This window comes from Pseudomonas sp. NPDC087803, assembly GCF_044742995.1.
In the GTDB taxonomy this organism is placed as follows: Bacteria; Pseudomonadota; Gammaproteobacteria; order Pseudomonadales; family Pseudomonadaceae; genus Aquipseudomonas.
The window spans coordinates 595,132-650,325 of sequence record NZ_JBIUVO010000001.1; the positions used below are offsets into that span (position 1 = coordinate 595,132).

Sequence of the window (55,194 nt, forward strand, 5' to 3'; positions counted from 1 at the left end):
TCGAACGCAAGGTGGCCGACGGTAATTGACTGCCGCCGGACGGCAAATCAACGCTATATGCTTGGCGGGTGGATTGCTTATCGCGAACGAATCCACCCGTCGTGCACTGCCTCGCGAAACTTGGTTTTTCACGAAATATCCCGTCAAATCAAGTTCTTGATCACCTAAGCCAAGCGCGTCATGTACAACGCCAACACGCTGTACATGACCGTTCGGCGCTTTGTCTGGCAGGACCGCTGAATCGGATCTAGGGTTGCGTGGCTGGCGATATGCCAGCCAACTTGCGAGCGTCTGAAAGGCGCGCGCCCGTAGTGGCACTGGAAAAGAAATCAGGGATGGTTTTTGTGCTTGCGGTTCTCCTGCGCTCTTGCCGAGCGCGCCACTGGTCCCTGCGTTTCGTTGTGTTCTATCAAGGACAGAAAGATGAACAACGTACCGGTCAATTCTCTTGGTCTGCCACTCAGACAGGCCACCCGCGACGCCCCCGAAGCCCCGCCCGGCGGCTTCGGCTGAGATCGTCGGCGCCGGCCCGGGCGTATTGACGTCTGCGCTGCGCGCATTGAAACCAGCATTCGATCAGATCCCGACGGATCAGGCTGCACGCTCGTCGAGAACAACGCTTGCCGCTGTTCTCGCAGGTCGCGGCTGCCTGGCTGTCAGGTACGGCGCCCCTTGTCCGCGAGGGGCGGTTTTGCAGCACGGATGAGGAAAACTCGCTATGTCCCGTTCAACGGCCAACATCCCTCCTTACGGGGTCGCCATTCAAAGCGCGATCAAGCAAGGCGATGTGCAACACATGAAGACTTTGTTGCAACAACGCGACACCAGCAAGTCTGAAGCGCAAGACCTGAAAGACGCGTACGAAAAACTGGCCAAGGAAGTTTCCAGGCGCGAAAAGTCCTGAAGCCATCAATCATATTGCAATGGAGGCAATCAACATGTCCGGTTCTACTGAAAATGTCGGCCTGTTCCCGGTGAGCTATCGCATCGGCACCGGCGCGCCCGGTGCGCAGTCACTGGCCCTGCACCTGCTGGTCTCGACACCCAATACGAAAGTCAATGGCACCGCCGCGATCACCCAGGCAACCAATCCGCCACTCGACGTGCATTCCGACGTCTGGGGCGAGTACACCTACCTCACCGTGATGTCGCCCGGCGTCAGCAAAATCCTCGTGACCGCTCAAGGCAATCACGGCGGCCCAGGCGCCAACTCCATCGTGAATTTCAAAGTAAAACTGGTGGTGGGTACCGACTGGCGTGAAGGCGTTGCCAATTACAGTTACTTCGATGGTCAACGCTGGCATGAGGTCAACAACGCCCCGGCGCATCTGGTGGAGTCGATACCTTCACCGTTTAATCCCGGCCCGGTGATCAACCCGCATCCACCGATCCTGCCGCTGTATGCCGCGCCGATTCAGAGTGCCATCGCCAGCGGTGATCTGGCGCAGATGAAGAACCTGGCCAGGCTCGCCGAACAGCAACTGGAGCAACTGCCGAAATTGCGCGACGCACTGGACACCGCGAAGAAAGAGGTCAGCCGGCTGCAGAGCCACTGAGTCAGGCCACTTGATCCGCCATTCACTTAGGGAGTAGCACCATGTCGATTGGACTTTTTCACACCCGTCTCAGCATCAGCAATGCACTGCCCGGCGCACCGGTTCTGAACCTGGATCTGCTGGTCGATACCGTGAACAAACGTGTCAGCGGAATTGCCAGCGTGTTTCAGGCCACCTGGCCGACGGTCAATTTCCGGACTCAGGTCTGGGGCAGTTTTTCCGAAACCAAACTGACTGCAAACGTCGAGAACCACATCATCCTCACCCTTGACGGCGGTCCGAGCGGCCCGCTCAGCCAGATCGCGCAGACCTTCCACCTCAGAGGCATTCTGGGCGGCGACTGGGCCAGCGGCTTTGTCGATTATCGCTATGAAGAACAGGGTCAGTGGCACGAAGTGAAGCACGTCGCGGTGCATCAGGCGCCCAGCGAGCAACCGCACCCCACGCCGCACCCGCAGCCACTGTACGCCGTGGCGGTGCAGCAAGCGCAGACCGGCGGCGATCTGGCGCAACTCAAAACCGTAGTGCAACAGGCCGAGCAACAGGTGGCGCACGAGGGCGCCTTGCGCAGTGCCCTTGAGCATCTGAAAGCAGAAATCGCGCGCCTGGAAACGCGCTAACCGAACGGCCCCGGGCGCGATTGCAAAGGATCGCGCCCGGGACTTTTTCAACTGCGGTCAATCCATTCGTATCGCGCACAGGATGGTGCGCAAGGATTTCCAATGTCAGACGTCCGCCCTGCCCGCTACCTCACCGACACCGATCTCAAACGCTATGTGCCGGTGCACGTGGTCTGGGAGATCACCCTGGCCTGTGACCTGAAATGCCTGCATTGCGGCTCCCGCGCAGGGCATCGACGCCCTGACGAACTCAATACCCGAGAGTGCCTCGACGTCATCGACTCGCTGGCCGCGCTCGGCACTCGCGAGATCACCCTGATCGGCGGCGAAGCCTATCTGCGCAAGGACTGGACACAACTGATCAAGTCCATTCACGACCACGGCATGTACTGCGCGATCCAGACCGGCGGACGCAACCTGACCCCGGCGAAAATGCAGGCAGCGGTCGAAGCCGGGCTCGACGGCGTGGGCATTTCCCTCGATGGCCTCGCGCCGCTGCACGACGCCGTGCGCAACGTCCCCGGCTCGTTCGACAAGGCCGTGGACACCCTGCGCCGGGCCAAGGCCTCGGGGTTGGCGGTGAGCGTCAACACCCAGATCGGCGCGGCCACCCTGCCCGACTTGCCGGCGCTGATGGACACCATCATCGAACTCGGCGCCACCCACTGGCAGATCCAGATCACCGTCGCCATGGGCAACGCGGTGGATCATCCGGAGTTGCTGCTGCAACCCTATCAACTGCTGGAAGTGATGCCGCTGCTCGCGCAGCTGTATCGCGAAGGCGTCGACCGTGGCTTGCTGATGAACGTCGGCAACAACATCGGCTATTACGGCCCGTATGAACACCTGTGGCGCGGCTTCGGCGACGAGCGTGTGCACTGGACCGGTTGCGCCGCCGGCCAGACTGTTCTGGCGCTGGAGGCCGACGGCACGGTCAAGGGCTGCCCGTCCCTGGCGACGGTCGGTTTCTCCGGCGGCAATGTGCGCAACATGAGCCTGCACGATATCTGGCACTACAGCGAAGGCATGCATTTCGGCCGCTTGCGCTCGGTGGATGACATGTGGGGTTACTGCCGGGGCTGTTACTACAACGATGTCTGTCGTGGCGGTTGCACCTGGACCTCGCACTCGCTGCTCGGCAAACCCGGCAACAACCCCTACTGCCATTACCGCACGCTCGAGTTGCACAAGCGCGGGCTGCGCGAGCGCATCGTCAAGGTCGAGGACGCGGCGCAGAAATCGTTTGCCGTCGGCCGTTTCGACTTGATCACCGAACGCATCGACACCGGCGAGAAAGTGAGCAGCGTCAGTGACAGCGGTCAGGTGGTGAAGCTGGCGTGGATCAATCAGGGCCAGCAGTCGCCCGAGCAAGGCCGGATCGCCCCGCAACTGAGCCTGTGCCGCAGTTGCTTGCAGTACATCTATCCGCACGAGGTGATCTGTCCGCATTGCGACGCCGATGTCGCCGCCGCCGAAGCCGAACACCAGACCAATCGCGCGCGGCAGCAGGCGATCATGAACACGCTGAGCGGGCTGTTGGGCGTCGCGCCCAGTCACTTGAACTGAGCGCTTGCTGCCCCTGCAGTCGATATTTTCCAACTCTGTCCCGGGTTTTCCTGCCCGGGGCAACTCTCCCCCTACCCTGCAAGCCGCGGTTTTACTGGCTTCATCCCTTCTGCTTCAGCAATTTGTATTCACATCCCAGCTTAATAATATTTTACCGATACCCCCCTCCTGCCTAGTCTGACCGCAAGCAAAACGGACAAGCCTGAAGCGATCCGAATCCACTTGCCTGGCCAGGAAGGATGTAGAAATGACCACTGAAATAATAAAAACAGACACGCTTGTCGTGGGGGCCGGACAGGCCGGTGTGGCGATGAGCGAGCACCTGAGCAAACTCGGCGTGCCGCACCTGGTGCTTGAGCGCAGCCGCATCGCCGAACGCTGGCGCACCGGGCGCTGGGACTCGTTGGTGGCCAACGGTCCGGCGTGGCACGACCGCTTTCCGGGGCTGGAATTCGATGATGTCGACCCCGACGGTTTCGCCCCCAAGGAGCGCGTGGCGGACTACTTCGAAGCCTATGCGAAGAAGTTCAACGCGCCGATCCGCACCGGCGTCGAAGTCAAAAGCGTGGTGCGCAATGTCGGGCGTCCGGGCTTCACCGTCGAGACCTCCGAAGGCGTGATCGAAGCCAGCCGCGTGGTAGCGGCAACCGGGCCGTTCCAGCGCCCGGTGATCCCGCCGATTGCGCCGCAAGATCCGCGTCTGTTGCAGATCCACTCCGCCGACTATCGCAATCCGCAGCAACTGCCCGCAGGCGCAGTGCTGGTAGTGGGTGCCGGTTCGTCCGGCGTGCAGATCGCCGATGAACTGCAGCGCTCCGGCAAGCAGGTGTACCTCTCGGTCGGCGCCCATGACCGTCCGCCGCGTGCCTATCGCAACCGTGATTTCTGCTGGTGGCTGGGGGTGCTCGGCGAGTGGGATCAGGCGGCGATGAAACCCGGCCGTGAGCACGTGACCATCGCCGTCAGCGGCGCGCACGGCGGGCGCACCATCGACTTCCGTGGTCTGGCCCATCGCGGCATGACCCTGGTCGGCGTGACCGAGTCGTTCAACGACGGCGTGGTGACCTTCAAGCAGGATCTGCGCGACAACCTCAAGCGCGGTGACGAGAACTATCTGGCGCTGCTGGATGCCGCCGATGCCTACATCGAACGCAACGGTCTCGACCTGCCGGAAGAACCTGAAGCACGCGAAACCTATCCAGATCCCGAGTGCGTGAAAAACCCGCTGCTCGATCTGGATCTGGCCGAAGCCGGGATCACTTCGATCATCTGGGCCACCGGGTTTGCCGTGGATTATTCCTGGCTGCAGGTCGCCGCGTTTGACGACAAGGGCAAACCGCAGCACCAGCGCGGGGTATCCAGCGAGCCGGGGGTGTATTTCCTCGGGCTGCCATGGCAATCGCGACGCGGTTCGTCATTCATCTGGGGCGTGTGGCACGACGCCAAACACGTGGCCGATCACATCGCCACCCAGCGCAAATACCTCGACTACAAGGATGCCGAGCAGCGTGAAGCCGCCCTGCATGCGACCTCCCACAGCAAAGCCGCCGACACCGTCGACGCTTGATTTCCCTATTTCGCGGCGGTGCCCGGTGCGCCGCTGCACACCTAGTCTGGAGCTGTACATGAGCAAGCCAACCCACACCCGCATCCGTATGTTCAACACCAAGGACACCTACCCGAATCAGACCCTGGACAACGACCTGTGCCAGGCCGTGCGCGCCGGCAACACGGTGTATGTCCGGGGTCAGGTCGGCACCGATTTCGACGGAAATCTGGTGGGCCTCGGGGATCCGCGCGCGCAGGCTGAACAGGCGATGCGCAACGTCAAGCAACTGCTGGAAGAAGCCGGCAGCGACATGAGCCACATCGTCAAAACCACCACTTACCTGATCGACCCGCGCTACCGCGAGCCGGTGTATCAGGAAGTCGGCAAGTGGCTCAAAGGCGTGTTCCCGATTTCCACCGGGCTGGTGGTGTCGGCACTGGGGCAGCCGCAGTGGCTGATGGAGATTGATGTGGTGGCGGTGATTCCCGAGTAATCAGACGCACCGAGTCGCGGCCATCGCTGGCAAGCCAGCTCCCACAGGTATTGGAGGTGCCTTCAAGTTTTGTGATCACCCCAATTACTGTGGGAGCTGGCTTGCCAGCGATGAGGCCCACAAGGACAACAAATTCCTCGAAAGGAGTTAGACCATGACCTTTTCAATCGCAGCCCGTTGCCCCGAAACCGGCCAGTTCGGTGTCGCCATCAGTTCCTCCAGCATCGCCGTCGGCGCGCGTTGCCCGTGGCTGTTGCCGGGTGTCGGCGCGGTGTCGAGCCAGAACATCACCCTGCCATCCCTCGGCCCGGAAGTCCTCGCGCTGATGGAACAAGGCCACGCGCCAGACGCAGCGCTGGATCAGGTGCTGACCCGCAATGGCTACAGCCAGTACCGGCAGATCACCGCGATCAACCACCTCGGCCAGACCGCGCACTTCAGCGGCGCGCAGACCCTCGGCGTGCACAACGCAGTCTCCGGCGAGCAATGTGTGGCGGCCGGCAACATGCTCGCCGGGCGTGCGGTGATCGAGGCGATGGTCAGCGCCTTTGAAGACGGCGAAGGCCAACTGGCCGACCGCCTGCTCAAAGCCCTGCACGCCGCACAAGCCCTCGGTGGCGAAGCCGGGCCGGTGCATTCGGCGACCGTGGTGGTGGTCGGCGAACAGACCTGGCCGATCGTCAATTTGCGGGTCGACTGGGCGGATGAAGACCCGATCGGCCAGTTGCAGAAACTCTGGGACGCCTATCAGCCGCAGCTGCAGGATTACATCGACCGTGCCCTCGACCCGGCCAAGGCGCCGGGTTATGGCGTGGCCGGAGATGACCGATGAGCAACAGCGTCGCGTTGCTGAAGACGCTGGTGGGGTTCGACACCACCAGCCGCGAATCCAACCTGCAACTGATCGAGTTCGTGCGCGACTACCTCGCTGGCTTCGACGTGCCGTGCGAACTGATCTACAACGCCGAACGCAGCAAGGCCAATCTGTTCGCGACGATTGGCCCGGCCGAGCAACCGGGCATCGTGCTCTCGGGGCACACCGATGTGGTGCCGGTCGACGGCCAACCGTGGACAGTAGCGCCGTTCGAACTCAACGAGCACGACGGCAAGCTGTTCGGGCGAGGCACTGCCGACATGAAGGGCTACATCGCCTGCGTGCTGGCCTTGGTGCCGGCGCTAGTCGCGGCAGACCTGCGCATGCCGGTGCACATCGCCCTGTCCTACGACGAAGAAGTCGGCTGCCTCGGCGTGCGCTCGTTGCTCGCCGAGTTGCAGCAGCGCCCGGTCAAACCGCTGCTGTGCATCATCGGCGAACCCACCGAGCTGAAACCGGTGCTCGGCCATAAAGGCAAACTGGCGATGCGCTGCGACGTGCACGGTCATCCGTGTCATTCGGCCTACGCACCGCTGGGGGTCAACGCCATCGAGTATGCCGCCGAGCTGATCGGCGAGCTGGGGCGCATTGGCCAGCAACTGAAGGCGCCCGAGCATCACGACAGTCGTTTCGATCCGCCCTACAGCACGGTGCAGACCGGAGTGATCAGCGGCGGAAAAGCCTTGAACATCGTGCCCGCCGATTGCCGTTTCGACTTCGAAATCCGTGCCCTGCCCTCGCAGGATCCAACCCAGGTCGCACAACAGTTGCAGGCGTACGCCGAGCAGCAAGTACTGCCGCGCATGCGTGCGATCAGCCAGCACAGCGCGATTCGTTTCAGTGAGCTGTCAGCCTATCCGGGCCTGGTCACCGATGCGCAAAGTCAGGCGGCCGAGCTGATTGCGACGTTCTGCGGTTCACGGGAATTCGGCACCGTGGCGTTCGGCACCGAGGGCGGGTTGTTCGATGCAGCGGGTATTCCCACGGTGGTCTGCGGCCCCGGCAGCATGGATCAGGGGCACAAACCGGATGAGTTTGTCAGTCGTGCGCAACTCGATGCCTGCGACGCGATGCTGCAACGGCTGTTGACCTCGATCCGCGCTTGAAACACGGCTCGACGCACGCTCAGGCGTACAGTCGGGCCAACTCCTCACGGCAGTGATCGACAAACAACTGCACCGGTTTGGTCAGTTGCACCCGCCGCAGCCAGGCTGCCGACAGTCCTGAGCCGGTCACCGTTTCCGCCAGCGGCACGCACACCACTTTCTGCCCGTCGTAGGTGTACTCGCCGAACGGCCGGGTCACCAGAATCGAAAAGCCGAAACCACGCCCGACCATGCCGCGCACCATCTCGATCGACGGTGAGCTGAAGACGATGTGCGGGGTCAGTCCGCGCTCTTCGAAGATGCTCACGAAGTAGGTGCGGCTGGGCACCACGTCGAGCAGGATCATCGGTTCCAGCACCAGATCGTGCAGCGAGACTTTCGCCTGTTGCGCAAAGCGGTGGTCGGCCGGCAGCAACGCATAGGGCTGCTGCGGCGGCATCAGCGAGGTGGTTTCGATGGTGGTGTCGAGGTCATGTTCAAACAGCATCGCCACATCAATACTGCCAGCGGTCAGCGCCTGCACCAGTTCCTGCTGTTCGCCATCGCGAATACGGATTTCCACCCCCGGCCAGCGTTGCTTGAACCCGGCGATCAGGCGCGGCAGGTACAGCGGCGCGACCGTTTCGAAACAGCCGATATCGATCTGCCCGGAGACCACATCGTTGTCCGCCAGCGCGTTCTGCTCGAACTCATGCGCCACTCGTAATAACTCCAGCGCCTTGCGGTAAAACCGCGAGCCGCTGGGTGTCAACGACACGCCCTGGGCATGATGACGGATGAACAACTGCACACCGAAGCTTTCTTCCAGATGCTTGATCGCGGTGGAGACTGACGGCTGGGCGATATAGAGCTTGCGCGAGGCTTCGGCGACGCTGCCGCAGTCGGCGGTGGTGACGAAGTATTTGAGCTGGCGCAGGTTGTAGGCGGCCATATAAAACCTCTGCAAGTGAGACAACGCGTCTGTGGCGAGGGAGCTTGCTCCCGCTTGAGTGCGCAGCACTCACAATATCAAGGACATGGCCGCCGTTTTTGGGGCCGCTGCGCAGCCCAGCGGGAGCAAGCTCCCTCGCCACAGGAAAGGGTTCGCCTCTGAAAATTTTTGTTGTTGATCACGGTTGAACATACCGGACAGCCCCCAAACCCGGGGCATATATTTTTTAAGGTCTGAAGCAACAAACTTACTAATTTATCTATCCCGGGCCTTTGCACATGATCGCTTCAACAAGAAATGCGCCGTCCGTGTCGGCGCTTACCGAAGTACGTCCACGTACTCATCCTTGCCTTGGAGTTCGTCATGTCCACCTCTGCAACAACGTCCGCCCCGCTCATTGAAAAACACACGATAGGATACGTGCCCCCCGAAGATCGCCACGGAAAGGTCAGGGATCTGTTCACGCTGTGGTTCGGCGGCAACATCGCGCCGTTGCCCATCGTTACCGGCGCGCTGGGCGTGCAGTTGTTCCACTTGAATCTTGTCTGGGGCATCGTCGCGATTCTGGTCGGGCATCTGCTCGGCGGTGTGCTGATGGCGCTGCACTCGGCGCAGGGCCCGCAGATGGGCATTCCGCAGATGATCCAGAGCCGCGCGCAGTTCGGCTCGCTCGGCGCGCTGCTGGTGGTGCTGATTGCCGGGGTCATGTACATCGGCTTCTTCGCGTCCAACATCGTGCTGGCCGGCAAGTCGCTGCACGGCGTGGTCGACAGCGTGCCGGTGCCGGTCGGCATCGTCATCGGTGCCATTGGCTCGGGGATCATCGGCATCATCGGCTACCGCTTCATTCACGTGCTCAACCGCATCGGCACCTGGGTGCTGGGGATCGGCATCGTCGTCGGTTTCGGCTACATCTTCACCCATATCCAGACCGATGACTTCCTCACCCGCGGCAGCTTCAACCTCTCCGGCTGGCTCGCCACCGTGTCGCTCGCGGCGCTGTGGCAGATCGCGTTTGCGCCTTACGTGTCGGACTATTCGCGTTACTTGCCGGCCGATGTCAAAGTCTCGTCGACATTCTGGACGACGTATCTGGGTTCGGCACTGGGCTCGAGTCTGGCGTTCATTTTCGGTGCCGTCGCCGTGCTGGCCACCCCCGTGGGCATGGACACCATGGATGCGGTCAAACTCGCCACCGGCTCGATCGGGCCGCTGATGCTGGTGCTGTTCCTGCTCAGCGTAATCAGCCACAACGCCCTAAATCTATACGGCGCGGTGCTGTCGCTGATCACGTTGGTGCAGACCTTCGCCTACCGCTGGATTCCAACCGCGAAAAGCCGCGCAGTGATCTCGGTTATCGTGCTGCTGGCCTGCTGCTTCGCTGCGGTCGGCGCGTCGAAGGACTTCATCGGTCACTTCGTCGACATGGTGCTGGTGCTGTTGGTGGTCTTGGTGCCATGGACCGCGATCAACCTGATCGACTTCTACGCCATCCACAAGGGCCAGTACGACATCCAGTCGATCTTCCAGGTCGATGGCGGCATCTACGGACGCTACAACCCGCAGGCGCTGCTGGCCTACGCGATCGGCATCGCGGTGCAGATCCCGTTCATGAACACCCCGCTGTACGTCGGTCCGGTATCGGCGCACATCAACGGCGCGGACCTGTCGTGGCTGGTGGGGTTGCTGGTGACCTCGCCGCTGTACTTCTGGCTGGCCAATCGCGACAGCGCCTATCGGCGGCGGATGATGGGCGGGAAACTGGTGGGCAGTCTGTGACTGTGTCTGGATGACAAAAGAAGGCCCGCCACTGTGCGGGCCTTCTGCGTTGCAGTGTGGTATTTCTTGATGCCCCGACAGGCACCCACGAGACAGGGAAAACTCATGCTGCGAATACTGGGCAAGGCTTCATCGATCAACGTGCGCAAAGTGCTGTGGACCTGCGCCGAACTGCAGATCCCGTTCACGCGTGAGGACTGGGGATCGGGCTTCAAACCGACTGATACGCCGCAGTTTCTCGCGCTGAATCCCTGCGCCATGGTCCCGGTGATTCAGGACGGCGATTTCACGTTGTGGGAATCGAACACGATCATTCGTTATCTGGCGGGCACCTATGGCGGCACGGTCCTCTACCCCGCCGAGCCAAGAGCCCGCGCGCGGGTCGATCAGTGGATCGACTGGCAGGCGTCGGAGCTCAACCGCTCGTGGTCGTATGCGTTCATGTCGCTGGTGCGCCAGTCACCGGATCACCAGGACCGCGCCGCTGTGGCCAAGGGCATCGAGCAGTGGTCACAGACCATGGCCATCCTCGATCAGCAGTTGCAGAAGACTGGCGCCTACGTCAGTGGCGAACGGTTTTCCCTCGCCGATATCCCCATCGGGCTGTCGGTCAACCGCTGGTTCGAAACCCCGCTGGCGCATCCGGACTATCCCGACGTCAGGGCGTACTACGAGCGTTTGAGTCAACGCGACGGCTTTCGCCTGTACGGCAGAAACGGTACGCCATAACGCAAAAACCTCTGCTTCCCGACAACGGAAGCAGAGGTTTTTTATTGGCCGCCAATGTAGATCAGGCCGGAACACCGAGAATGATGTGCGACGCTTTGATCACTGCTGTGGCGCTCACACCCTTGGCCAGACCCAGCTCGGCAACGGCATCACGGGTAACGATCGAGTAGACCTTAGAGCCGCCGGCCAGCTCGATCACCACTTCAGCATTGACCGCACCGTCGGTGACGCTCAGTACTTTGCCTTCCAGGCAGTTACGCGCCGACAGGCGAATGTCGCTGGATTCGGTCATCAGCATCACCCACGGTGCCTTGACCAGCGCCACGGCTTCTTTGCCGACGGCAATGCCAAGGGTCTTGATACTTTCCATGGTCACGACGGCAACCAGTTGCTCGCCGCCAGCCAGGGTCAGGACCACTTCGGCGTTGACCGCACCGGCCTGAACCTGGCTGACTTGGCCTTTGAATACGTTGCGTGCGCTGACTTTCATGACGGGCTTCCTTTTTTGACTTTAGAGTTAGGAAAAACGGCCTGCATCATCGGAGTAAGCGCTATGTAGAAACAACTACAGCGCTGCGCTCTGTTGTCACACTTCAGATCTGCCGAACAACGATAGATCAGATCAACAGATCTTCATAAAACGCGCCGAACGGTCGCTGCGGGTGGGCGATCTGGATTTCGAGAATCCACACCCCGGGATTCGGCGTCTGGTCGAAATCACCGAGATTGCCGCCGCGATGGATCGCATGAGGGAAATCACTGACGCGGTGGCCCTTGATGTCGAGGTTGAGTTTCCAGCCCATGGCTTCGGCCTGATCGCTCGCATAGCGATAAAGTTCGACACCGCTCACGCCTTGGCGCCACAGCGCCTCGACACGCTTGAACAACTCCTTGGACCCCGCCGCGCAGGCAATCATTTCCGGATCGGAGCCGGTGGTGAAGGTTTCGCCCGCATCGCCTTCGTGCCCCTGCCAGACCACGCCCATGTCGATGAAGAAAATATCGTTCTCACCGAGCACTGGATCGCCCTCGGAACGCTCCTTGAATGCCTTCAGCGTGTTGGCGCCGAAGCGGATCAGCAGCGGATGCCAGATGCGGTCCATGCCCAATTCGGCGAGGATCTGTTTGCCCCGCTCCTGGGCTTCGGATTCACGCATGCCGGGCTTGATCACCTTGGCGATGGCATCAACGGCGTTCCAGGTCAGGTCCTGCGCATGGCGCATCGTTTCTAGCACAAACCGCTCACCGACTGCTTCTTTACCACTCAGGGCTGCACTCATGTCCTTGTCCTCATGGCTACGCTGTATAGTTTTTTATATTGCGAAACGCCGATCAAGATATAGCCATGACACAACGTGTCAATTACTCTTCTGCGCGCACCACGCCGCGCTCCTCCAGCAAACGCACGAACATGCTCAAGCTGCGCGACACCGTGCCCCGGCGCCACACCAGCCAGGTGGTCAGATAGCGAAAGTCCGCCGCCAGCGGCCAGACGCTGACCGTCGCGCTGCCGGGCATGCTCTGCAGCATTTTGCGCGGCATCAACGCCAGCCCGGCGCCGGCGCTGACGCAGGCGAGCATGCCATGATAGGACTCCATCTCGAAGATCTTGCCCGGCACGGCGGCGTCGGTGCTGAACCATTTTTCGAAGTGATGACGATAGGAGCAGTTGGAGCGAAACGCATAGATGTTCTCGCCGTTCACATCCGCCGCGCGCTGCACCGGCGCGTGATTGAGTGGCGCGATGATGACCATCTCTTCCTCGAACGCCGGCACGCCTTCGAGCGTTGGATGCAACACTGGGCCGTCGACAAACGCAGCGGCCAGACGCCCAGAAAGCACGCCATCGATCATCGTCCCGGATGGCCCGGTGGACAGGTCCAGATCGACTTTAGGGTGAAGCTGGTTGTACGCCGCCAGCAGCTCAGGAATGCGCACCGCTGCGGTACTTTCCAGCGAGCCTAGGGGAAACGCGCCCTGCGGCTCTTCACCAGCGACCGTGGCCCGCGCCTCCTGCACCAGATCGAGAATGCGCCGGGCGTACTCGAGAAAACTCCAGCCGGCGGGCGACAGACGCAGACGACTTTTCTCGCGAATGAACAGGTCGACGCCCAAGTCCTGCTCCAGTTGCTTGATCCGCGTGGTCAGGTTCGATGGCACGCGATGAATCTGCGCCGCGGCGGCGCTAATGCTGCCGTGCTCGGCAACGGCCTTGAAGATTTCCAGCTGCACCAGATCCACAGTCATTCTCCAATCGTGAAAGAAACGATCTTTATTATTCAGTTTCCAGAAAACAAACGCCACCATACTCTAGGCTCATCCACTGAACTCGCAGGAGCCAGCCATGAGCCAGATTTCCAGCCAGACCCACGCCATCTCGATCAACCCCGCCACCGGCGAGCAGATCGGTCACTACGCCTTTGAATCCGCCGAAGCCCTCGACGCTGCGCTGACCCGCGCCGCGTTCGGTTTCTCGAAATGGAAACGCAAGCCGCTGCAGGATCGCTCCCGCGCCCTGACCGCCCTCGCCGGCGCCCTACGTGACGGCGCCGAAGCCATGGCGACCATGATCACCCTGGAAATGGGCAAGCCGATCGCCCAGGCCCGTGGCGAAATCGAAAAATGCGCCAAGCTTTGTGAGTGGTACGCCGAAAATGGCCCGGCCATGCTCGACGCCGAACCGACTCAGGTTGAAGGTGGCAAGGCGCGCATCGAGTACCGACCGCTCGGCCCGATCCTCGCGGTGATGCCGTGGAACTTCCCGATCTGGCAAGTGCTGCGCGGCGCCGTTCCGGCACTGATCGCCGGCAACACCTACGTGCTCAAGCATGCACCGAACGTGATGGGCAGCGCCTACCTGCTGCGCGACGCGTTCAAGCGCGCCGGTTTCGCCGATGGCGTATTTGAAGTGATCAACGTCACCCCGGAAGGCGTTTCCAGCGCCATCGCCGACCCGCGCATCGCCGCTGTCACCCTGACCGGCAGCGTCCGCGCCGGCATGGCCATCGGCGCTCAGGCCGGTGCCGCGCTGAAGAAGTGCGTGCTGGAACTGGGTGGTTCCGACCCGTTCATCGTGCTCAATGACGCCGATCTCGACGAAGCCGTGCAGGCTGCCGTGATTGGCCGCTACCAGAACTCCGGCCAGGTCTGCGCCGCGGCCAAGCGCCTGATCATCGAAGAAGGTGTGGTCGAGGAATTCACCCGCAAATTCGTCGAGGCGACCCGCAAGCTGAAGGTCGGCGATCCGCTGTCCGCCGACACCTACATCGGCCCGATGGCGCGTTTCGATCTGCGTGATGAACTCGATCAGCAAGTGCGCGACACCCTCGAAGAAGGCGCGACCCTGCTGCTCGGCGGCGGCAAGGCCCAGGGCCCGGGCAACTACTACGAGCCGACCGTGCTGGCGGATGTCACCGACCGCATGACCTCGTTCAAACAGGAACTGTTCGGCCCGGTCGCCTCGATCATCACCGCCCGCGATTGCGCCCACGCCGTGGCTCTGGCCAACGACAGCGACTTCGGCCTGACCGCGACGATCTACACCGCCAACGTGCAACTGGCCCAGCAACTGACCAGCGAACTGGAAACCGGCGGCGTGTTCATCAACGGCTACTCCGCCAGCGACCCGCGCGTGACCTTCGGCGGCGTGAAGAAAAGCGGTTTCGGTCGCGAACTGTCGCACTTCGGCGTGCGCGAGTTCTGCAACGCACAGACCGTGTGGCTGGACCGCAAATAACCCGAAACATCACCGCCCCCTGTAGGAGCTGCGGCACGCTGCGATCTCTTGATTTTGATTTTCCAGATCAGGATCAAAAGATCGCAGCCTCGTTTCACTCGACAGCTCCTACAGGGTGTTACGTCACTGCAACGCACAGACCGTGTGGCTGGACCGTAATAACCCGAAACATCATCGCGCCCTGTAGGAGCTGCGGCACGCTGCGATCTTTTGATTTTGATTTTGCAGATCTAAGATCAAAAGATCGCAGCCTCGTTTCACTCGACAGCTCCTACAGGTTGTTACGCCGCTGCAACGCACAGACCGTGTGGCTGGACCGCAAATAACCCGAAACAACATCGTCCCCTGTAGGAGCTGCGGCACGCTGCGATCTCTTGATTTTGATTTTGCAGATCAAGATCAAAAGATCGCAGCCTCGTTTCACTCGACAGCTCCTACAGGGTGTTACGTCACTGCAACGCACAGACCGTGTGGCTGGACCGCAAATAACCCGAAACAACATCGTCCCCTGTAGGAGCTGCGGCACGCTGCGATCTTTTGATTTTGCAGATCAAGATCAAAAGATCGCAGCCTCGTTTCACTCGACAGCTCCTACAGAGTGTTACGCCGCTGCAAAGCACAGACCGTGTGGCTGGATCGCAAATAACCCGGAACATCACCGTCCCCCTGTAGGAGCTGCGGCACGCTGCGATCTCTTGATTTTGACTTTGCCGATCAAGATCAAAAGATCGCAGCCTCGCGTTGCTTGAGCGCGAGCGCAGTGGTCACTAGGGCTTACAGATACTTCAGCCAGACGATGTCGCGGCGCCGCGATTTCAGCGCGGAAAACCAGCGTACCGCCGGGTACAGCGCCACTGCCAACAGCACCGACACCAGCCAGATTGCCGGCACCGAATCGAAACCGAAATGGCTGCCCTGATTCAGTCCGAACAGTGCCAGCGCCATCAGGTACAGCACCTTCAGTACGTACAAGTGCAGCAGATAGAAGAACATCGGTGCCGAACCGAAGACCGTCAGCCAGCGAATCCAGCGGCGCGTCTGCAGCCGTTCGAACACCAGCAGCAACAGCAATCCAATACTCACCGTCAGGGTGATGAACAGCAGCGATGGCGGGTACTTGGTGATGTTGAAAAACCCCATCAGCGTTTGCACGGTGCTGTCGCCAATGATCCAGGGCTTTTCGCCATAGGCGTTGATCAGCCGCAGTCCCACGAAACCCAGCAGACCAGCGACCCCGGCCAGCAACAGGGCCTGCTGACGGCTCCAGGCATCCGCCCCGCGGGCGAACCACGGGCCCAGCGCATAACCCAGACCGATCACGCCGATCCACGGCAACAGCGGATACGAAGTGCGCAAGCGCAGACTGTCACCGACCTCGATCCAGCCCCGGTCATGCAGAATCGCCCATGGCACGTGCAGTGCCGACTCCGCCGCGAAATGCAGCCCATCAAGCAAGTTATGCCCGGCAATGATCGCCAGACTCAATGTCAGCAACAGCCAGCGCGGCAGCCAGACCAACAGCGACAACGCGATCATGCTCAAGCCAATCGCCCAGATCACCTGCAGATAGATCACGCTCGGCGGCAACTGAAACGTCCAGGCGAAGTTCACCAAGGTGAATTCCAGCACCACCAGAAACAGTCCACGCTTGAACAGGAAAGCACTGACATCGGCCTTGCCCGCGTACTTCTCGCCGAACAGCCACGCCGACAATCCGGTCAGCAACACGAACACCGGTGCGCACAGATGCGCCAGCGTGCGACTGAAAAACAACGCCGGCTCAGTGCTGGCGATCTCCATCGGGTCGGACACCTGACGGTGCAACAGGAACGTCTCACGCACGTGATCCAGCAGCATGAACAGAATGACCAGACCTCGTAGCGCATCAATGGACAGCAAGCGGCAGGTCGGCGGCGGGTTGGAACGGGTACACGCAATCGTCATGGACATTTCGCCATCGAGTGAATGAATCGGCGGATCGCAATGGCGAGCCTCGCCAAAAATTCGCGTTACTCTATAACATAAAATGTCGATTCCCAACCCAAACGCCATTTGCCCAATCACGTCAGGCTTCTATAGTGATCAGGCGCCCCCTGCCCTTTGCGCCTGCCGTCGAGCGTTGCCCATGACCTCAACCGAACACCTGATCATCTGCGAGCATTGCGATTGCGTGTACGAAAAAGTCGTGCTCGGCAAACACCAGAAAACCCTCTGCGTGCGGTGCGGCGGCGTGCTGCAGCGCCATAACGGCTTGACCGTCGAGCAGCGGCTGGCCCTGAGTTTCACTGCGGCGATGCTGTGGCTCTTCGCCAACTTCTATCCAGTGATGAGCATCAGCATGAAGGGTCTGAAGAACAGCGCGACGCTGTGGGATTCGGTGCTGGCACTGAGTCAGGGACCGATCACGTTCATGGCGATGGTCGCGGCGATTTCGATCATCATCGCCCCGGCGTTTCAACTGGTGCTGTTGATCTGGGTGCTGAGTTTCGCCCTGTCATCGCGCCGGGCGCCGGGCTTCAAAATGTGCATGCGCTGGCTGGAAACGCTGCGCCCCTGGAGCATGCTCGAAGTGTGTCTGCTGGGGGCGATGGTCGCGGTGTTCAAACTGGCCGGGCTGCTCGATGTGTTGCCGGGGATCGGCCTGTTTGCCCTGGCCGTGTTGAGCCTGATGATGATCCGCATCGCCGGCCGCGACATTCGTGATCTGTGGGACATTCTATGAAGCGACCCGCAACCGCCAGCGAACTGAATCTGTGCCTGTGCCACAGCTGCGGGCTGGCCTGTGACATGACCGGCGAGCCGCACCAGTGCCCGCGCTGCGATGCGCCACTGCATCGGCGCAAGACCAATTCCCTGACCCGCACCTGGGCTTTTCTGTTTGCCGCGCTGGCGTTCTACGTGCCGGCCAATCTGCTGCCGGTGATGAACACCATGATGCTCGGTAACGGCGCCGACAGCACGATCATGAGCGGCGTGCTGGAGTTCTGGGAGGGCGGCGCGTGGGACATCGCGCTGATCATTTTCATCGCCAGCATCGCGGTGCCGGGGATCAAATTCGTCGCCCTGTCGCTGCTGCTGATCACCGTGCAGCGCGACAGCGACTGGGCACGCCGTGAGCGTTCGAAGCTGTACCGTTTCGTCGAGCTGATCGGCTACTGGTCGATGCTCGACGTGCTGGTGGTCGCACTGGTCGCGGCGCTGGTGAAGTTCCAGGCGCTGGGCGATATCGAACCACGCCCGGGCATCCTGTTTTTCGGCATGGTGGTGGTGTTCACCATGCTCTCGGCGATGAGTTTCGACCCACGGCTGATCTGGGACAACGCCCCGGACGACGAACTGCTCAGCGACGTACCACCTCAAGCAGCACCTGCAACGGATGGCGCAGCGCCCGATCCGACTGGCGCTTGACCTGACTGCGGCAGGAATAACCGGTGGCCAGTGCTTCGCCCTGCTCCGCTGTGGCCTCGACCTGCCGCGCCCACGATTGCTCGTAGATCACCGCTGAGGTTTCGCGGTTGCGCGCTTCATGGCCGTAGGTGCCGGACATGCCGCAGCAACCGGTGGCCTGCGTCACCAGTTTCAATCCGGCTCGCTCGAACACTTGCTCCCATTGGCGGGTGGCGGCCGGCGCGTTGGTTTTCTCGGTGCAATGTGCCAGGAGCCGGAATGCACTTGCTGATGTGTTATTCGCCTGCTCCGGCATCACCTTGAGCAGCCATTCCTGTACCAGCGCGACTTCCGGGCATTGGTTCATGCCGGGCACTTTCAGGTATTCCTGGCGATAGACCAGGGTCATCGCCGGATCCAGCCCCAGCAGCGGCACACCGACGTCGGCAAGTTCGCGCAGTTGCCGGGCATTGCGCAACGCCGCGCGGTTGAACGCTGGCAGGAAGCCCTGCACATGCAGCGGCTTGCCGTTGGCACTGAACGGTGCCAGATACACCTGATAGCCGAGCCGCGAAATCAGTTCCAGCAGATCCGCCAGCAGCGGCGCTTCGAAGTAACGGGTAAAAGCATCCTGCACCAGCACCACGCTGCGCTCGCGCTGGGCCTGAGTCAGCGCCGACAGCGCGGAAACCGTCGCCGGCTTCACGTTCCAGCGGCGCATGGCGGCGTGGAAATCAAAGCGGCTGAGCAACGGCACATCGACCATGCCACCGAGACGTTCCAACTGTTGGCGCACAAATGTTGCGCCCATCAAACCGTTGTACAGCGCCGGAATCCGCGCCATGTAGGGGATGCTGTACTCCAGCGAAGCAATCAGATAATCCCGCGCCGGGCGCAGATAACGGCTGTGATACAACTCCAGAAACCGCGAACGGAATTCCGGCACATTGACCTTGACCGGGCACTGCCCCGCGCAGGATTTGCACGCCAGGCAACCGGCCATGGCGTCATACACCTCATGGGAAAAGTCTGCTGCCTGCCCACGGCTGTTGCGCCAGCGCGTCCACAGGTTGCGGAAAAACGCCGGACGGCGGATCGCATCGGACAGCACATCCACCCCCGCCTCGCCCTGCAACCGCAGCCATTCGCGGATCAGCGACGCACGGCCCTTGGGCGATTGCGCACGCTCGCGGGTGGCCTTCCACGACGGGCACATGGCGTCGTCGGGATCAAAGTTGTAGCAGGCGCCGTTGCCGTTGCAATGCATGGCGGCGCCGTAGCTCTGCCAGACCTTTTCGTCGATCTGCCGGTCGAGTTCGCCGCGCAGGGTCACTTCGTCGATCTTCAGCAATGCCGCAGCGGTGTTGGCCGGGGTGGCGATCTTGCCCGGGTTGAACTGGTTGAACGGGTCAAACGCGGCTTTCAGTGCCTGCAACGCCGGGTACAACTCACCGAAAAAGGCCGGCGCGTATTCCGAGCGCAGACCCTTGCCGTGTTCGCCCCACAATAGGCCGCCGTAGCGCTGGGTCAACGCGGCTACACCATCGGACACCGGACGCACCAGCGCCGCCTGCTGCGGATCCTTCATGTCGAGAATCGGCCGCACGTGCAGCACACCAGCATCGACGTGGCCGAACATGCCGTACTGCAAACCGTGGCTGTCGAGCAGTTCGCGCAGTTCAGCGATGTACTCGGCGAGGTGCTGCGGCGGCACTGCGGTGTCTTCGACAAACGGCTGCGGCCGCGCTTCGCCGGCGACGTTGCCGAGCAGCCCCACCGCGCGTTTGCGCATGCCATAGACCTTGTTTACCGCTGCTTGGCCGACCGCCAGGGTATGGCCGAGGCGTTCGACCGTGGTGTCGCTGCTCAGGTGTTCAAGGAAGGCTTCGACCCGGCGTTGCAGGTCTTCAGGATCGTCGCCGCAGAACTCTACGAGGTTGATCCCCAGTGTCGGGCGCTCGGCGCTTTCCGGGAAGTATTCGGCGACGCCGTGCCAGACGATGTCCTGCATCGCCAGCAGCAACACTTTGGAATCGACGGTTTCAATCGACAGCGGCTTGAGCGCCATCAGCGCCCGGGCGTCGCGCAACGCATCCATGAACCCGGCGTAGCGGATGTTCACCAGCATCGTGTGCTTGGGAATCGGCAGCACGTTGAGCCTGGCCTCGACCACAAACCCCAGCGAACCTTCCGCGCCGCACAGCACGCTGTTGAGGTTGAAACGCTTGTCGGCCTCGCGCAGGTGCGCCAGGTCGTAGCCGGTCAGGCAGCGATTGAGGTCAGGAAAGCGCTGTTTGATCAGCTCGCCCTGCTCATCAATGATCTGCCGTGCACAGCGATAGACCTCACCGACCCGATCTTCACGGGCGCACAGCGCTGCCAGTTCGTCTTCTGCCAGTGCCTGGCCGTGCAGGCGCTCGCCGCCGCGCAGAACCATGTCGAGTTCCAGCACATGGTCACGGGTCTTGCCGTAGGTGCAACTGCCCTGGCCGCTGGCGTCGGTGTTGATCATGCCGCCGACGGTGGCGCGGTTGGAGGTCGACAGTTCCGGGGCGAAAAACAGCCCGGCGGATTTCAGCGCGGCATTCAGCTGATCCTTGACCACCCCGGCCTGCACTCGCACCCAGCGCTCTTCGACGTTGATTTGCAGAATGCGGTTCATGTGCCGCGACAGGTCGACGACGATGCCGTCGGTCAGCGACTGACCGTTGGTGCCGGTGCCGCCGCCACGCGGAGTGATCACTACCTGCTGATAAGCCGGCTCGGCGATCAGCCGTGCCACCCGCGCCACATCGTCTGCATCCATCGGAAACACCGCCGCTTGCGGCAGGCGCTGATAGATCGAGTTGTCGGTGGCGAGCACTACGCGGCTGGCGTAATCGGCACTGATCTCGCCACGAAAACCACTGGCTTTCAGGGCTTTGAGGAACTGTTGGTAATCGGCGGTCAATGCGGTAGCGGGCGACAGCTGGGCAATCATCGGTGAGGAAATCTCGGTCAAAATCGGGCCGTGTGGCGGTGAACAGTTGTGCGCAATGAATGATTGCGTCACGCTCCCGCCATCTCATGGTGCTTATGTTCATTGCTTGGCGCCGTCGGGACAAACGTAAAATCGACCCGCAATCCATGACTAAAACGAATGAATCCGCGAACCCTCACCCCTTCCATGTCGTTATTGCTGGCTTTCGAGGCTGCCGCACGCCATGAAAGCTACACCCGCGCCGCCCACGAACTGTCGCTGACGCAAAGCGCGGTCAGCCGGCAGGTGCAGATTTTGGAAAAGATGCTCGGCATGCGCCTGTTCAGTCGCGAAGGCCGGCAAGTGGTGCTCACCGATGTCGGGCGCATGTATCAGCGCGAACTGGCCGAAGCCCTCGGGCAGATCCGCAGCGCGACTTTACAGGCCATGGCATTCGGATCGGGCATTCACAGTCTGCGTCTGGCGACGCTGCCGACCTTTGGCTCGAAATGGCTGCTGCCGCGGCTCAAGGACTTCTACACCGCGCATCCGGGTATGACCGTGCACTTGCATTCGCGTATCGAAGCGATCGACTTCGACACCAGTGAGATTGATGCGGCGATCTGTGTCGGTGCGGGAGACTGGCCGGGCTTGAGCGCCCTGCCGCTGCACACTGAAGAACTGGTGGTGATTGCCAGCGCGCAGTTGTCGTCGGCCGAACGCGCCGACGCCGAGCAGCACATCGCCGGGCAGTTACTGCTCAATGTCAGCAGCAACGCCCAGGCCTGGGCGGAATGGTTCACGCATCATGGTTTGCCACACCGCAGCATGCGCATCGGCCCGAGCTTCGAAATGACTTCGCACCTGATCCAAGCGGTGCGGGCGAATATTGGCGTCGGGCTGGTGCCACGGATTCTGGTGGAGGATGAATTGCTTAACGGCGAGCTGCTGCAACTGGGGGAGCCGATCACCAGCCGGCGCAGCTATTACCTGGTGTATCCGCCGCGTAATGAGGCGTTGCCGTCACTGAAAGCGTTCAGGGACTGGTTGGTGGATACGCTCTGAGCGCAGATCCCACAAATGCACAACATAACGAAACGCCGCTCGATGAGCGGCATTCAGTCAATCCCGGTATTGGCGCTTCAGCGGTGGCGGCGCACTCGGCCCTTTGACCAGTGGCTTGGCCAACAGCTTGCCGTCCGGGCCATAAAAGAGCCGCCGGACGCTGGGCGGCATGGGAGTAGGCTCTTTTGCGCTCATGATGAAACCTCTTCGACAGAACTGAATTCGACCCACTGAACTTTCGAGGAATCTATCACTAATAGTTCGGCGCCAAAAGGCAACGCCACGCCATCCGCCCCCAGCCAGCCTGGATTCAGCATGATGAATTGTCCCTCCAGCGGACCAGAAGGCCACTCGACGGGCCAGCCAAACAATCGCCTTTCATCCGTCAAATGCAGCGTAACCAGCCGATTGTGGCGAGCAAAGGTGCTGTACCACTCGCTGGGGTAAGAGTTTTTATTGGTTACATTTTTTCTTCGTAACCATTTGTGCAATTTGTCATTCGAAGCCAGAGCACACGACAACAAACCGAGCCCCATTGAAACCATAAACGCCCACATCGCCTGGGCTTTGCCATCCCATTTCCCTACAGAAAAGCCCTTCGAGCCTATCCATAAGCCAATAGCCCCGATCCCCAACACCACCCCATGAATCACAAACGTAAAAATCAACGCCTGCACAATCTGCCCGAACGTATCCGGCCGTTTGAATGAAGTGAGCGTGTAAAAAATCCAGGTAGAAACAAATCCGGGAATCAGATACTGCAACAACGGAATAACTTCTTTGACCAGATCATCCATGATCCGTGGCTCCTTGAAAGGCTTGCCCCTCCGGTTACCGGGTGGCACTCAGAAGCCTAGCGCACACTCGAATACGCCACGTGCCGATCTGTCACAGCGCATTTCGCAAAATCGCAAAGCAAAAAAAAGCAGAAACCGGATGCGGTTTCTGCTTTTTTGCATTCCAGAGCAACTTTACAGGCAGTCACGCACCGATTTGCGCAACGACCCGGACTTGGCCCATGGCGGTCCCTGATACAGCGAGACCCGGCTGCCGTCCTTGTATTTGATGATGTCGAGAATCTCGTCGGCGGTGACCAGGCTCGGCGCCTTGATCCGGTAGCCGTTGGAAATAGACGTCTGCGTGGTCTTGGGAATGTCCTGCTGCCACAACGGTAACAAGCACGCGGCATAGTCTTTAGGCGCCTTGGTCGTGGTCTTGCTGAGATTTGGCTCGCCCGGTACCAGCGATGCTGGCAATGAGCAACCTGCCAGCAATGCCAACCCCAAACTCCCGATCCATATCCGCATGGTGTTTCCCTGTTCTGAAAAAAAGCGAATGTAACGTGTAACCGGGTGTACATCCAGCGCGGCACCGTGCCCACGAGGGAGTTTGGACAAATATTTACATGCATCCGCCCGGTGGCAGACAAGCTGTACATCAGCGTCGAGAAATGCGACTACTCTGTTCTACCGAGAATGTTCCGGAGGTGATCATGCGGCTCAATCAATACGAACACGAACTTCAGCGCGACCTGCAAGCCGTTGCATCGGACCTGAGATGGTCGGCCGTCGACCTCAAGCGCATTGCCGAGCAACTGCGCAAGAACGGCAACGAGGCAGATGCCCAGGCGGTGCTCAGGTCTTGCGAGGTGCTGCAAAGTGATGAAGAACGATTGCAGTTGTACGCCAGGGAAGTGAAGACGCGTTCCATCAGCCGAACCAAGGTTCACTAATACTGCCCCTGCCCTAAAAAAAGCCCCGGTAATCACCGGGGCTCTTTCGTTACATTTGCTCCAACTCGCGATGTGACTTCGCGCCCGCGCCAAGCGTTGTCTGTAACCCGGCAACGCAGCGGCATCAGCCAGCTTCTACTCTGCTACCAAGCCACGCACGTCGCTCACTCTGCGCGCAAACCCGCTACCTCACCGCCAGCCATGCGCCAAGGCTCTGGCACTTTTAACCCGGGCCAATGATCAAAAACCCTGAAGGAACCATTAAACCGCTGCCCGGCTCGAATATTGCAGTTTTATTTCATTTATGTGACACGCGGTAAACAGGTAACAGATGAAAGTACGCGCAACCGTTATTTGCGAGCAGGATCGACACGTTCTCCTGGTGCGCAAACCCCGCTGTCGCTGGACCTTGCCCGGCGGCAAGGTCGAGCCTGGGGAAACCAAAGCCGGGGCGGCGACGCGCGAGCTGCAGGAAGAAACGGCGCTGGATGCCGAGCAGATGTTGTATCTGATGGAACTGCACAGCGGCAGCACCCAGCATCATGTCTACGAGGCCTCAGTGCTCGACCTTGAGCAGTTGCGCCCGCAAAACGAGATTACCGAGTGCATCTGGCATCCGCTGGATGCGGTGCAGAATCTGCCCACCAGCGACGCGACGTTACGCATCGTGCGGGCGTTTCAGCGGCGTTTGTGAGGCATCAGCCGGCGAATGCCCGGCGCCCGGCGCTCATCTCCGTGCGCAATTCGCCGATGAAGTTGGATATATCGCGGATCGTCACCAGATGTTCCGGCGACACGCCATTGAGTAACAACTCGACTCGCCCGGAGTCTGGCTCGTAAACCTTGATCCGCAACAGTCCCTGCTCCACTTGTGTGCATTCGCATTCAAGCGACGGAAAGCCGGATTCGACAATCCGGCAAATGTCGGTGATGGCTAGCATGGGCGCACGCCTCGCAGGCGATGTGTCGGTCGACCTGATGAGCATAGATGAGCCGCCAGCAACCTGCCGCCCCGGCAATTGCCAACCCGATCACATTTTTCGCGCGGCCTCAGTGCGCGTCGTGATCCCAGATCCAGTTCCAGATTCCCGGCAACTGCACCGAGTCCGAACTGTGCTGAACCGTGCGCGCCAGCGCCGCCTTCAACAGCGCAGCGTGATCATCGTAGAACGGTTTGTCCGCCAGTTTCACGCCAGTGGCGGCGGCGCTGTCGAGCAGGATCTGCAGGTATTCGCGGGTATGCCGCGCGGTGTAGCGGTTGAGGTCATGAAAGGTCACCACCACCGGAATCACCCCGTCCACCGTGGGAAATTCGCCAAGGGCAATTCGCTCGCGAACTTCCGATAGCTGCCGCAGCATGTTCGCCCGGCGTCGGGGGCTGGCATTGAAGCCCCAGATCTTGCCGTCGTTGGCGCTCAAATCGGTCAACAGCACGTGCATGCCGTGTTGCTGATAGGCGGCGAAGGTGCGCTTGTCGTAGTTCCAGAATGGCGGGCGCAGCAGAACCGGCGCTGCCCCGGTGATCGCGGCGATATCGGCGCTGCCGTTGCTCAACGACTGCTCCAGTTCCTGCGGATCGAGCGAGCGATGATTGGTGTGCCAGTGGGTCGCGGTGTGGAATCCGAGGATGTGCCCTTCAGCGTATTCACGCTGCATGATGCCGCGACCAATCTCACTGTTGCCAGCGCGTGGCGCGCGGGTCTGGACGAAGAACACCGCTTTGATGTCCGGTTGCACCGGGTTAACCTTGAGGCTGTCGAGCACGGTCGCCGAAGGGTTCCAGAAACTCGACGCGCTGGGGCCGTCATCGAAGGTCAGCAGAAAGCGCACCGGCGCCTGGGCTTTGAGCCGGGTTGCGGTTTGCGCGGTCATCTCGATGGGCGCGGCAATGCAGCCGGCCAGCCCGAACGCGATGGCTGCTGCACAGAGAAGCTGGAAAGCGTGTTTCATGTTTTGCCTTGCGCCTGACCCTTACGGTCCTGTTGTCGACTGGCAAAACTCCCTCGCCCTGATCCATCCCTGCGCCCGGCTACGCGAGCCAGGTCTGGACAGGGTACACAGGCTTTGGATTCGGCGCTCGCTCAGTCAGCCAGAGCCTGTTGAAACGAGGTATCAATGACCCCGGCGGTGGCCAGCGGCGCCGGCAGTGCCTTGACCTTGAACAGGAAGTCCGCGGTGCCCTGCAAGTCGGCTGCCGCTTGCTGATCCACCGGCCCGACGGTCATGTGTGCCTGGCGCAACCAGTGCCGTGAAACCTGCTGATCGAGATTGGCTTTCTTCGCCCACAGGTCCGCGTATTCGTCGGTGTGGCTGTCGACCCAGGCCCGCGCCAGTTTCAACCGCCCGAGAAAATCGGCAATCGCCTCACGCTTGCTGTCGATCGACGGCGCCGACGCGGCAATCGCGCTGAGGCCCGGCATCAGGTTTTTCGCGGTGAGAATCGGCCGCGCACCGGAGAACACGATTTGCTGCGAGATGTACGGTTCCCACACCGGGAACGCGTCAATGCTGCCCTGCGGCAACGCGGCCGCGGCATCAATTGGCATCAGTTTGACGAAGTCGACGTAGTTTTCCGGCAGACCGCCCTGCTCCAAGGCACGCAAGGTCAGTTGCTGACTCCAGGCGCCGGGCCAGTAGGCGACTTTCTTGCCCTTCAGATCAGCAATGGTTTGCACCGGCGAATCTTTCGGCACCAGCAAGGCGATGGTGTCCGGGTTCTGCCGCGACACGCCGATCAGTTTCACTGGAGCCTGTTTGGCGGCGAGAAACAGAAACCCCGAATCGCCGAGAAAACCCAGATCCAGCGAGCCGGTCTGTAACGCCTCGGCCAATGGCGCGGCGGCCTGGAAGTGCTTCCAGTCGACGCTGTATGGCGCGTCCTTCAGCACGCCGGAAGCCTCCACCGAGGCGCGGATGTTGTAGTAATTCTGGTCACCGACATGCAGAACCAAGGGCTCGGCGGCGTGGGCAAGCGGTGCGGCGAACAGGGCAGTCATCAGTGTGCTGCGCAGCAAACGGGAGAACTTCATGGCGGGTCCTGCGAGGGGATTTTGCATAGACCATAACGCTGTTGATAAACCGATTTTAAATTCGATTAATGCATAAGCTCAGCACCCCGGATGCTCACTGTTGGCTGTGCAACAGCGGCATTGCACAGTGTTGCTCAGACAACAGTCGAACGCTGAAAATCCTCTTGGTAACCCCGTAAACATTGGCCAGGGCGCACATGGCACAGAGCCTGCAATATTCCATTCATGCAGGACGCAGCCGATAAAAATATCTTTTTGGACATAAAAAACAGTGCCTTCGCCGGAGCGCCCCCATGACATCGTTCTTACCGTTTTCCCGCCTCAAAACGCTGCTGGTCGCCAGCGCCATGGCATTGAGCCTGCAACCCCTGGCCCACGCTGCCGAAGCTGCGCCTGCGGAAGTCCATCTGGACTACGCCTACTATTCCCCGGTGAGTCTGGTGCTCAAGCATTTCGGCTTTCTCGAAAAGGCCCTGCCGCAGACCAAAGTCAGTTGGGTGCTGAGCCAGGGCAGCAACCGTTCGCTGGAATATCTGAACAGCGGTGGCGTCGATTTCGCTTCCAGCGCCAGCCTTGCTGCGGTGTTGAGCCGGGCCAACGGCTGCCCGATCAAATCGGTGTACGTCTACAGCCGCGCCGAATGGACCGCATTGGTGGTGCGCAAAGACTCGCCGTACCAGAGCGTCGCCGACCTCAAGGGCAAGAAAATCGCCGCCACCAAAGGCACCGACCCGTACCTGTTCACTTTGCGCAGCCTGCAACAGGCCGGGCTGAAGAAAGACGACGTGGAACTGGTGCACCTGCAACATCCGGACGGTCGTACCGCGCTGGAAAAAGGCGATGTCGACGCCTGGGCCGGACTCGATCCGCACATGGCCGCCAGTCAGGTTCAGGCCGGTTCGCGTCTGCTGTATCGCAACCCGGCATTCAACAGTTACGGCGTGGTCAGCGTTACCGAGCAGTACGCCAAGGAGCATCCGCAGACCATCGACACCGTGATCAAAGCCTACGAGCAGGCGCGGGACTGGGCGCTGAAGAACCCCGACGAGTTCGCCGCGCTGCTCGCCAAGGAATCCGGTCTGCCGCTGGACGTGGCCAAATTGCAGTTGTCGCGCACCGACCTGAGCAGCCCGCAACTGACCGCCAACGACGTGCAGGCGTCCAAGGCTGCGGCACCGATTCTGGTTTCCGAAGAACTGGTGCGCCGTGGGGTGAATGTCGATCAAGTGATTGATCAGTTGCTCGACAGCGGTGTGCAACAAGCCGTCGCCCGCCAGTAACCGACCAGACTCACAGCCCATCCGCGCCCGACGCGGATTCGCTGTGAGCGGAGCCCACGTATGACCACTCGCAGTAACGAACTGCCCGCGCCTGCGCAGCGCTTACCGAGGCAGCGTCCTTCAACCCTCAACCCGACATGGCGACGGCGCCTGAAAGGCCTGGCCCTGCCGTTGCTGATCGTGGTCGCCCTGGAATTCATCGTGCGCGTCGGCTGGCTGCCGGCCTATCAGATGCCCGCCCCGAGCGAGATCGCCCTGACCCTCACCGACCTTGCCGAAGGGGCATTGTGGAAACACATCGGCGCCAGCCTGATTCGCGTGTTGCTCGGGTTTGCGATTGGCGCCAGCCTCGCGCTGGGGTTCGCCGCCTGGGTCGGTCTGAGCCGCGAGGCCGAGGCGTATCTCGAGCCGACGTTTGCCGCCCTGCGTTCGATTCCAAGCCTGGCCTGGGTGCCGCTGTTGCTGCTGTGGCTGGGCATCGACGAAACCTCGAAGATCGTGCTGATCGCCATCGGCGCGTTTTTTCCGGTGTACGTCAATGTGGTCGCGGCGATACGCAACATTGATCGCAAACTGGTCGAGGTCGGGCACATTTATGGCTTCAGCCGCTGGCAACTGGTGCGGCGGATCCTGCTGCCAGCCGCCCTGCCCGGCCTGTTCACCGGACTGCGCAGCGGCATGAGTCTGGCGTGGATGTTTCTGGTGGCCGCCGAACTGATCGCCGCGACCAAGGGCCTGGGCTATCTGCTCAGCGACGGCCGCGAAACTTCGCGACCGGACATCGTGCTGGCGGCGATCATCGTGCTCGCCCTGCTCGGCAAACTCAGCGATGGCCTGCTCGCCGTGCTGGAGCGCCGCTGGCTGGCCTGGCGCGACACGTTCACCGGTCAAGAGGCAAAGGCTTGATTGGCCAGAGCCAACTAAGCTGAAAGCGTCCAACCGGAGATTCAGCGCATGTGCGGAAGACTCTCGCAGTATCGTGGCATTCACGACTTCGTCGCGGTGCTGAGCATTCCCGATGCACTGATCAATCACGTCGGCGACGCCGCGCTGGAGCGCTACAACGCGGCGCCGACGACTTCACTCGCCGTCCTCCATCAACATGATCGACGCCTGTATGCCGACAACCTGCGCTGGGGCTGGCGCCCGCATTGGGCCAAGGACCGCGCCGCACCGATCAATGCCCGCGTGGAAAAGGTCGCGCATGGCCCGTTCTTCCGGGCGATCTGGCGTCATCGGCTGATCGTGCCCATCGACAACTGGTTTGAATGGGTCGACGGCCCGGATAAAACCCGACAGCCGTGGCTGATCCGGCGTGCCGATCACGGGCCGGTTTTCTGTGCGGCCATCGGACAATTTCCGACACCCGGCAGCGATGCCCGAGACGACGATGGCTTCGTGATCATCACCGCCAATAGCCTTGGCGGGATGCTCGACATCCATGATCGCCGCCCCGTGGTGCTCAACCCCGAACTGACCCGCGAATGGCTCGACCCGGCCACACCTGCGGAGCGCGCCGAACAGATGCTGCTGTTCGAAGGAGAACCCAGCGAGGCCTTTTCCTGGCACAAAGTCGGCAAAGCCGTCGGCAACTCTCGCAATCAGGGCGCCGGGCTGATTGATGCAATCGCCTAAAAATCCCCGGCCCTCCCGCGTTAACTCTGTAGGAGCTGTCGAAGGCTGCGATCTTTTGATCTTGCTTTTAAAAATGAAGACCAAAAGATCGCAGCCTGCGGCAGCTCCTACAGGTGATTACAGGTGACGCAAGATCTTTACAGAGGTTGTTTCATCGCTGAGACAGCCCGAAAAAAACAGTCGTTTGAGCGAACTAACCGCCTGTCTGACATTTCAACCGTCATACATACATTTAGATGCGCTACGGATAGCATGCGCGCCGCATTTCCAATTGGCATACCAGTTGACCAAAGAGTCAACAAACCAGGAATCCCCTACAACTTTCACCACGCCTTGCAGAGAACTAAGTTGCGCGACGATTTTGCAATCAAACAGGCCAACGGCCTGGAGTGTATTTATCTGTCCATGACAGAACGCTTTCAACTCGACTGTTTTATCGGCCACTACATCAAGACCCGAAACCTGCGTTCAGTGCCGGACATCGAACGCATCCTGCGCACCACGCTCGAAGGCTATCCCGGTCACCCACCGGTAATGGTCAACGAACTCAATGCGTGGATCGACAAGACTCTGGGCTATCGGGCGTCACATCCGGACTTCCCGTCTCTGGAAGACCTCTGAAACACCAAAAAGCCCCGCTGTTGCGGGGCTTTTTGCGTGTCGACTTCAGAATTTCACATCGGGCCCGGTGAGTTCCTTGTCGTCATCGTGCTTCCAGGTCTGTTCCTTGCGTTTCTCGCGCTCGATTTCTTCTTCGCTGGGCTCGTCTACTTCTTCGTCTTCATCCGGACGCTGTTGCTCGGTCGTCATGTGCACCTCGCCTGATCGAAAATAATCATCCAACAAGCGTAGAACAGTTTTTTCCCGGCAACTTACAACCACCAGCGCAGCAAAAAGAAAAACGCCATGCTCAAGAGCATGCTGAGCAACGTGTTACGGGTGTACAACACCAGACCGATCGCCACCAGCGAACTCAGCAAATACGGGTTATCCCACTGCAAATTCAGCTGTTTGTCCGGCATGAACACGATCGGCCCGCAGATCGCCGTGAGCATTCCCGGTACGGCAAACCCGAGAAACTGCCGTGCGTTACTGCTCAAGCGCAGCGGCAGGCGCGGTTCGAGAAACACGTAGCGGTTGAGGAACACCAGAATCCCCATGCCGAAAATCACTGCCCAGACCATCATGTGCGCCCCCGATACAGCTTGTTGCAGACAAATCCTGCGGTCATCCCGGCCAGCCCTGACAACACCAGCGCCGAGCCCCACTGCCAATAGCTGAACAGCACCGAGCAGAACAGGGACACCGCCACGCACACCACGGTCGGCACGTTGCGCACCACCGGAGTGATCAATGCGATGAACGTCGCGGCAATCGAGAAGTCCAGCCCCAAGTGCTCAAGCCCCGGAATGCTGCTGCCCAGGACGATGCCGGCGAGGGTGAAGAGGTTCCAGGCGATATAGAACGTCAGGCCGACGCCCAATGCGTACCAGCGATTGAACTGCTGGCGATCATGCTGGCTGGTCAGGGCGAACAGTTCATCGGTGAGCAAAAAGCCCAGGCCGATGCGCCAGCGCCCGGGCAGCGGCGAAATCACCGAGCGCATGCTCATCCCGTACAACAAGTGCTGCGAGGTCAGCAGCAGCGTGGTCAACAAAATCGAGAAAATCCCGGCACCGCCCTTGAGCATGCCCATCGCCACCAGTTGCGCGGCACCGGCAAACACGATGCTCGACAGGCCCTGCCCCTGTAACGGCGTGAGGTTGGCTTCGATCGCCATGGAGCCGGCCAGCAGCCCCCACGGCGCCGTCGCCAGTGATAACGGCATGATCGCCGCAGCCCCGCGAAGAAACGCACTGCGCGGCATAAGTGAGTCAGACATAACGCTCTTCAACCGAGGAAACGATCGCAGACTCTGCCAGCAAATGCCCCTTCGCGGCTTGAACAATCTTGCGCACTTGCGCTAAATCGCCGCGCTCATGGGCCGCTGCCGGCGTACCATGAGAACCTTCACAATCGCGTCAGGGAGACGACATGCTGTACCGAATCGCAGCCGACGGGCTGGTGCTGTTCCATCTGTCATTCATTCTGTTCGTGCTGTTCGGCGGGCTGCTGGTGCTCAAGTGGCCACGCGTGATGTGGCTGCATCTGCCGGCAGCTGCGTGGGGGGTGGCGGTCGAGGTGTTGCACCTGACCTGTCCGCTGACCTACTGGGAAAACCTGATGCGCCACGCCGCCGGGCAGACCGAATACGCCGGCGGCTTCATCGAGCACTACATCTGGCCGATCATCTACCCCGCCGGCCTGACGCCACAGATTCAGTTGGCGCTGGGCAGCGTGGTGCTGGTGATCAACCTGCTGGTCTACGGGCGCCTGCTGCGGCGCTGGAAACTGCGCCGGGCCAGCCGCATCCCGTTTTAATGCGCGACGGGTTTCAAGGCTTGCAGCCAGGCCGGATCCAGGCGCTTCTGGTCGATCTCCAGACCCAGCGCCTGCATCCGCTCCTTGTGCGCTTCGACTTCCCGCTGCAACTGCGCATGATCGCTGGAGTTACCGTCGAGTTGGTGCATCTGGGTCAGCCCCAGATGATAGAAGCGCAGCACCTTCATCGCGGTCGGATCGTGCTGCTCTACCGCCGCGGTCACCTGATGCATCACGTTGGTCACGCTCATCAGGCTGCGCTTGAGCCGCCAGCTGTAGACCGCCGGCGCCATCCACGCCTGCTGCCAGAATTGCCCGCGCAGCAGCGCCGCCGTCAGCAGGAAGGCGACGAACACCCCGCCGACATTGAACCGCAGGTTATCGCCGCCCGGTTCGCCGAACAGCGCCACCGCCGCCGTCGACAGCAGCATCGCCAGCACCAGGAACAGCACGGCAATGATCAACGTGCTGCGCCGCGTCTGCTGACGAAACGTCGCTGGGTCCATCGGCTGGATCTCGAACATCAGGCATGACTTCCTTGAGCGATAAAAAGGGCAACGGAAAAAACTCGCTGCGCATTATCGCCTCTCTCGGGGATTTAGCTATGCTGGGGGCCCTTTTCATCTTTTCGCGTCCAACGGGGGACATGGCGGTACAGCGCAGATCGTGCCATCTTCATTCATGGATACACACTATTCGGATGCCATTTGCCTGCCATTGGAATGACATCGTTTTAAGGATCATTGCATGACCCAACGACACGTAATCAACGCCTCGGTCAGCCCGAAAGGCAGCCTGGAAACCCTTTCTCAACGTGAAGTTCAGCAACTGAGCGAAGCCGGATCCGGCAGCACCTACACCCTCTTCCGCCAGTGCGCCCTGGCCATCCTCAATACCGGCGCGCATGTCGACAACGCCAAGACCATCCTCGAAGCCTACAAGGACTTCGAAATCCGCATTCACCAGCAGGATCGCGGCGTGCGCCTCGAACTGCTGAACGCCCCGGCCGACGCCTTCGTCGACGGCGAAATGATCGCCAGCACCCGCGAGATGCTGTTCAGCGCCCTGCGTGACATCGTCTACACCGAAAACGAACTCGACAGCCAACGCATCGACCTCAGCACCTCGCAAGGCATCAGCGACTACGTCTTCCACCTGCTGCGCAACGCGCGCACCCTGCGCCCGGGCGTCGAGCCGAAAATCGTCGTGTGCTGGGGCGGTCACTCGATCAACACCGAAGAATACAAATACACCAAGAAAGTCGGCCACGAACTGGGCCTGCGCAGCCTCGACATCTGCACCGGTTGCGGCCCAGGCGTGATGAAAGGCCCGATGAAAGGCGCGACCATCGCCCACGCCAAGCAGCGCATCCACGGCGGGCGCTACCTCGGCCTGACCGAGCCGGGGATCATTGCCGCCGAAGCGCCGAACCCGATCGTCAATGAGCTGGTGATCCTGCCGGACATCGAAAAACGTCTGGAAGCCTTCGTGCGTGTCGGCCACGGCATCATCATCTTCCCGGGCGGCGCCGGTACAGCCGAGGAGTTCCTGTACCTGCTGGGCATCCTGATGCACCCGGACAACGCCGGCCTGCCGTTCCCGGTGATCCTGACCGGGCCGAAGCATGCCGCGCCGTATCTGGAACAACTCGACGCGTTCGTCACCGCCACCCTCGGCGACGCGGCCAAACAGCACTACCAGATCATCATCGACAACCCGGCTGAAGTCGCGCGGCAGATGACCGCCGGCCTCAAAGCGGTGAAGCAGTTCCGCCGTGAGCGCAACGATGCATTCCACTTCAACTGGCTGCTGAAGATCGACGAGAGCTTCCAGCGCCCGTTCGATCCGACCCACGAAAACATGGCCAACCTCAAGCTGCACCGCGACCAGCCGCCCCACGAACTGGCGGCCAACCTGCGCCGTGCGTTCTCCGGGATCGTCGCCGGCAACGTCAAGGACAAGGGCATCCGCCTGATCGAAGAACACGGGCCGTACCAGATCCGGGGTGACGCGGCGATCATGCAGCCGCTCGATGCACTGCTCAAAGCCTTCGTCGCCCAGCACCGGATGAAACTGCCGGGCGGTGCGGCGTATGTGCCGTGCTATCGCGTAGTGGCGTAACTTTCTAACTATCACACTGTCTTGTGGCGGACAGGAAACTGGCCCCACAAGATGACGTTCCTGCGAGGTAAAGTGTCAATCAGGCCGAAACCGAATCTCACGATAACGGGGTACTGCAAGATGCCAACCTATGTTGCCGATCCATTGCTCCCGGAATGCTTCAGCACACCGTAAGGCTTGCTCGCGAATGACCACGTCGCAGCCCAATCGATCCAGCTCATCAGGTAGCCGCGTCTGTAGATCGAAAAACATTCTGGCCCATACTTCGATCCGTAGCCGCACTTCAGCCGCCGCCTGATCAGGGCTCAAGCCTTGATGATGGCGCAGGTGAGTCAGCAGGTTGTAAACATCTTCGTCGGGATTTTCCATAATGCGATATGACAGAAGATCATTGACCGCTTTCATCAAATTCAAGGTAATTGTGCGCAGCGTTTGCCATTGCGCGCTGAAATAGACCACCGAGGGAAGATCTATTCGGGTTGCAAAATAGGTAAATTCGATACACACCTGAAAACCGCCAGCATGGCGCCAGATGCTTTCATAATCTGCAAGCACCGGTTGAGTCCCCTCAACTCGATGAACGGCAGCACACATACAGGCATGGATATAACTGGTGTATTGGTCGAGGGTCCTGCCTTTCCATCGTTCGCTCATGGAAAACCCCGCCCGCTCAATGATATTTGCCAATCCCCCGGCCACCCCCTTATGCATCAGAGCAACACGACCACTGGCAACGTCATGCACTTGGCGCAGTACCTTTTCCAGTATTTCGGGTGATCGACTAAGGTCTTCATCAGCCAGGTCATCCTGACAACTGAACCAACCCGTCAGATCAGAAAGGATGTACAGATCTTCGCGTTCAGCATTGGGCCACATGTATCCTCCGTATTTGCCTGGAAGATAAAGATCGAGCTGATGTGTCTCGTGCCCACCAGCTTCAAGCCCGACACCTTTGAGCCATTCACGGGTATGTCGCTCAGCCTCTTCGCTCAAAGGGTTCAGTGGAATCTCAAGTCCCTGCAGAATGAGAGGGAGGGAGTAATTCACAATGCACCTCGTGGACTTTTCTCATGACAACGGAAAAACGCCGGACGGTGACTTGGCTGCCCAAGAAACTTCGTGATCGAAAGCGCTATACCTTTTGCATCCAGCGCACACTGTTCGAGGGCTTCCTCTGGCGTGGCATGTTCGACAAACTCGTCTTCAAAACCGAGTTGCAAGGCAGGACGGAGTAAGCCAACGCGGTTCAAATACTCAAGGCAAGCTGACCCAGCACCACCTTTGATACAACCTTCCTCAACAGTAATCAGCACATCGTGTTCACGCGCCAGCTCATCCAGCAGGTTATGATCCAGCGGCTTGATGAACCGCATATTCGCCAGGGTTGCGTCCAGCACGCTCGCAGCCTCCAGAGAAGCGGCCACAACCGAACCGAACGCGAGTATGGCTACTCTCGGATAATCGGAGTGCGAGGATAAACGACGTACCTCACCCCGACCTATAGCCAGGCCTGCGAGTTTTTCATCAGAGGGAACACCAACAACTCGCCCTCTGGGATATCGCAGTGCAGCCGGGCCATCATGTATCAGCGCAGTCACGAGCATCTGCCGACATTCGTTTTCATCGGCCGGCGCCATCAGCATCAAGCCCGGGATACAACGCAGGTAAGCAATATCAAACGCTCCGGTATGCGTCGCACCGTCCGCCCCGACAACGCCTGCCCTGTCGATAGCCAGCACGACTGGCAAATGCTGAATTGCTATGTCGTGGATCAATTGGTCGTAGGCTCGCTGCAGAAAGGTCGAGTAAATAACCACCACCGGCTTGAGCCCCTCTGCTGCCAGACCTGCGGCAAAAGTCAAGGCATGCTGTTCGGCAATCCCGACATCGAAACAACGACTCGCGAAGCGCTGCCGGAACTCGACCAGTCCCGATCCTTCGCACATTGCCGGGGATATGACCATCACCCGCGCGTCGTACTCAGCGAGCTTGCACAACCATTGCCCAACGACATCCGCGTAAGTCAGAGGCGCAGCTTTCGCGGCCCTGAATCCGCATGCGGGATCAAACTTTCCCGGTGCGTGATAGAGCACCGGATCATGAACCGCCGGCGCATACCCGTTACCTTTGCGGGTGACAACGTGCAGCACTCGTGGTCCGCAGCGTTTGCCGAACACCCGCAAGGCTGAAACCAGTTGGTCAAGATCATGACCATCTATTGGCCCTGAATAGTCAAACCCCAGCGCCCGAAAATATTCGGGAATGGCCTGCCTGCCATTACTACCCTCCAACCGCTGGAAGTGCTCACACAGAGCGCCAACCGATTTGGAAATGGACATCTGGTTATCATTGAGTATGACCAGCAATGGCAAATGCTGGTGCACGCCCGCATTATTCAGTGCTTCGAATGCGAGCCCGCCGCTCAGCGCCCCATCGCCAATCACCGCAATACACTGCTTTGACTCACCCTTGTGTTTTGCTGCGACAGCCATGCCTAACACTGCTGAAATGGAAGTACTCGCATGAGCGGTTCCGAAGCAATCGAATTCAGACTCCTGCCGGCGAGGAAAGCCTGAAATGCCACCACGCTGCCTGATTCCGGACATGGATTCGCGGCGTCCGGTAAGAACCTTGTGCGCATAGGCTTGGTGTCCAACATCCCAGACGATCCGGTCAAACGGTGTCTGGAACACGTAGTGCAAGGCGATAGTCAGTTCAATAGCGCCCAGATTTGCCGATAGGTGTCCCCCGGTCGCCGCCACGCTATGCAAAACAAACCTACGTAGTTCCTCAGCCAATCGAGGTAATGCTGACTTATGCAGACGGCGCAAATCGTCGGGCGAATCAATCATGTCGAGCAGACCCGATCTCGGTAATGCGCAACCTGTCGAGAGGCCGCTCCATACCTTGAGGCGTGCGATACCTTGCTGTTGAACAATCATCTGAAACCATGCGGTGTACATCGAAGGATGAGATTCCACGCCCCGATCAAGCTCTTCGAGCGTCACCCACTTCCAGTCGAGTGCTTCATCGGTATTGGCCAAAGGGTCAAAAGAACTCAAGCCCACCAGAACGTGATCGTATTCATGTTCCGTCAGTTGGTTGGTGACGGTGGCTCGATAGACAAACGCATGAACTTCGGCCAGAGGTTCACACGCCAGTCCCATCTCTTCACGCAGTCGCCGTTTTGCCGCGTCAAGGGTGGTCTCGCCCCAGCGCGGATGGCCGCAACAGGTATTGGTCCAGAGCCCTTGCGAATGATATTTGCCGAGTGCTCTTCGCTGTAGCAGCAAACGGCCTTCATCATCAAAAATAAATATTGAAAAGGCGCGATGTAAAAGCCCTTGCTCGTGAACATCCATTTTCTCAGCATGACCAACGATATTGTCCCGTTCGTCGACCAGAATGAGTCTTTCCACGATAAAACCTCGCCACATGCCCAATACGGCAACTCGCACTTTTCAAACACGACTATCAACGACAATAGCTGACAGTTAAAAAAACTCAAAGAACTTATACCACCACCCCATTATCGTTACAGCTCTACAGACCTGTCATAGAACGCAATCTGGAAAAATCTATAATTAATCGTTCTTTAAATAGATTCACGTAGATAAGGCCGTTGAGCTACCATCGCAATTATGTGATCAGACCTTATAGTGCCCACCATGGATTGGCCGGCAGACGGAGACTGCTATGTACCCGGCACGCCTTCTGCAATACGAAATGGCCAAAAACAGTTGGATCATGCCCTTTGACTATCAGGAGAAACATGACGGAATGAAAGTCAGAACTTCCCTGACGCGAGCATTGGCTGCGTGTTATGGAATCGAAACTGATCTGACCCAAACAATTTGTCAATGTGTCGAACGCTTCAATACCGCGTCACTGGTACACGATGATATCGTAGACGAGGACCGCGTTCGGCGCGGAGCACCGTCTGTCTGGGTAAAGTATGGCGTCGCCACCGCTCTTATCTCAGGAATGTATGGATACATCGATGGCCTGCAGAAGATGTGTGACTTGCAAAACACCGGGTTGATGAAAGTGGCACTCGACAGCCTGGAGTCATTGCACATTGGCCAGTATCTGGACACACAGATTAGCGAAGGAACGGTATTACCCACTCTTGACGAATACCGTTTTGTCGCTCAAACCAATACCGGCTGCTTCTTTCTGTTCATTCTGGAAGCATTCCAGAACATCCAACCTTTACCCGAGCACTGCCATCGCAAACTAAAGGAAATGTTATTGGAACTGGCCGTGTACTATCGATTCATTAATGACTACTGCGACATCAATCACATTCCACACTTTAAAAAGAAAGGTTTCGCGCCAGACCTTGAAGGGGGCCCCAAGTCATTTCTGATGATTCTGGCAAATCAGCCCCTTACCAAACAAAAACTAAGCGAATCGCAAAAAAAGAAAATAATTATCGCCTGGGGCAGCTCCGGCGTTTTCATCCGAGCACTCAAGTTGATGGAGGACAGTTATCAGCGTATTGAGCAGTGCTTCTATGATGCACAACTTAATATTAACGATCGGGATTTTCGTCAACTTGAAGGTTTTTTGCAGAATGTGCATTTCGAGCAAAATATACAAGATAACTTCTATGAGTCCCTGATCCGCTGACAGTTGGTGGCCAAGCCCTGTAAGACCATCACCGATAAAGCTTGTTTCTGAAGCAAAAGGCCAGCGCATTTCCCATGACAGCCACCCCCGGCCCGTACTAAGCTTCGCGATCTATTTTTCAGGGACGATTCATGAAACGGATTGCCGCGTGTCTGTTGTCACTCCTGGCCCTGACGGCCAATGCGGCGGACCTGCAACTGCTCACCGACAATCACCCGCCCCTGCATTTCCAGCAAGGCGATCAACTGGTGGGTTACGGCGTGGACGTGGTGCGCGCACTGGCCGAACAGACCGGTGACCGGATCGAGCTGCAACAAGTGCCGTTGCTGCGTGCCTTGCGCACGGCCAGTGAAACGGCGAACACCGGGGTATTCACCGTATTGCGCACTGACGAGCGCGATGACCGTTACCAATGGGTCGGGCCGCTGATCGAAGTCGAAACCGCGCTTTACGCCCATGCCAACAACCAGCCGCCGGTGAAAACCCTGCAGCAGGCGGATCAGGCCGGGCGCATCAGCGTGCCGCGCAAATGGCTGATTTACAGCTACCTGCAACAGCAAAACCTGAAGAACCTCGAAGGCGTCGAAACCCCGGAACAGATGATGCGTCTGTTCAGCCTGGGCCGGACCGATTTCGTAGTCTCCGACACCCTGTCCACCGCCGCCCTGGCCCGTACCCAGGGCATGGAACCGGGACGCTTGCAGTATCAGATGTCGCTGATGAAACAGGACACCTACATTGCCTTTTCGCTGCAGACCGATCCGGGTCAGGTGAAACGCTGGCAACAGGCGCTGGAAACCTTGCGCGCCGACGGGCGCCTGGAGCAGATTCGCCAGCGCTGGCTGATGAATGCGCTGCCGAGATGATAATTGGCTGAACCGGCCCCATCGCTGGCAAGCCAGCTCCCACAGTGGTTTGTATTGTTCACAGATTTTTTGATCCATGCAAAAACCTATTGGGGCCGGCTTGCCAGCTCCCACAGTTTTCTGTGCTGTTCGCAGATTTATGATCCATGCAAAACCCTGTGGGAGCTGGCTTGCCAGCGATGAGGCCAGCAAGAACACCATCAACCCACCAGCCGCGCCGCCAGCGCCTTGGCCTGCAACGCCACATCCGTCACCGCCGTGCTTTCCCACCACATCCCGCGCAACGGTGGTCCCATCGCGAACAGTCGGCTGCCGGCCTGCCCTTCAGCGTCCAGCACCGCACCGTCCACCGCCGCCGCAATCCCCAAGGCCAATGGCCCCGGACGCACCAGCCCGCGCGCCAGCAACTGCTGCGGCAACGGGCGAGCAACGCGCCGCCAGTCGTACTCGATACCGCTGGAATTGATCAGCGCTGCACCCTGCACCACACAGGTTTCGGCCTCGCCCCGGCGTCGAATGCGAATACTCACACCCTCGCCCGAACCAGGCTCAAGCCCCTTGAACGACGCCGCCTGAATCCGCAACCGTCCCTCGTGGTGCAAGCGCTCAACCAACGCCGCACTCAACGGCGGCGAACGGTGATGGTGACTCTCCCACCATGGCCGCACATGGCGTACGAATTGTCGACGCTGCACGTCGGTCGCCTGACTCCACAGACGTCCGATATGCGCCCGCACGGTGTCCAGCGGCGCCTGCCAGTCGATGCCCTGAGCGATAGCGTCGCGGCAATGCCTGCGCAGTTCGCGCAACAATTGGCGCGGTGTGCGGATGCTTTGATCTTCAGCAAGAAAGTCCACCCACGCTGGCGGTTGCCGACGCACATGCGGCAACAGCCCGTGACGGGAAAACACTTCGATCGGCCCGCGATGCCCGGCCTGCTCCAGCGACACCACAGCATCGACCATGGTCAGCCCCGAGCCGATGATCAGCACGGTCGACTGCGCATCGAGCTGGCGCATGGCCGCGACATCCCACGGATCAAGCGCCGCGGCATTCAGGCCGCTGGATTTTTTCTGCGGCGTGCGGGCGGCGGGGAACATGCCCGTGGCGAGTACGGCATAGGCGCCATTCAGGTGCTGCCCATCGTTCAGGGTCAGTTGCACCGAATCAGCATCGGTTTGCACATCTACGACTTCGGCGCAGATGTGCTCGACCGTCGAACCGTGCTGCGCACCGACGATCCGCGCCCCGGCCAGACGCTGCTGCACATACACGCCAAACAGACCGCGCGGCGGAAACAGTTCACTGATCGGCACATCCTGCTCGGCAGATTCCGGCCAGCCACCGGCAGCGATGTGCGCGGTCAGCCATTGATTCAGGTCATCGGGGTTGTCAGGGTCGACACTCATGCGCGCCGCATTGCCGTTGAGCGTATGGCCCAGCTCGACGGCGCTGTAGGCTTCACCGCGCCCGAGTTCAGCGCGTGGTTCGACAATCAGGACCTTGCGTTGCCCGGGCAATCTCAATAACTGCACGGCCAGCATCGTGCCGCTAAGGCCACCGCCGATGATCAGGATATCTGCGCTTCGATTCATTCAAATCACCACATTACGCACAAATCGCACCGCGACCGGCCCGTCATTGCGATAGCCGTGGGGCTGGTTGCTGGCAAACATGAAAAACTCGCCAGTGGAAACGGTGTTGGTCACATCGCCCACCGTCAACGTCAGGCAACCTTCGAACACGTAGATCTGTTCGCTCCAGCCGTCGGCGTCGGGTTGCGACGGATAGACCTCACCCGGTTGCAGACACCATTCCCACTGCTCGACCTCGCGGCTGGCGGTGGCCTTGGACAGCAGCACCGCTTTACTCCCGGGAATCACTCCGGCCCACGCCACCTCATTGATGCGGCTGGTATCGCGCGCGTCGGGGGCCTGGATCAGGTCGCTGAAGGCCACGTCGAGCGCTTCGGCGACGCGGTCGAGAGTGGTCAGGCTGACATTCTTTTCCCCGGCCTCGATTGCCACCAGCATGCGCCGACTGACGCCGGACTTTTCGGCCAGCGCGGTCTGGCTCATGTCGGCGGCGTGGCGCAGGCGCCGAACATTTTGGCTGACGTGTTGTAGGACGGACGCCCGTTGGCTGGAATCTTTGTGCACTATATTGCTCACTTGGTGGGGTTGGGCAGTATACTGCGCAACTTTGGGCGCATTGTGCGTCCTGCCTTTTATAGTGCGCAAGGTCATGACGTCAGTGAACGAATCTTCCACCTCTCTCCGCTTCTCCCGCTTCAGCAAGGCCGAGTGCGTGCTGGTGCTGATCACCATGGTCTGGGGCGGCACGTTCCTGCTGGTGCAACACGCCATGACCGTCAGTGGCCCGATGTTTTTTGTCGGCCTGCGCTTCGCCGCCGCAGCCGCCATCGTCGCGCTGTTCTCCTGGCGGCACTTGCGCGAACTGACCTTGTTCGAACTCAAGGCAGGATCGTTCATCGGCGTGGCGATCATGCTCGGTTACGGCTTGCAGACGGTGGGCCTGCAAACGATCCCGAGCAGCCAGTCGGCATTCATCACCGCGTTGTACGTGCCCTTTGTGCCGTTGCTGCAATGGCTGGTGCTGGGCCGTCGCCCGGGGCTGATGCCGAGCATCGGCATCATGCTGGCGTTCACCGGTTTGATGCTGCTGTCCGGGCCGTCCGGGGCTGCGCTGAATTTCAGCCCCGGTGAAATCGCCACGCTGATCAGTGCCATCGCGATTGCCGCCGAAATCATACTGATCAGCACCTTCGCGGGTCAGGTCGATGTGCGTCGGGTGACCGTGGTGCAGCTGGCGGCGACCTCGGTCCTGTCGTTCCTGCTGGTGGTGCCGACCGGCGAAGCGCTGCCGGATTTTTCCTGGACGCTGCTGGTGACCGCACTGGGCCTCGGTGCGGCGAGTGCGGCGATTCAGGTGGCGATGAACTGGGCGCAGAAAAGCGTTTCGCCGACCCGGGCGACGTTGATCTATGCCGGTGAGCCGGTGTGGGCCGGGATCGTCGGGCGGATCGCCGGGGAGCGCTTGCCGGCGATTGCTCTGGTGGGTGCGGGACTGATTGTGGCGGCGGTGATTGTCAGCGAGTTGAAGACTAAGGGTAAGGTTGACGATGTGGACGCTGAGCTGGAGCGGGAAACCCAGGGCTGATCCTCGATATTTTTAGCGACTGCCCTATCGCTTTCGCGAGCAAGCCCGCTCCCACCTTGAAATGTATTTCAAATGTGGGAGCGGGCTTGCTCGCGAAAGGTCCATCCGTCACAACATCCCTCCCCTGAAACAATGCCAAACCAAATTTTTCAGACTACTTTGTAGGATTCTGAGACATCCTCGGGTTTGGTAATCAGGGAGCTGGCACGTATGATGCTTCACAAACTTCCGCAGATTAGAAGCCTATGTCCCTGATAGTTCTACTGCTTCTGCCATTCATTGGCAGCTGTCTGGCAGCGGTGCTGCCACACAACGCGCGTAATACCGAATCCCTGTTGGCAGGTCTGGTCGCTCTGATCGGCACTGTGCAGGTCGCGCTGTTGTACCCGCAAATCGCCCACGGCGGGGTGATCCGCGAAGAGTTCATGTGGCTGCCCAGCCTCGGTCTGAACTTCGTTCTGCGCATGGACGGCTTCGCCTGGCTGTTCTCGCTGCTGGTGCTGGGCATCGGCACCCTTGTCTCTTTATATGCGCGTTATTACATGTCGCCGGACGACCCGGTGCCGCGTTTCTTCGCCTTTTTCCTGGCGTTCATGGGCGCCATGCTCGGCTTGGTGATCTCCGGCAATCTGATCCAGATCGTGTTCTTCTGGGAGCTGACCAGCCTCTTCTCGTTCCTGTTGATCGGCTACTGGCACCACCGCTCTGATGCCCGACGTGGCGCCTACATGGCGCTGATGGTCACGGGGGCCGGAGGATTGTGCCTGCTGGCGGGGGTCATGATTCTCGGCCATGTCGTCGGCAGCTATGACCTGGACAAGGTCCTGGCCGCCGGCGATCTGATTCGCGCACATGCCCTCTATCCTGTTCTGCTTCCCCTCATTCTCATCGGCGCACTCAGCAAAAGCGCGCAGTTTCCTTTCCATTTCTGGCTGCCGCACGCCATGGCGGCGCCCACCCCGGTTTCGGCTTATCTGCACTCGGCGACCATGGTCAAGGCCGGGGTGTTCCTGCTCGCGCGCCTGTGGCCGTCGCTGTCCGGCAGTGAAGAATGGTTCTACATCGTCAGCGGCGCCGGTGCGTGTACGTTGTTGCTCGGCGCCTACTGCGCGATGTTCCAGAACGACCTCAAGGGTCTGCTGGCCTACTCGACCATCAGCCATCTGGGCCTGATCACCCTGCTGCTGGGCCTGAACAGCCCGCTGGCGGCAGTCGCCGCAGTGTTCCATATCCTCAACCACGCCACTTTCAAAGCCTCGCTGTTCATGGCCGCCGGGATCATCGACCACGAAAGCGGCACCCGCGACATCCGCAAGCTCAGCGGCCTGATCAAACTGATCCCGTTCACCGCCACATTGGCGATGGTTGCCAGTGCGTCGATGGCCGGCGTACCGCTGCTCAACGGCTTTCTGTCGAAAGAAATGTTCTTCGCCGAAACCGTGTTCATCAACGCCACCGCGTGGGTCGAGGCGGCACTGCCGATTGTCGCGACCATCGCCGGTACCTTCAGCGTCGCTTACTCGCTGCGCTTCACCGTCGACGTGTTCTTCGGCCCAACCGCCACCGACCTGCCGCACACCCCGCACGAACCGCCGCGCTGGATGCGTGCGCCGGTCGAGTTGCTGGTGTTCACCTGTCTGGTGGTCGGGATCTTCCCGGCACAAGTGGTCGGCCCGCTGCTCGCGGCCGCCGCACTGCCGGTGGTGGGCGGTACGCTGCCCGAGTACAGCCTGGCGATCTGGCACGGTCTGAACGCGCCGATGATCATGAGCCTGATCGCCATGTCCGGCGGCATCGTGGTCTATCTGCTGCTGCGCAACCAGCTCAAGCGTGGCCGCTTCCAGTACCCGCCGCTGGTGGGCCGCTTCAACGGCAAGCGCCTGTTCGAGCGCAGTCTGGTGCTGATGATGCGCATGGCTCGCCGGGTAGAGCGCCGACTCGGCACCCGGCGCCTGCAGATGCAACTGTTCCTGATGGTTTTGGCGGCACTGCTCGCTGGCCTGATCCCGATGTTGCACAGCAGCTTGAGCTGGGGCGACCGGCCGAAGATTCCGGGTTCCATCGTGTTCGTCACCCTGTGGCTGCTGGCGATTGCCTGCGCCCTCGGCGCCGCATGGCAGGCCAAGTATCACCGTCTCGCCGCCCTGACCATGGTCAGCGTCTGTGGGCTGATGACCTGCGTGACTTTCGTCTGGTTCTCGGCGCCGGATCTGGCCCTGACGCAACTGGCGGTGGAAGTGGTGACCACGGTGCTGATCCTGCTCGGCCTGCGCTGGCTGCCGCGACGCATAGAGGAAGTCTCGCCACTGCCATCGAGCCTGCGCAAGGCCCGGGTGCGCCGCTTGCGCGACTTGCTGCTGTCGATTGCCGTCGGCGCCGGCATGGCGCTGCTGTCCTACGCGATGCTGACGCGGCAGACGCCCAACGACATTTCCTCGTTCTACCTCAGCCGCGCCCTGCCCGAGGGCGGTGGCAGCAACGTGGTCAACGTGATGCTGGTGGACTTCCGCGGTTTCGATACCCTCGGTGAAATCACCGTGCTGGTGGCCGTGGCGCTGACCGTGTTCGCCCTGCTGCGGCGCTTCCGCCCACCGAAAGAAAGCCTGCAACTGCCGGCCCAGCAACGCCTGCTCGCGCCGGACGTGGTCACCGATCTGGTCAACCCGCGCAGCGCCAGCGACACCGCGCTCGGCTTCATGATGGTGCCGGCGGTGCTGGTGCGCCTGCTGCTGCCGATTGCGCTGGTGGTGTCGTTTTACCTGTTCATGCGCGGCCACAACCAGCCGGGTGGCGGTTTCGTCGCCGGACTGGTGATGTCGGTGGCGTTCATCCTGCAATACATGGTCGCCGGTACGCAGTGGGTCGAGGCACAAATGAGCCTGCGGCCGTTGCGCTGGATGGGCACCGGGCTGCTGTTCGCCACCGCCACCGGTCTCGGCGCGATGGCGGTCGGTTATCCGTTCCTGACCACCCACACCTGGCATTTCGCCTTGCCGCTGCTGGGCGAGATCCATATCGCCAGCGCGCTGTTCTTCGACATCGGCGTGTACGCCGTAGTGGTCGGCTCGACGTTGCTGATCCTCACCGCCCTCGCCCACCAATCAGTGCGTGGTCACAAGACCGCGTCGCTGCCCAAGTCCGTCGCCAGCAAAGGAGCCGTCTGATGGAAGAAGTCATCGCAATCGCCATCGGCGTGCTCGCCGCTTCCGGCGTGTGGCTGGTGTTGCGGCCACGGACGTTCCAGGTGGTCATGGGGCTGTGCCTGCTGTCCTACGCAGTCAACCTGTTCATCTTCAGCATGGGCAGCCTGTTCATCGGTAAAGAGCCGGTGATCAAGGACGGCGTGACCCAGGACTTGCTGCACTACACCGATCCGCTGCCGCAGGCGCTGGTGCTGACCGCCATCGTCATCAGCTTCGCCATGACTGCGTTGTTCCTGGTGGTGTTGCTGGCGTCGCGGGGCCTGACCGGCACCGACCACGTCGACGGCCGGGAGCCCAAGGAATGATGGCGATGACTCACCTGATCGCCGCACCGATCCTGCTGCCGCTGCTGACCGCCGCGATCATGTTGATGCTCGGCGAAAAGCACCGGCCGCTGAAGGCGAAAATCAACCTGTTCTCCAGCCTCGTCGGCCTGTTCATTTCGGTGATGCTGCTGCAGTGGACGCAAACCACTGATGTGCCCGGTTCCATCGGCGTGTACCTGCCGGGCAACTGGCAGGCGCCGTTCGGCATCGTGCTGGTGGTTGATCGCCTGTCGGCGCTGATGCTGGTACTGACCGGGATCATCGGCGTCAGCGCCCTGCTCTTCGCCATGGCGCGCTGGGACGGCGCCGGGTCGAGCTTCCACGCGCTGTTCCAGATTCAGCTGATGGGCCTGTATGGCGCCTTCCTCACCGCTGACCTGTTCAACCTGTTCGTGTTCTTCGAAGTGTTGCTCGCCGCCTCATATGGCCTGTTGCTGCACGGCTCGGGTCGGGCGCGGGTATCGTCGGGGCTGCATTACATCTCGATCAACCTGCTGGCCTCGTCACTGTTCCTGATTGGCGCAGCGCTGATCTATGGCGTCACCGGCACCCTGAACATGGCCGATCTGGCGCTGAAGATCCCGCTGGTGCCGGAAGCCGACCGTGGCTTGCTGCACGCCGGCGCGGGGATTCTCGCGGTGGCGTTCCTGGCCAAGGCCGGCATGTGGCCGCTGAACTTCTGGCTGGTGCCGGCCTACTCCTCGGCCAGTGCACCGGTCGCGGCGATGTTCGCGATCATGACCAAGGTCGGCGTCTACACCCTGCTGCGCCTGTGGACCCTGCTGTTCTCCGGGCAAGCCGGGGCCTCGGCCTTCTTCGGTGGCGACTGGCTGATCTACGGCGGTATGGCGACCATCGCCTGCGCGGCGCTGGCGATTCTGGCCGCGCAACGCCTGGAGCGCATGGCCAGTCTGAGCATTCTGGTGTCGGCGGGGATTCTGCTGTCGGCGGTAGGTTTCGCCCAGCCGCACCTGATCGGCGCGGCGCTGTTCTATCTGGTCAGCTCGACCTTGGCGCTTAGCGCGCTGTTCCTGCTGGCGGAATTGATCGAGCGTTCGCGTTCGGCCAACGAAGTCCCGCTGGAGGATGAAAGCGAGTTGCTGCCGCGTCCGCAGGAATCCCTGCAACCGCCCAAGGGCATCAACCTCGACGACGAACAGAAAGCCGTGGTCGGTCAGGTCATTCCGTGGACCATGGCATTTCTCGGCCTGAGCTTCATCGCCTGCGCACTGCTGATCATCGGCATGCCGCCGCTGTCCGGGTTCATCGGCAAGCTCAGCCTGATCGGTGCGCTGCTCAATCCACTGGGGCTGGGCGGCGAAGCGCCGATCTCCAATGCCGCCTGGGCGCTGTTGGCGCTGCTGATCCTGTCGGGGCTGGCCTCGCTGATGGCCTTCGCGCGGATGGGCATCCAGCGTTTCTGGACGCCCGAAGAGCGCCCTTCGCCGTTGCTGCGCAAGCTTGAGTGCGCGCCGATCTTCCTGTTGCTGGGGTTGAGCATCGCCCTGACCTTCAAGGCCGAGCCGCTGCTGCGTTACACCCAGGCCACCGCCGAGGCCCTGAACAATCCGCAGCAATACGTGATGGCGGTGCTCGGCACCCGCGCCGTGCCAAGCCCTGAAGCCAAGGCGGCGATGCTCGAGGTGCAGCCATGAAGCGCGTATTTCCGGCACCGTTGCTGTCACTGGCGTTATGGATTTTGTGGCTGACGCTGAACCTGTCTGTCAGCCCGGGCAACCTGCTGCTCGGCGCAATACTCGGCTTCGCCGCACCGTTGATGATGCGCAAGCTGCGTCCGAAACAGGTGCGCATTCGCCGGCCACTGACCATCCTGCGCCTGTTCGTGATGGTGGGTCGTGATGTGGTGATGTCCAATCTGATCGTGGCGTGGGGCGTGCTCAACGCCGGTCGCCGGCCGCCGCGCTCAGGCTTCGTCAAAGTGCCGCTGGACCTGCGCGACGCCCACGGTCTGGCCGCGCTAGCGATGATCTGCACCGTGGTGCCTGGCACCGTGTGGTCGGAGCTGGCGCTGGATCGCAGCATTCTGCTGCTGCACGTTTGGGATTTGGATGACGAGGCGCACTTCATCCACCATTTCAAGACTGCCTACGAGCAGCCGTTGATGGAGATTTTCGAATGAGCCCGCTGCTGTCGAACGCGATTCTGCTGACGCTGTTCCTGTTCTCGCTGGCGATGGTCCTGACCTTGATTCGCCTGTTCAAGGGGCCGTCGGCACAGGATCGGGTACTCGCTCTGGATTACCTGTACATCGTCGCCATGCTGATGATGCTGACGCTGGGCATTCGTTATTCCAGTGACACTTACTTCGAGGCGGCGCTGTTGATCGCGCTGTTCGGCTTCGTCGGCTCGTTTGCCCTGGCGAAATTCCTGCTGCGTGGCGAGGTGATCGAATGAATGCGCAATTGTCATTGTGGGTGGAGATTCCGGTGGCGATCCTGCTGGTGCTCAGCGGTGTGTTTGCGCTGATTGGCGCGACCGGATTGCTGCGCATGAAGGATTATTTCCAGCGCATGCACCCGCCGGCGCTGGCCTCGACACTCGGCGCGTGGTGTGTGGCGCTGGCGTCGATCATCTGTTTTTCGGCACTCAAGTCCGGGCCGGTGATGCATGCCTGGCTGATTCCGATTCTGCTGGCGATCACCGTACCGGTGACCACCCTGCTGCTGGCGCGGGCGGCATTGTTCCGCAAGCGCATGGCCGGGGATGATGTGCCGGCTGAGGTCAGTAGCCGCAGGACCGAAAGCGGTAGTTAGTTTCTACACCTATGGTGTCTGAGCTGGCCTCTTCGCGAGCAAGCCCGCTCCCACATTTGGAATGCATTTCCCCTGTGGGAGCGGGCTGCTCGCGAAAAGGCCGGTACTGCCAACACATGAACCGGTCAGACCCAAGCCACCGCCAACAACCCCGCCCCCAGCACCAGACACAACGGCGAATACACCCAGGTATCCAGCCGCGCAAACCGCGACCCCTTCACTTCCTTGAAAAACCCCACCAGATTCGAATCGCCGATCGCCCGGGCGAACATCAACAACGCAATCGCGCTGATCACCCATTGCAACGCCTGGTGATGCACCGCCGGCATGCCCCAGCCGACCCGCATGCACACCAGCGCGGCGATCACCAATAACGCCGCCGCCACCAACAAGGTAATCCAGCCTGACGGTTTGAACGCCGGTCGCACCGTCGCCACCAATCCTTGCACCGGCACTTGCGGTACCGCTGCCACCGCGGCCCATTGCCCACCCAGCGCCCAATACACGTGTACCAGGCTGATTGCCGCAAATATCGTCACCAGCCATTGAGCCAACACAAAGGTCATGGTCGAGAATCCTTTCGAGGGATTTGAACAAAACATCCTAGTTGGCATTTTTTGAAGTGCACGACCGATCAGCGGTACGGTAAAGTGCCGCCCCATGAAATTCACCCGTTCCGATCGCTCACTGCTGGCCTGGATGCTTTATTGCTGCGTCCTGTTCAACGTGTTCGCCTGCAGCATCGGTCACGGGCAAATGGTCGGGATGCAGCTCAACGGCATCGGCGGCCAGTTCTGTACGGTCGACCCGGCCACTCAAGCGCCGCTGGCGAGCAATCCCGGCGAAGAACAACTGCCGACCCTGTCCAAGGCGTTCGGCTGTCCGCTGTGCTCGGTCGGCGGCGGCATGGGCCCGGCGTTCAACTCCAGCCTGACCCTCGCGGTTCTGCCTGAGCAACACAGCCCGCCGCTGGCGCCCATTGTCAGCGCCGACCTCCCCGCCCGCTTCACCTGGCCTTCGGCCAACCCTCGCGCCCCGCCGCTCGCCTGAGTGTCTTTGCCTTTTTGATTTTTCAGCCCACTGCGCCAACGCGCGGCGTTTACCTGTGCGCTGATTCCTAGACAAGCATTCAGGATTCAATGATGAAACACATTCCTCTGCTGGCGAGCCTGTGCGGCTGCCTGTCCCTTAACGCTTGGGCGCAATCCACCGTGGATCTGGCGCCGATCACCATCGACGGCGAATTCACCCGCGAACCGGGCCTGAGCCTCGACCAATCCAGCGGCATGGCCTCGCGCCTCGGCTTGAGCGTGCGCGACACGCCGGCCTCGGTAGCCGTGGCCAACCGCAACGACATCGAACGCCACGGCGCACAGAATTTCCAGGACGCCGCCAACACCTTGCCCGGGGTCAATGCCAGTGCACCGCCGGGCTTTGGCGGATTCGTCTCCTATCGCGGCTTCACCAGCAGCCAGATCACCCAGATGTTCAACGGCGTCACCGTCTCCGGCGGTCTCGCCCGACCGGTGGATTCATGGATCTATGATCGGGTCGAACTGGTGGGCGGCCCTTCATCGCTGATCAACGGCGCAGGCTCGGTCGGCGGCTCACTGAACTACGTGACCAAACTGGCGACCCGCGACGAGCAAGCCGCCGAAGGTCGCGTCAGCTACGGCACCTACGACACCACCGAAACCGCGTTCGGCCTCAACCATGCGCTGACCGACCCGAGCGCCGACGTGCAGCACTACGCGCGCCTCGACGTCAGCCACAACACCAGCAACGGCTACATCGACCGGCAGGAGCGCGATGCCTGGAGCGTGGCGTTCTCGTTGCTCAGCGACCTCACGCCGGATCTGTCGCACACCCTGGCCCTGGAATATCAGGACGAACACGAAGACAGTCCCTACTGGGGCACGCCGGTGCTCAACCCCAAGGCCGGCGAGTTGAAGATCGACAAACACAACCGTTTCAACAACTACAACGTCGAGGACGGGCGCTACGAACAGCGCACGATCTGGGTGCGCTCGATCATCGACTACCGGATCAACGACAGCACCACCCTGCGCAACACGCTGTATCACCTCGACAGTCAGCGTGACTACCGCAACCTCGAAACCTATCAGTACAACGCTGACAACACGGCGGTGAACCGCTCCACCGCGTATCAGGTACGGCATCAGGGTGAGCAGAACGGCAACCAGTTCGAACTGCGCCACGACAACACCCTGTTCGGCCTCGACACCACCTGGTCCGGCGGTTTCGAGTACAAGGTCAACCAGACCACCAACTCGCCGCTGAATATCAAAGGCGCAAGCACGGTCGATCCGAACAACTACCGTCCGGGGCATTTCTACGACATTCCCGGCACCAATCCGGCACTGATCAGCGACAAGACCAACGAGGTCACCACCAAGGCGCTGTTCGTGGAAAACCGCCTGGCACTGACCGACAAACTGGCGTTGCTCACTGGCCTGCGTTACGACGACATCGACCTCGACGTAACCAACCATCGCACCGTGACGGCCACCAATCCCAAACACCTCACACGCAGTTGGGAGCCGGTCACCGGGCGCGTCGGCCTGACCTACCAGTTCATCCCGTCGGCCAATGTCTACGTGCAATACAGCACCGCCGCCGAGCAACCGAACGGCACGCAGGACTTCGACGTGTCGACCGGCAAGCAGTGGGAAATCGGCAGCAAGTTCGACTACCTGAATGGCCGTGGCTCGGCGACGGTCGCCGCCTACACCATCGAGCGCAAGGACTTCGCCGTGACAGATCCGCTGGACCCGACCAGTAGCATCCCAGTAGGCCAGCAAACCTCAAAGGGCGTCGAAATCGCCAGCTCCCTGCGGATCACCGACAAGCTGTTGGCTGAGGGCAACTTCGCCTGGGTCGATGCGCAGTACGACGACTTCACCGAAAAGAATGCTGCCGGCGTAGTGGTGTCGCGCAAGGGCAACACACCGACCAACGTCCCGGACCGGGTCGGCAACCTGTGGCTGACCTATGACTTTTCACCGCAGTGGCAAGGTGGAGTCGATGCGCGTTATGTCGCGTCGGTGTACGCGGACACGGCAAACACCATGACCGTGCCGTCGTACACGCTGTTCGGCAGTTTCCTCAGCTACAAGGTCGACTCGCACACCACCGTCACCGGCCGGGTGCGCAACCTGACCAACGAGGTGTATGCCGAGTTTGCGCATGTTTCGCCGGCGTACTACCTGGGTACGCCGCGCACCTTTGAATTGGCGGTGCAGACGAAGTTTTAAAAGCGTAAAAGCTTCGCGAGCAAGCCCGCTCCCACAGGAGGACGCGTTCCAATTGTGGGAGCGGGCTTGCTCGCGAAGAGGCCAGCGGACTCACCAACTACTTCAGATCAGCCGCCACCTTCTCCGCCACATCTTTCGGCACCCAGGCCTGCCACACATCCGGATGCGCCTTCATGAAAGCTTCCGCCGCCTGACGTGGCGCGGTGTGCTTCTCGCTCATCTCGGCCAGCGCCTTGTTCAGCGGCTCGATCGGGAAATCCACCTTGCTGAAGAACTCGGCAATCTGCGGGTATTGCTTCTGAAACGGCGCAGACACACCGATCGACAGCTTGGATGCCAGCGAGCGGGTCGGTTTCGGATTGGGGTTGTCGGCATCGGTCAGCGTCTTCCAAGCTTCGGCATCGAACGGTGGCTCTTCCAGTTGCACCAGTTTGAATTTGCCGAGCAACGGTGTCGGCGACCAGTAGTAGAACAGCACCGGTTTGCCCCGACGGATTGATGAGCTGATCTCGGCGTCCAGCGCCGCACCCGATCCACTGCGGAAATTGGTGTAATCATCTTGCAGGCCGTAAGCGGTCAGCTTCTGCTTGTTCACCACTTCCGAGGTCCAGCCGATCGGGCTGTTGAGGAAACGGCCCATGCTCGGATTCTCCGGGTCCTTGAACACGTCCTTGTACTTCTTCAGGTCAGTCACACTGCGCAGCTCCGGCGCCAGCGGCTTGATGCCTTTGGCGGAGTCACCCTTGATCACGTATTCCGGCACCCACCAGCCTTCAGTGGCGCCCTTTACCGTATCGCCGAGGCTCACCACCTTGCCTTCAGCTTCAGCCTTGACCCACACCGGACTGCGCCCGGCCCACTCTTCGCCAATGACCTGAATGTCATTGTTGGCCAAGGCGGTTTCCAGGGTGATGGTGGTACCCGGCAGCGTATCGGTCGGCAGGCCATAGCCCTTCTCGACGATGATCCGCAGAACATCGGTGATCAGGCTGCCACTTTCCCAGTTCAGGTCGGCAAAATGGATGGGCGTCTGCGCCGCCGTCACCGGCTGCGTCAGCGTCAGCGTCAGCGCACCAAACGTGACCACGCTGGCGGCCAGTAACCGTCGAAATCCTTTCATGCTTTGCACCTCGTGCTGTTCACAGCAATAGCAGGATGGCCTGGCAGAAGACCGCAAGCCTCTGAATACTCAGTCAACTGACTGTAGCCGAGGTTCCTGCTTTTTCCGGGACCCGATCCCGACGAGGTTACGTTTCAGACTTTTCCTGCAAGCTTTGTAGCTCACGTCTGACCATGCTGGCGTATTCCGCAGGCCGCAAGGTGTAGATCTGCGCAGCCACCCAGTTCAGCCACGCGCCCTGCATCCCGGCTTTGGCGTTGAACAGCCGCAAGGCTTCTTCACGCGCGCGGTCGAGGTTCTGTGAATGGAAGTCGGCGCGGCTCAAACCACCGATCACTCGCTGGCCTTGAACGTGATCAGTTCGCCCTTGCGCCACTTCGCCGCTTTACCGGTGACGGCTTTCAGGGTCTTGGTCAGGCCTTCCTGCAATTGCTGGTGCGCGGCAAACACCGTCACCACGCTGTGACCTTCCTTGAACAGAATGGCGTGACCATCAGCCGTGTCGACAAAGGCGTAATCGCCCAGGCCATACACCGTCAGTTTGATTTCGCGAAAACGGATGTCCATCTTGCCGCCTTCACGGCTGGGCAAAACGGCAGCGCTGAAATGATCGCCGACCTTGAGCTTGAGTCCCGGTTTGTCATCGACCACCAATGCACTTTCGGTGTCGATCTCGGCGACGTAAATGCCTTCGGCGTTCTGTTCGGTGATGTAAACAAAACGCGATTGGAACAACTTGACCAGCTTTGCACGCAAATCACCGAGCACGAACAAAGCATGCATATCGAGGTTACTGACTGCCAAAGAAACATCCCCACATCTGAAAAGTACCCTGCGCTCAAACGCGCACGGCAAAAAAACGGCCAGGCCGATGCTGTTACCGAATGACTCCAGTCAACCTGAATCAAGCAGAACGCTCATTCATCGCGAGTTCGCAAGACTACTGGAAAGTCACGCGAGAAACTTGTCTCGACGTTCGCCAAGCCTTGAAGGAAAAATCTTCATTGAAGCGCAACGAAGACGGACTACAAACTTTAGGGAAAAAGCTGACGAAAAAAAGCCCTTTTCCGACATATCGCCGGTAAAAAATTGCTTTAGATAGGCATCTGTCGCCAACAGGCACTGGCGATTCTAGAGCAGCGATGCTCCTTACGACTACCCGAACCGACCCGTAACCGTCGGCTATTTCATGAAAAGGACTTCATATGTGCACTCTGACTCACTTTGCCCAACCTTCCAACCCAGGCAGC

Annotated in this window: 58 protein-coding genes and 1 pseudogene (2 of these 59 cut by a window edge); 35 read left to right on the top strand and 24 right to left on the bottom strand. The window is 60.4% G+C overall.

Annotated features, from left to right (window positions below; genetic code table 11):
• The 9 genes from ACIOUG_RS02495 to argE form a co-directional block, all read left to right on the top strand.
• Positions 1-29: the final stretch of a hypothetical protein gene (locus tag ACIOUG_RS02495; protein ID WP_401062238.1), read on the top strand. The gene continues 202 nt to the left of window position 1, outside the view; only the last 29 of its 231 coding nucleotides appear in the window; its start codon lies off the left edge, out of view; it ends in the stop codon at positions 27-29.
• Between the two features lie 689 nt (positions 30-718).
• Entirely contained in the window at positions 719-904 is a 186-nt protein-coding gene (locus ACIOUG_RS02500) for a DUF1843 domain-containing protein (RefSeq protein WP_401062240.1), read from the top strand.
• A 34-nt stretch (positions 905-938) separates the two neighbouring features.
• Entirely contained in the window at positions 939-1,556 is a 618-nt protein-coding gene (locus tag ACIOUG_RS02505; protein WP_401062241.1) for a DUF1842 domain-containing protein, read from the top strand.
• A 41-nt stretch (positions 1,557-1,597) separates the two neighbouring features.
• Positions 1,598-2,176: a DUF1842 domain-containing protein gene (locus ACIOUG_RS02510; protein WP_401062243.1), complete on the top strand. Its 579-nt coding sequence runs from the start codon at positions 1,598-1,600 to the stop codon at positions 2,174-2,176.
• A gap of 102 nt (positions 2,177-2,278) precedes the next feature.
• Entirely contained in the window at positions 2,279-3,742 is a 1,464-nt protein-coding gene (locus ACIOUG_RS02515; RefSeq protein ID WP_401062245.1) for a GDL motif peptide-associated radical SAM/SPASM maturase, read from the top strand.
• 247 nt (positions 3,743-3,989) lie between these two features.
• On the top strand, positions 3,990-5,309 hold the full coding sequence (locus ACIOUG_RS02520; protein ID WP_401062246.1) for a flavin-containing monooxygenase: 1,320 nt from the start codon (positions 3,990-3,992) through the stop codon (positions 5,307-5,309).
• 58 nt (positions 5,310-5,367) lie between these two features.
• Positions 5,368-5,784: a RidA family protein gene (locus tag ACIOUG_RS02525; protein ID WP_003225869.1), complete on the top strand. Its 417-nt coding sequence runs from the start codon at positions 5,368-5,370 to the stop codon at positions 5,782-5,784.
• A gap of 154 nt (positions 5,785-5,938) precedes the next feature.
• Positions 5,939-6,616 (top strand): DUF1028 domain-containing protein, encoded by a 678-nt coding sequence (locus ACIOUG_RS02530; protein WP_401062248.1) that lies wholly within the window; start codon positions 5,939-5,941, stop codon positions 6,614-6,616.
• Entirely contained in the window at positions 6,613-7,764 is a 1,152-nt protein-coding gene (gene argE, locus ACIOUG_RS02535) for an acetylornithine deacetylase (RefSeq protein WP_401062250.1), read from the top strand. Before ACIOUG_RS02530 ends, argE begins: the two co-directional genes overlap by 4 nt.
• A gap of 19 nt (positions 7,765-7,783) precedes the next feature.
• Here argE and ACIOUG_RS02540 read toward each other — a convergent pair whose 3' ends face one another.
• On the bottom strand, positions 7,784-8,695 hold the full coding sequence (locus ACIOUG_RS02540; protein ID WP_401062251.1) for a LysR family transcriptional regulator: 912 nt from the start codon (positions 8,693-8,695) through the stop codon (positions 7,784-7,786).
• A gap of 363 nt (positions 8,696-9,058) precedes the next feature.
• Between ACIOUG_RS02540 and ACIOUG_RS02545 the strand changes: the two genes are divergently transcribed.
• Positions 9,059-10,474 carry a purine-cytosine permease family protein gene (locus ACIOUG_RS02545; RefSeq protein WP_401062252.1) on the top strand — a complete coding sequence of 472 codons (1,416 nt, stop codon included), beginning with the start codon at positions 9,059-9,061 and terminating at the stop codon, positions 10,472-10,474.
• Positions 10,475-10,579: 105 nt separating this feature from the next.
• Entirely contained in the window at positions 10,580-11,203 is a 624-nt protein-coding gene (locus ACIOUG_RS02550) for a glutathione S-transferase family protein (RefSeq protein ID WP_401062254.1), read from the top strand.
• 61 nt (positions 11,204-11,264) lie between these two features.
• Here ACIOUG_RS02550 and ACIOUG_RS02555 read toward each other — a convergent pair whose 3' ends face one another.
• The 3 genes from ACIOUG_RS02555 to ACIOUG_RS02565 form a co-directional block, all read right to left on the bottom strand.
• Positions 11,265-11,693 carry a molybdopterin-binding protein gene (locus tag ACIOUG_RS02555; RefSeq protein ID WP_401062255.1) on the bottom strand — a complete coding sequence of 143 codons (429 nt, stop codon included), beginning with the start codon at positions 11,691-11,693 and terminating at the stop codon, positions 11,265-11,267.
• Positions 11,694-11,820: 127 nt separating this feature from the next.
• The gene (locus ACIOUG_RS02560) at positions 11,821-12,483 is read right to left on the bottom strand and encodes a M24 family metallopeptidase (RefSeq protein ID WP_401062257.1); all 663 of its coding nucleotides are present in this window, start codon (positions 12,481-12,483) and stop codon (positions 11,821-11,823) included.
• An 82-nt stretch (positions 12,484-12,565) separates the two neighbouring features.
• Positions 12,566-13,444: a putrescine utilization regulator PtrR gene (locus ACIOUG_RS02565; protein WP_045122799.1), complete on the bottom strand. Its 879-nt coding sequence runs from the start codon at positions 13,442-13,444 to the stop codon at positions 12,566-12,568.
• A gap of 103 nt (positions 13,445-13,547) precedes the next feature.
• Between ACIOUG_RS02565 and ACIOUG_RS02570 the strand changes: the two genes are divergently transcribed.
• Entirely contained in the window at positions 13,548-14,939 is a 1,392-nt protein-coding gene (locus ACIOUG_RS02570; RefSeq protein ID WP_401062259.1) for an aldehyde dehydrogenase family protein, read from the top strand.
• A 774-nt stretch (positions 14,940-15,713) separates the two neighbouring features.
• On the opposite strand, the gene ACIOUG_RS02575 is transcribed toward ACIOUG_RS02570, so the two are convergent.
• Entirely contained in the window at positions 15,714-16,883 is a 1,170-nt protein-coding gene (locus ACIOUG_RS02575; protein WP_401062260.1) for a DUF1624 domain-containing protein, read from the bottom strand.
• Between the two features lie 181 nt (positions 16,884-17,064).
• Between ACIOUG_RS02575 and ACIOUG_RS02580 the strand changes: the two genes are divergently transcribed.
• Both ACIOUG_RS02580 and ACIOUG_RS02585 read left to right on the top strand, forming a co-directional pair.
• Positions 17,065-17,661: a paraquat-inducible protein A gene (locus ACIOUG_RS02580; protein ID WP_401062262.1), complete on the top strand. Its 597-nt coding sequence runs from the start codon at positions 17,065-17,067 to the stop codon at positions 17,659-17,661.
• A complete protein-coding gene (locus ACIOUG_RS02585; protein WP_401062264.1) occupies positions 17,658-18,347 on the top strand; it encodes a paraquat-inducible protein A in 690 nt (229 codons plus the stop codon). Before ACIOUG_RS02580 ends, ACIOUG_RS02585 begins: the two co-directional genes overlap by 4 nt.
• Here the strand turns inward: ACIOUG_RS02585 and ACIOUG_RS02590 are convergent.
• Positions 18,280-21,306: an FAD-binding and (Fe-S)-binding domain-containing protein gene (locus tag ACIOUG_RS02590; RefSeq protein WP_401062437.1), complete on the bottom strand. Its 3,027-nt coding sequence runs from the start codon at positions 21,304-21,306 to the stop codon at positions 18,280-18,282. The genes ACIOUG_RS02585 and ACIOUG_RS02590 overlap by 68 nt on opposite strands.
• Before the next feature lie 159 nt (positions 21,307-21,465).
• On the opposite strand from ACIOUG_RS02590, the gene ACIOUG_RS02595 reads away from it, so the two are divergent.
• A complete protein-coding gene (locus ACIOUG_RS02595; protein ID WP_401062266.1) occupies positions 21,466-22,350 on the top strand; it encodes a LysR substrate-binding domain-containing protein in 885 nt (294 codons plus the stop codon).
• Between the two features lie 191 nt (positions 22,351-22,541).
• Here the strand turns inward: ACIOUG_RS02595 and ACIOUG_RS02600 are convergent, their stop codons facing one another.
• Both ACIOUG_RS02600 and ACIOUG_RS02605 read right to left on the bottom strand, forming a co-directional pair.
• Positions 22,542-23,147, bottom strand: a complete 606-nt coding sequence (locus ACIOUG_RS02600) for a DUF6338 family protein (RefSeq protein WP_401062267.1) — start codon at positions 23,145-23,147, stop codon at positions 22,542-22,544.
• Between the two features lie 174 nt (positions 23,148-23,321).
• On the bottom strand, positions 23,322-23,657 hold the full coding sequence (locus tag ACIOUG_RS02605) for a hypothetical protein (protein WP_401062268.1): 336 nt from the start codon (positions 23,655-23,657) through the stop codon (positions 23,322-23,324).
• Positions 23,658-23,842: 185 nt separating this feature from the next.
• Between ACIOUG_RS02605 and ACIOUG_RS02610 the strand changes: the two genes are divergently transcribed.
• A complete protein-coding gene (locus tag ACIOUG_RS02610; RefSeq protein ID WP_401062269.1) occupies positions 23,843-24,082 on the top strand; it encodes a hypothetical protein in 240 nt (79 codons plus the stop codon).
• Between the two features lie 331 nt (positions 24,083-24,413).
• A complete protein-coding gene (locus ACIOUG_RS02615) occupies positions 24,414-24,776 on the top strand; it encodes an NUDIX hydrolase (RefSeq protein WP_401062271.1) in 363 nt (120 codons plus the stop codon).
• A gap of 4 nt (positions 24,777-24,780) precedes the next feature.
• Here ACIOUG_RS02615 and ACIOUG_RS02620 read toward each other — a convergent pair whose 3' ends face one another.
• The 3 genes from ACIOUG_RS02620 to ACIOUG_RS02630 form a co-directional block, all read right to left on the bottom strand.
• Positions 24,781-25,023, bottom strand: a complete 243-nt coding sequence (locus tag ACIOUG_RS02620) for a DUF1652 domain-containing protein (RefSeq protein ID WP_401062272.1) — start codon at positions 25,021-25,023, stop codon at positions 24,781-24,783.
• A 109-nt stretch (positions 25,024-25,132) separates the two neighbouring features.
• Positions 25,133-26,032, bottom strand: coding sequence for a polysaccharide deacetylase family protein (locus ACIOUG_RS02625; protein ID WP_401062274.1), 900 nt, complete (start codon positions 26,030-26,032; stop codon positions 25,133-25,135).
• 131 nt (positions 26,033-26,163) lie between these two features.
• The gene (locus ACIOUG_RS02630) at positions 26,164-27,111 is read right to left on the bottom strand and encodes an ABC transporter substrate-binding protein (RefSeq protein WP_401062276.1); all 948 of its coding nucleotides are present in this window, start codon (positions 27,109-27,111) and stop codon (positions 26,164-26,166) included.
• 293 nt (positions 27,112-27,404) lie between these two features.
• Between ACIOUG_RS02630 and ACIOUG_RS02635 the strand changes: the two genes are divergently transcribed.
• From ACIOUG_RS02635 to ACIOUG_RS02650, 4 genes are all read left to right on the top strand, one after another.
• On the top strand, positions 27,405-28,391 hold the full coding sequence (locus ACIOUG_RS02635; protein WP_401062278.1) for an aliphatic sulfonate ABC transporter substrate-binding protein: 987 nt from the start codon (positions 27,405-27,407) through the stop codon (positions 28,389-28,391).
• Between the two features lie 60 nt (positions 28,392-28,451).
• Entirely contained in the window at positions 28,452-29,297 is an 846-nt protein-coding gene (locus ACIOUG_RS02640) for an ABC transporter permease (RefSeq protein WP_401062280.1), read from the top strand.
• A gap of 48 nt (positions 29,298-29,345) precedes the next feature.
• Positions 29,346-30,026, top strand: a complete 681-nt coding sequence (locus ACIOUG_RS02645; protein WP_401062282.1) for an SOS response-associated peptidase — start codon at positions 29,346-29,348, stop codon at positions 30,024-30,026.
• 348 nt (positions 30,027-30,374) lie between these two features.
• Entirely contained in the window at positions 30,375-30,647 is a 273-nt protein-coding gene (locus tag ACIOUG_RS02650) for a hypothetical protein (protein WP_027612979.1), read from the top strand.
• Between the two features lie 45 nt (positions 30,648-30,692).
• On the opposite strand, the gene ACIOUG_RS02655 is transcribed toward ACIOUG_RS02650, so the two are convergent.
• From ACIOUG_RS02655 to ACIOUG_RS02665, 3 genes are all read right to left on the bottom strand, one after another.
• Entirely contained in the window at positions 30,693-30,836 is a 144-nt protein-coding gene (locus ACIOUG_RS02655) for a hypothetical protein (protein WP_401062284.1), read from the bottom strand.
• 62 nt (positions 30,837-30,898) lie between these two features.
• Positions 30,899-31,210, bottom strand: a complete 312-nt coding sequence (locus ACIOUG_RS02660; RefSeq protein ID WP_166497451.1) for an AzlD domain-containing protein — start codon at positions 31,208-31,210, stop codon at positions 30,899-30,901.
• Positions 31,210-31,908 (bottom strand): AzlC family ABC transporter permease, encoded by a 699-nt coding sequence (locus ACIOUG_RS02665; RefSeq protein WP_401062286.1) that lies wholly within the window; start codon positions 31,906-31,908, stop codon positions 31,210-31,212. The genes ACIOUG_RS02660 and ACIOUG_RS02665 overlap by 1 nt, the downstream gene beginning before the upstream one ends.
• 152 nt (positions 31,909-32,060) lie before the next feature.
• On the opposite strand from ACIOUG_RS02665, the gene ACIOUG_RS02670 reads away from it, so the two are divergent.
• The gene (locus tag ACIOUG_RS02670; RefSeq protein ID WP_401062287.1) at positions 32,061-32,447 is read left to right on the top strand and encodes a DUF2784 domain-containing protein; all 387 of its coding nucleotides are present in this window, start codon (positions 32,061-32,063) and stop codon (positions 32,445-32,447) included.
• On the opposite strand, the gene ACIOUG_RS02675 is transcribed toward ACIOUG_RS02670, so the two are convergent.
• Positions 32,444-32,971: a DUF3087 domain-containing protein gene (locus ACIOUG_RS02675; RefSeq protein WP_401062289.1), complete on the bottom strand. Its 528-nt coding sequence runs from the start codon at positions 32,969-32,971 to the stop codon at positions 32,444-32,446. The genes ACIOUG_RS02670 and ACIOUG_RS02675 overlap by 4 nt on opposite strands.
• Before the next feature lie 223 nt (positions 32,972-33,194).
• On the opposite strand from ACIOUG_RS02675, the gene ppnN reads away from it, so the two are divergent.
• Positions 33,195-34,568, top strand: a complete 1,374-nt coding sequence (gene ppnN, locus ACIOUG_RS02680; protein WP_401062291.1) for a nucleotide 5'-monophosphate nucleosidase PpnN — start codon at positions 33,195-33,197, stop codon at positions 34,566-34,568.
• A 75-nt stretch (positions 34,569-34,643) separates the two neighbouring features.
• Here the strand turns inward: ppnN and ACIOUG_RS02685 are convergent, their stop codons facing one another.
• The 3 genes and pseudogenes from ACIOUG_RS02685 to idi form a co-directional block, all read right to left on the bottom strand.
• On the bottom strand, positions 34,644-35,615 hold the full coding sequence (locus ACIOUG_RS02685; RefSeq protein ID WP_401062293.1) for a hypothetical protein: 972 nt from the start codon (positions 35,613-35,615) through the stop codon (positions 34,644-34,646).
• A complete protein-coding gene (gene dxs, locus ACIOUG_RS02690; protein ID WP_401062439.1) occupies positions 35,612-37,420 on the bottom strand; it encodes a 1-deoxy-D-xylulose-5-phosphate synthase in 1,809 nt (602 codons plus the stop codon). The genes ACIOUG_RS02685 and dxs overlap by 4 nt, the downstream gene beginning before the upstream one ends.
• Before the next feature lie 84 nt (positions 37,421-37,504).
• A pseudogene (idi, locus tag ACIOUG_RS02695) lies at positions 37,505-38,005 on the bottom strand (isopentenyl-diphosphate Delta-isomerase); the annotation flags it as partial.
• A 259-nt stretch (positions 38,006-38,264) separates the two neighbouring features.
• Between idi and ACIOUG_RS02700 the strand changes: the two are divergent.
• Both ACIOUG_RS02700 and ACIOUG_RS02705 read left to right on the top strand, forming a co-directional pair.
• Complete coding sequence (locus ACIOUG_RS02700; RefSeq protein WP_401062294.1) at positions 38,265-39,200, top strand: polyprenyl synthetase family protein; 936 nt, start codon at positions 38,265-38,267, stop codon at positions 39,198-39,200.
• 131 nt (positions 39,201-39,331) lie between these two features.
• Positions 39,332-40,066 carry a substrate-binding periplasmic protein gene (locus ACIOUG_RS02705; protein WP_401062296.1) on the top strand — a complete coding sequence of 245 codons (735 nt, stop codon included), beginning with the start codon at positions 39,332-39,334 and terminating at the stop codon, positions 40,064-40,066.
• 200 nt (positions 40,067-40,266) lie between these two features.
• On the opposite strand, the gene ACIOUG_RS02710 is transcribed toward ACIOUG_RS02705, so the two are convergent.
• On the bottom strand, positions 40,267-41,661 hold the full coding sequence (locus ACIOUG_RS02710; protein ID WP_401062297.1) for an FAD/NAD(P)-binding protein: 1,395 nt from the start codon (positions 41,659-41,661) through the stop codon (positions 40,267-40,269).
• Positions 41,662-42,225 carry a helix-turn-helix domain-containing protein gene (locus ACIOUG_RS02715; protein WP_401062299.1) on the bottom strand — a complete coding sequence of 188 codons (564 nt, stop codon included), beginning with the start codon at positions 42,223-42,225 and terminating at the stop codon, positions 41,662-41,664.
• An 85-nt stretch (positions 42,226-42,310) separates the two neighbouring features.
• Between ACIOUG_RS02715 and ACIOUG_RS02720 the strand changes: the two genes are divergently transcribed.
• The 7 genes from ACIOUG_RS02720 to ACIOUG_RS02750 all read left to right on the top strand — a co-directional run bounded on the left by ACIOUG_RS02720 (position 42,311) and on the right by ACIOUG_RS02750 (position 49,549).
• Positions 42,311-43,246: a DMT family transporter gene (locus tag ACIOUG_RS02720; protein ID WP_401062301.1), complete on the top strand. Its 936-nt coding sequence runs from the start codon at positions 42,311-42,313 to the stop codon at positions 43,244-43,246.
• A gap of 245 nt (positions 43,247-43,491) precedes the next feature.
• Entirely contained in the window at positions 43,492-46,410 is a 2,919-nt protein-coding gene (locus tag ACIOUG_RS02725; RefSeq protein WP_401062303.1) for a monovalent cation/H+ antiporter subunit A, read from the top strand.
• The gene (locus ACIOUG_RS02730) at positions 46,410-46,754 is read left to right on the top strand and encodes a Na+/H+ antiporter subunit C (protein ID WP_003225953.1); all 345 of its coding nucleotides are present in this window, start codon (positions 46,410-46,412) and stop codon (positions 46,752-46,754) included. Before ACIOUG_RS02725 ends, ACIOUG_RS02730 begins: the two co-directional genes overlap by 1 nt.
• The gene (locus ACIOUG_RS02735; protein ID WP_401062305.1) at positions 46,751-48,430 is read left to right on the top strand and encodes a monovalent cation/H+ antiporter subunit D; all 1,680 of its coding nucleotides are present in this window, start codon (positions 46,751-46,753) and stop codon (positions 48,428-48,430) included. The genes ACIOUG_RS02730 and ACIOUG_RS02735 overlap by 4 nt, the downstream gene beginning before the upstream one ends.
• Positions 48,427-48,915 (top strand): Na+/H+ antiporter subunit E, encoded by a 489-nt coding sequence (locus ACIOUG_RS02740; protein WP_401062307.1) that lies wholly within the window; start codon positions 48,427-48,429, stop codon positions 48,913-48,915. Before ACIOUG_RS02735 ends, ACIOUG_RS02740 begins: the two co-directional genes overlap by 4 nt.
• Positions 48,912-49,190 (top strand): K+/H+ antiporter subunit F, encoded by a 279-nt coding sequence (locus ACIOUG_RS02745; protein ID WP_003225959.1) that lies wholly within the window; start codon positions 48,912-48,914, stop codon positions 49,188-49,190. The genes ACIOUG_RS02740 and ACIOUG_RS02745 overlap by 4 nt, the downstream gene beginning before the upstream one ends.
• The gene (locus ACIOUG_RS02750) at positions 49,187-49,549 is read left to right on the top strand and encodes a Na+/H+ antiporter subunit G (protein WP_115989517.1); all 363 of its coding nucleotides are present in this window, start codon (positions 49,187-49,189) and stop codon (positions 49,547-49,549) included. Before ACIOUG_RS02745 ends, ACIOUG_RS02750 begins: the two co-directional genes overlap by 4 nt.
• A gap of 125 nt (positions 49,550-49,674) precedes the next feature.
• Here ACIOUG_RS02750 and ACIOUG_RS02755 read toward each other — a convergent pair whose 3' ends face one another.
• The gene (locus tag ACIOUG_RS02755) at positions 49,675-50,115 is read right to left on the bottom strand and encodes a DUF3995 domain-containing protein (RefSeq protein WP_401062309.1); all 441 of its coding nucleotides are present in this window, start codon (positions 50,113-50,115) and stop codon (positions 49,675-49,677) included.
• Positions 50,116-50,209: 94 nt separating this feature from the next.
• Between ACIOUG_RS02755 and ACIOUG_RS02760 the strand changes: the two genes are divergently transcribed.
• Both ACIOUG_RS02760 and ACIOUG_RS02765 read left to right on the top strand, forming a co-directional pair.
• A complete protein-coding gene (locus ACIOUG_RS02760; RefSeq protein WP_401062311.1) occupies positions 50,210-50,599 on the top strand; it encodes a DUF2946 domain-containing protein in 390 nt (129 codons plus the stop codon).
• 92 nt (positions 50,600-50,691) lie between these two features.
• Positions 50,692-52,824: a TonB-dependent receptor gene (locus tag ACIOUG_RS02765; RefSeq protein ID WP_401062312.1), complete on the top strand. Its 2,133-nt coding sequence runs from the start codon at positions 50,692-50,694 to the stop codon at positions 52,822-52,824.
• 97 nt (positions 52,825-52,921) lie between these two features.
• Here ACIOUG_RS02765 and ACIOUG_RS02770 read toward each other — a convergent pair whose 3' ends face one another.
• The 3 genes from ACIOUG_RS02770 to ACIOUG_RS02780 all read right to left on the bottom strand — a co-directional run bounded on the left by ACIOUG_RS02770 (position 52,922) and on the right by ACIOUG_RS02780 (position 54,727).
• Entirely contained in the window at positions 52,922-53,944 is a 1,023-nt protein-coding gene (locus ACIOUG_RS02770; RefSeq protein WP_401062314.1) for an ABC transporter substrate-binding protein, read from the bottom strand.
• Positions 53,945-54,071: 127 nt separating this feature from the next.
• Positions 54,072-54,269 carry a hypothetical protein gene (locus ACIOUG_RS02775; RefSeq protein ID WP_401062441.1) on the bottom strand — a complete coding sequence of 66 codons (198 nt, stop codon included), beginning with the start codon at positions 54,267-54,269 and terminating at the stop codon, positions 54,072-54,074.
• Between the two features lie 8 nt (positions 54,270-54,277).
• Entirely contained in the window at positions 54,278-54,727 is a 450-nt protein-coding gene (locus tag ACIOUG_RS02780; RefSeq protein ID WP_166497420.1) for a hypothetical protein, read from the bottom strand.
• 422 nt (positions 54,728-55,149) lie between these two features.
• Between ACIOUG_RS02780 and ACIOUG_RS02785 the strand changes: the two genes are divergently transcribed.
• On the top strand, positions 55,150-55,194 hold the 5' end (the start) of the coding sequence (locus ACIOUG_RS02785; protein WP_401062316.1) for a hypothetical protein. Its footprint extends 231 nt past the window's final position; only the first 45 of its 276 coding nucleotides appear in the window; the start codon lies at positions 55,150-55,152; the stop codon falls past the right edge of the window.

Excerpts from the sequence above, each read along its gene's own strand:
- ACIOUG_RS02665 (WP_401062286.1), bottom strand. The coding sequence starts at position 31,908 with ATGTCTGACTCACTTATGCCGCGCAGTGCGTTTCTTCGCGGGGCTGCG.
- ACIOUG_RS02570 (WP_401062259.1), top strand. The coding sequence starts at position 13,548 with ATGAGCCAGATTTCCAGCCAGACCCACGCCATCTCGATCAACCCCGCC.
- ACIOUG_RS02595 (WP_401062266.1), top strand. The coding sequence starts at position 21,466 with ATGAATCCGCGAACCCTCACCCCTTCCATGTCGTTATTGCTGGCTTTC.
- ACIOUG_RS02640 (WP_401062280.1), top strand. The coding sequence starts at position 28,452 with ATGACCACTCGCAGTAACGAACTGCCCGCGCCTGCGCAGCGCTTACCG.
- ACIOUG_RS02560 (WP_401062257.1), bottom strand. The coding sequence starts at position 12,483 with ATGAGTGCAGCCCTGAGTGGTAAAGAAGCAGTCGGTGAGCGGTTTGTG.
- dxs (WP_401062439.1), bottom strand. The coding sequence starts at position 37,420 with ATGATTGATTCGCCCGACGATTTGCGCCGTCTGCATAAGTCAGCATTA.
- ACIOUG_RS02645 (WP_401062282.1), top strand. The coding sequence starts at position 29,346 with ATGTGCGGAAGACTCTCGCAGTATCGTGGCATTCACGACTTCGTCGCG.
- ACIOUG_RS02545 (WP_401062252.1), top strand. The coding sequence starts at position 9,059 with ATGTCCACCTCTGCAACAACGTCCGCCCCGCTCATTGAAAAACACACG.
- ACIOUG_RS02630 (WP_401062276.1), bottom strand. The coding sequence starts at position 27,111 with ATGAAGTTCTCCCGTTTGCTGCGCAGCACACTGATGACTGCCCTGTTC.
- ACIOUG_RS02615 (WP_401062271.1), top strand. The coding sequence starts at position 24,414 with ATGAAAGTACGCGCAACCGTTATTTGCGAGCAGGATCGACACGTTCTC.
- ACIOUG_RS02620 (WP_401062272.1), bottom strand. The coding sequence starts at position 25,023 with ATGCTAGCCATCACCGACATTTGCCGGATTGTCGAATCCGGCTTTCCG.
- ACIOUG_RS02700 (WP_401062294.1), top strand. The coding sequence starts at position 38,265 with ATGTACCCGGCACGCCTTCTGCAATACGAAATGGCCAAAAACAGTTGG.
- ACIOUG_RS02625 (WP_401062274.1), bottom strand. The coding sequence starts at position 26,032 with ATGAAACACGCTTTCCAGCTTCTCTGTGCAGCAGCCATCGCGTTCGGG.
- ACIOUG_RS02740 (WP_401062307.1), top strand. The coding sequence starts at position 48,427 with ATGAAGCGCGTATTTCCGGCACCGTTGCTGTCACTGGCGTTATGGATT.
- ACIOUG_RS02505 (WP_401062241.1), top strand. The coding sequence starts at position 939 with ATGTCCGGTTCTACTGAAAATGTCGGCCTGTTCCCGGTGAGCTATCGC.
- ACIOUG_RS02720 (WP_401062301.1), top strand. The coding sequence starts at position 42,311 with ATGACGTCAGTGAACGAATCTTCCACCTCTCTCCGCTTCTCCCGCTTC.
- ACIOUG_RS02660 (WP_166497451.1), bottom strand. The coding sequence starts at position 31,210 with ATGGTCTGGGCAGTGATTTTCGGCATGGGGATTCTGGTGTTCCTCAAC.
- ACIOUG_RS02610 (WP_401062269.1), top strand. The coding sequence starts at position 23,843 with ATGCGGCTCAATCAATACGAACACGAACTTCAGCGCGACCTGCAAGCC.
- ACIOUG_RS02655 (WP_401062284.1), bottom strand. The coding sequence starts at position 30,836 with ATGACGACCGAGCAACAGCGTCCGGATGAAGACGAAGAAGTAGACGAG.
- ACIOUG_RS02540 (WP_401062251.1), bottom strand. The coding sequence starts at position 8,695 with ATGGCCGCCTACAACCTGCGCCAGCTCAAATACTTCGTCACCACCGCC.
- ACIOUG_RS02670 (WP_401062287.1), top strand. The coding sequence starts at position 32,061 with ATGCTGTACCGAATCGCAGCCGACGGGCTGGTGCTGTTCCATCTGTCA.
- ACIOUG_RS02710 (WP_401062297.1), bottom strand. The coding sequence starts at position 41,661 with ATGAATCGAAGCGCAGATATCCTGATCATCGGCGGTGGCCTTAGCGGC.
- ACIOUG_RS02725 (WP_401062303.1), top strand. The coding sequence starts at position 43,492 with ATGTCCCTGATAGTTCTACTGCTTCTGCCATTCATTGGCAGCTGTCTG.
- ACIOUG_RS02510 (WP_401062243.1), top strand. The coding sequence starts at position 1,598 with ATGTCGATTGGACTTTTTCACACCCGTCTCAGCATCAGCAATGCACTG.
- ACIOUG_RS02755 (WP_401062309.1), bottom strand. The coding sequence starts at position 50,115 with ATGACCTTTGTGTTGGCTCAATGGCTGGTGACGATATTTGCGGCAATC.
- ACIOUG_RS02580 (WP_401062262.1), top strand. The coding sequence starts at position 17,065 with ATGACCTCAACCGAACACCTGATCATCTGCGAGCATTGCGATTGCGTG.
- ACIOUG_RS02745 (WP_003225959.1), top strand. The coding sequence starts at position 48,912 with ATGAGCCCGCTGCTGTCGAACGCGATTCTGCTGACGCTGTTCCTGTTC.
- ACIOUG_RS02760 (WP_401062311.1), top strand. The coding sequence starts at position 50,210 with ATGAAATTCACCCGTTCCGATCGCTCACTGCTGGCCTGGATGCTTTAT.
- ACIOUG_RS02765 (WP_401062312.1), top strand. The coding sequence starts at position 50,692 with ATGAAACACATTCCTCTGCTGGCGAGCCTGTGCGGCTGCCTGTCCCTT.
- ACIOUG_RS02555 (WP_401062255.1), bottom strand. The coding sequence starts at position 11,693 with ATGAAAGTCAGCGCACGCAACGTATTCAAAGGCCAAGTCAGCCAGGTT.
- ACIOUG_RS02750 (WP_115989517.1), top strand. The coding sequence starts at position 49,187 with ATGAATGCGCAATTGTCATTGTGGGTGGAGATTCCGGTGGCGATCCTG.
- ACIOUG_RS02730 (WP_003225953.1), top strand. The coding sequence starts at position 46,410 with ATGGAAGAAGTCATCGCAATCGCCATCGGCGTGCTCGCCGCTTCCGGC.
- ACIOUG_RS02575 (WP_401062260.1), bottom strand. The coding sequence starts at position 16,883 with ATGACGATTGCGTGTACCCGTTCCAACCCGCCGCCGACCTGCCGCTTG.
- ACIOUG_RS02635 (WP_401062278.1), top strand. The coding sequence starts at position 27,405 with ATGACATCGTTCTTACCGTTTTCCCGCCTCAAAACGCTGCTGGTCGCC.
- argE (WP_401062250.1), top strand. The coding sequence starts at position 6,613 with ATGAGCAACAGCGTCGCGTTGCTGAAGACGCTGGTGGGGTTCGACACC.
- ACIOUG_RS02590 (WP_401062437.1), bottom strand. The coding sequence starts at position 21,306 with ATGATTGCCCAGCTGTCGCCCGCTACCGCATTGACCGCCGATTACCAA.
- ACIOUG_RS02530 (WP_401062248.1), top strand. The coding sequence starts at position 5,939 with ATGACCTTTTCAATCGCAGCCCGTTGCCCCGAAACCGGCCAGTTCGGT.
- ACIOUG_RS02525 (WP_003225869.1), top strand. The coding sequence starts at position 5,368 with ATGAGCAAGCCAACCCACACCCGCATCCGTATGTTCAACACCAAGGAC.
- ACIOUG_RS02705 (WP_401062296.1), top strand. The coding sequence starts at position 39,332 with ATGAAACGGATTGCCGCGTGTCTGTTGTCACTCCTGGCCCTGACGGCC.
- ACIOUG_RS02605 (WP_401062268.1), bottom strand. The coding sequence starts at position 23,657 with ATGCGGATATGGATCGGGAGTTTGGGGTTGGCATTGCTGGCAGGTTGC.
- ACIOUG_RS02770 (WP_401062314.1), bottom strand. The coding sequence starts at position 53,944 with ATGAAAGGATTTCGACGGTTACTGGCCGCCAGCGTGGTCACGTTTGGT.
- ACIOUG_RS02585 (WP_401062264.1), top strand. The coding sequence starts at position 17,658 with ATGAAGCGACCCGCAACCGCCAGCGAACTGAATCTGTGCCTGTGCCAC.
- ACIOUG_RS02780 (WP_166497420.1), bottom strand. The coding sequence starts at position 54,727 with ATGCATGCTTTGTTCGTGCTCGGTGATTTGCGTGCAAAGCTGGTCAAG.
- ACIOUG_RS02675 (WP_401062289.1), bottom strand. The coding sequence starts at position 32,971 with ATGTTCGAGATCCAGCCGATGGACCCAGCGACGTTTCGTCAGCAGACG.
- ppnN (WP_401062291.1), top strand. The coding sequence starts at position 33,195 with ATGACCCAACGACACGTAATCAACGCCTCGGTCAGCCCGAAAGGCAGC.
- ACIOUG_RS02500 (WP_401062240.1), top strand. The coding sequence starts at position 719 with ATGTCCCGTTCAACGGCCAACATCCCTCCTTACGGGGTCGCCATTCAA.
- ACIOUG_RS02735 (WP_401062305.1), top strand. The coding sequence starts at position 46,751 with ATGATGGCGATGACTCACCTGATCGCCGCACCGATCCTGCTGCCGCTG.
- ACIOUG_RS02600 (WP_401062267.1), bottom strand. The coding sequence starts at position 23,147 with ATGGATGATCTGGTCAAAGAAGTTATTCCGTTGTTGCAGTATCTGATT.
- ACIOUG_RS02520 (WP_401062246.1), top strand. The coding sequence starts at position 3,990 with ATGACCACTGAAATAATAAAAACAGACACGCTTGTCGTGGGGGCCGGA.
- ACIOUG_RS02515 (WP_401062245.1), top strand. The coding sequence starts at position 2,279 with ATGTCAGACGTCCGCCCTGCCCGCTACCTCACCGACACCGATCTCAAA.
- ACIOUG_RS02550 (WP_401062254.1), top strand. The coding sequence starts at position 10,580 with ATGCTGCGAATACTGGGCAAGGCTTCATCGATCAACGTGCGCAAAGTG.